Source organism: Actinomyces sp. HPA0247 (assembly GCA_000411415.1).
In the GTDB taxonomy this organism is placed as follows: Bacteria; Actinomycetota; Actinomycetes; order Actinomycetales; family Actinomycetaceae; genus Pauljensenia.
The window spans coordinates 1-57,671 of record KE150451.1; the positions used below are offsets into that span (position 1 = coordinate 1).

The window sequence follows — 57,671 nt, forward strand, 5'->3', positions numbered from 1 at the left end:
GTGTTGTGGCGGTGTCCTACTCTCCCACAACCTGGCGGTTGCAGTACCATTGGCGCTGCCGGGCTTAGCTTCCAGGTTCGGAATGGAGGCTGGGCGTTTCCCCGGTGCTATGACCACCACAAGAATTGGTGTTCAACACTCCCCTCACCGTGTTTGGTGGGGTGTGGGTTGATCGTGGTTTGTATAGTGGTTGCGGCTGTTTCGTTGCCTGGTTTTTGTTCACCCCAACGTTGTTTGTGTGTTGGGTGTTGTTTAGTGTTGGCCCATTAGTACCAGTCGGCTCACGAGCACCTCGCGGTGCTTCCACCTCTGGCCTATCAACCCGCTAGTCTGGCGGGGGCCTCTCACCCCACAGTGGGGGCGTGGAAACCTCATCTTGAAGCAGGCTTCCCGCTTAGATGCTTTCAGCGGTTATCCCTTCCGAACGTAGCCAACCAGCCATGCACCTGGCGGTACAACTGGCACACCAGAGGTTCGTCCATCCCGGTCCTCTCGTACTAGGGACGGCCCTTCTCAAGTTTCCTGCGCGCACAGAGGATAGGGACCGAACTGTCTCACGACGTTCTGAACCCAGCTCGCGTACCGCTTTAATGGGCGAACAGCCCAACCCTTGGGACCAACTCCAGCCCCAGGATGCGACGAGCCGACATCGAGGTGCCAAACCATGCCGTCGATATGGACTCTTGGGCAAGATCAGCCTGTTATCCCCGGGGTACCTTTTATCCGTTGAGCGACCACGCACCCACGTGCCATGGCCGGATCACTAGTTCCTGCTTTCGCACCTGCTCGACCCGTCGGTCTCACAGTCAAGCTCCCTTGTACACTTGCACTCGCCACCTGATTACCAACCAGGCTGAGGGAACCTTTGAGCGCCTCCGTTACATTTTAGGAGGCAACCGCCCCAGTTAAACTACCCACCAGGCACTGTCCCCAACCCGGATCACGGGTCTAGGTTGAGGTGACCGCTTGAACCAGAATGGTATTTCAACGACGACTCCACCACCGCTGGCGCGGCAGCTTCACAGTCTCCCACCTATCCTACACAAGTCCAAGCGAACACCAATACCAAGCTATAGTAAAGGTCCCGGGGTCTTTCCGTCCTTCTGCGCGAAACGAGCATCTTTACTCGTACTGCAATTTCACCGAGTTCGCGGTTGAGACAGCGGAGAAGTCGTTACGCCATTCGTGCAGGTCGGAACTTACCCGACAAGGAATTTCGCTACCTTAGGATGGTTATAGTTACCACCGCCGTTTACTGGGGCTTAAATTCACCGCTTCACACCCACAAGGAGTGTTGACGGTTCCTCTTAACCTTCCAGCACCGGGCAGGCGTCAGTGCGTATACATCGCCTTACGGCTTCGCACGCACCTGTGTTTTTGATAAACAGTCGCTTCTCCCTATTCTCTGCGACCCCACAACCCCACACCGCGCGCAAGGCACGGGGAAGTCACGGGGTCCTCCTTATCCCGAAGTTACGGAGGAATTTTGCCGAGTTCCTTAACCACGATTCACTCGAACGCCTCGGTATACTCTACCTGACCACCTGAGTCGGTTTAGGGTACGGGCGCGTTATGCCCTCACGTCGAGGCTTTTCTCGGCAGCATAGGATCACCACAAGTCCACACACGCGTGTGTCCCTCATCAGTTCTCACCCTCCATGCCCCCCGGATTTACCTGGGCGGCGGGCCACAACCTTAAATACGCACAACCATCGGCGCACTGCAGCTACCTGTCTGCGTCACCCCTGTTAACACGCTTGCCTACAATCACCGGGGCCCCAAGACCCACACACACCAACAAACCCGAAGGCTTAGTGGCGGCGTGAGCAAATTGGTTAGCACAATGACTTCAGCATGGGCGGTCATAACGCGGTACCAGAATATCAACTGGTTGTCCATCGACTACGCCTGTCGGCCTCGCCTTAGGACCCGACTAACCCAGGGCGGATAAACCTAGCCCTGGAACCCTTAGTCAATCGGCGCTGCGGATTCTCACCGCAGATTCGTTACTCATGCCTGCATTCTCACTCCCACACAATCCACCAGAAGTTCCCTCCAGGCTTCACCTCGTGCAGGACGCTCCCCTACCCAACAACACACCAGCACTCCAGTTCCTGGCGCCAGCATTGCGTGTTGTTGCCACAGCTTCGGCGGTACGCTTGAGCCCCGCTACATTGTCGGCGCAGAACCACTTGACCAGTGAGCTATTACGCACTCTTTCAAGGATGGCTGCTTCTAAGCCAACCTCCTGGTTGTCACCGCGACTCCACATCCTTTCCCACTTAGCGTACGCTTAGGGGCCTTAGCTGATGATCTGGGCTGTTTCCCTCTCGACTACGAAGCTTATCCCCCGCAGTCTCACTGCCGCGCTACACCTAATGGCATTCGGAGTTTGGCTGACGTCAGTAACCCATAGGGCCCATCGGCCATCCAGTAGCTCTACCTCCACCAGGGACCACGCGACGCTGCACCTAAATGCATTTCGGGGAGAACCAGCTATCACGGAGTTTGATTGGCCTTTCACCCCTACCCACAGTTCATCCCCCAGGTTTTCAACCCTGGTGGGTTCGGTCCTCCACACAGTCTTACCTCTGCTTCAACCTGACCATGGGTAGATCACCCCGCTTCGGGTCTAGAACACGCGACAAACGCCATCTTTCAGACTCGCTTTCGCTACGCATACCCCACACGGGTTAAGCACGCCACGTATCACTAACTCGCAGGCTCATTCTTCAAAAGGCACGCCATCACCCCACAAGGCTCTGACGGCTTACAGGCACACGGTTTCAGGTACTATTTCACTCCCCTCCCGGGGTACTTTTCACCATTCCCTCACGGTACTATGCACTATCGGTCATCAAGTAGTATTTAGGCTTACCAAGTGGTCTTGGCAGATTCACACGAGATTTCACGAGTCCCGCGCTACTCGGGTACCACACCCACACGCCCTGCCACCGGTCCGCTTACACGACTCTCACGCTCTACGGTCAGCCATCCCAGACTGTTCAACTCCCAGCAACAACACGCGCGACCCCCCGGCAGAAGGATCCGATGTGGCCCCACAACACCAAACACGCAACGGCCGCCGCCTCTCACACGCATCTGGTTTAGCCTCCTCCGCTTTCGCTCGCCACTACTCACGGAATATCTTTTCCTGCGGGTACTGAGATGTTTCACTTCCCCGCGTTCCCCCCACCACCCTATACACGTTCAGATGATGGTAACCCAGCACAACCCAGGTTAGGTTCCCCCATTCGGACACCCTCGGATAATAACGCTCGCTCGCCAGCTCCCCGAGGCATATCGCAGGCCGCAACGTCCTTCATCAGCTCTTGATGCCAAGGCATCCACCGAATGCCCAATAAAACTAAACAAAACACAAAAAACAGTACAGAACAAATATGCTCGCAACCACTATACAAATCACAAACAACCCACCACACACACCCAGACACCCAAACCACAAACGATCCAGGCCGGGCATGCAGGCAACCACCACAACAAGCGGCGGACGCTCACACGGTGTTGAACGTGAACCCGACAGTGTGCTCATCTGCTAAAAACTTTATATGCCCAACCCACGAAACGCACCCACACCCACCACCCACATCAGGTGGCGTACACATGCAGGCACAAGAAAACAACCACACACCCACAACAGGCGCAATGATCGTCCCCCACAAAACTGGGCTCCCTAGAAAGGAGGTGATCCAGCCGCACCTTCCGGTACGGCTACCTTGTTACGACTTCGTCCCAATCGCCAATCCCACCTTCGACCACTCCCCCCGCAAAAACGGTTAGGCCATGGGCTTCGGGTGTTACCAACTTTCGTGACGTGACGGGCGGTGTGTACAAGGCCCGAGAACGTATTCACCGCAGCGTTGCTGATCTGCGATTACTAGCGACTCCACCTTCATGGGGTCGAGTTGCAGACCCCAATCCGAACTGAGACTGGCTTTAAGGGATTCGCTCCACCTCACAGTATCGCAACCCTCTGTACCAACCATTGTAGCATGCGTGAAGCCCAAGACATAAGGGGCATGATGATTTGACGTCATCCCCACCTTCCTCCGAGTTAACCCCGGCAGTCCCCCACGAGTCCCCACCATCACGTGCTGGCAACATAGGGCAAGGGTTGCGCTCGTTGCGGGACTTAACCCAACATCTCACGACACGAGCTGACGACAACCATGCACCACCTGCACACGACCAACTAAATGCCACCACATCTCTGCAGTGTCGCCGTGCATGTCAAGCCTTGGTAAGGTTCTTCGCGTTGCATCGAATTAATCCGCATGCTCCGCCGCTTGTGCGGGCCCCCGTCAATTCCTTTGAGTTTTAGCCTTGCGGCCGTACTCCCCAGGCGGGGCACTTAAAGCGTTAGCTACGGCGCAGAAACCACGGGTGGCCCCCACACCTAGTGCCCAACGTTTACAGCGTGGACTACCAGGGTATCTAATCCTGTTCGCTCCCCACGCTTTCGCTCCTCAGCGTCAGTAACGGCCCAGAGACCCGCCTTCGCCACCGGTGTTCTTCCTGATATCTGCGCATTCCACCGCTACACCAGGAGTTCCAGTCTCCCCTACCGCACTCAAGTCAGCCCGTACCCACCGCACGCCCCCAGTTAAGCCAGAGGATTTCACGGCAGACGCGACCAACCGCCTACAAGCCCTTTACGCCCAATAATTCCGGACAACGCTCGCGCCCTACGTATTACCGCGGCTGCTGGCACGTAGTTAGCCGGCGCTTCTTTACCCACTACCCTCACCACAACCCAAAGCTGCGGCTTGACCATGAGCGAAAGAGGTTTACAACCCGAAGGCCGTCATCCCTCACGCGGCGTCGCTGCATCAGGCTTTCGCCCATTGTGCAATATTCCCCACTGCTGCCTCCCGTAGGAGTCTGGGCCGTATCTCAGTCCCAATGTGACCGGTCACCCTCTCAGGCCGGCTACCCGTCAAAGCCTTGGTAGGCCATCACCCCACCAACAAGCTGATAGGCCGCGAGCCCATCCCCCACCAGAAAAAACCTTTCCACCAACCCCCATGCGAAGATCAGTGAATATCCAGTATTAGCACCCGTTTCCGGGCGTTATCCCAAAGAAGGGGGCAGGTTACTCACGTGTTACTCACCCGTTCGCCACTCATCCACCCAGCAAGCTGGGCTTCAGCGTTCGACTTGCATGTGTTAAGCACGCCGCCAGCGTTCGTCCTGAGCCAGGATCAAACTCTCCGAACAAAAACAAAAACGTTAAAGCCCAGAAAAACCAACCAACCAAACAAGGCCAGCCAGCAATCCCAACCAAAAACACTCAAAAACAAAAAACAGGCATAAAAAACAAACAAACACACTATCGAGTTCACAAACAACACCCACACACCCCAACAACCAAGCCACAAAACCCAGCCACCAAAGCAGTGAACCACCACCACAAACCCACTCACAAGCTCGCGGCGACAGGTGAATAATCTACTCACCCCCACACCCAAAGTCAAACCAAAACACCGTGACCCCCAACACACACCCCACAAACCCAACAAACACAACGAAAAGAGGGCGCCCGATTCTCATCGGGCGCCCTCTTCTACGGAAGTGTTAGCTCAGTTCGAGCACGGCGAGATTCTTGCGGCCCTTGCGAATGAGAGCCAGTCCACCCGCGAGCACGTCCTCCTCACGCAGAACGGCCTCGGGATCCTCCACCTTCACATTGTTGATGGAGGCACCACCGGAGGAGATCGTGCGACGGGCAGCTGTCTTGCCCTTCTCGAAGCCGAGAGCAACGAGAGCATCGGCCACGGTGGATTCACCGATTGTCACCGACGCGCGCGGCAGGTCGGCAGTCGCAGCTGCCAGGGTAGCCTCGTCCAGATCCCGGATGTCACCGCCACCCCAGAGGGCATCGGTCGCCGCCAGAACGCGCTGAAGCTGCTCACTGCCGTGCACAAGCTCGGTGACGGACGCAGCTAGGGCCTTCTGGGCGGCACGCTGGTGGGGACGCTCAGCAACCTCAACGGCCAGCGCCTCGATCTCCTCACGCGACTTAAACGTGAAGATCTTCAGGAAGCGCACGACATCATCGTCCGCGACCTGGAGCCAGAACTGGTAGAAGGCGTACGGGGTCATCATCTCCGGGTCGAGCCAGATGGCGCCACCCTCGGACTTACCGAACTTCGTGCCGTCCGCCTTCGTGATGATCGGGGTCGTCATGACGTGGGTGTCAACGCCCTCAACCTTACGGATCAGGTCGACACCGCCGACCATGTTGCCCCACTGGTCGTTTCCGCCGGTCTCAAGCGTGCACCCGTGGCGACGGTAGAGCTCAAGGAAGTCGTTGGCCTGGAGTACCTGGTAGGAGAACTCCGTGTAGGAGATGCCCTCATCCGATGCGATGCGACGCGCGACGATGTCCTTGTTGAGCATCGTGCCCACACGGAAGTACTTACCAATGGTGCGCAGCAGATCGATGGCGCTCATCTCCTGGGTCCAGTCCAGGTTGTTCACCATCGTCGCAGCTGCAGGTCCCTCGAAATCAAGGAAGCGAGAGATCTGCGAACGCAGGCGGTCCGCCCATCCCTTGACGACCTCGGTCGACTGGAGCTGGCGTTCGCCGCTCTGGCGCGGGTCGCCGATCTGCCCAGTCGCACCGCCCACGAGTGCGAGCGGCCGATGGCCAGCGAGCTGCAGGTGGCGCATGACGATCAGCTGCACGAGGTGGCCGTGATGAAGGGAAGGGGCAGTCGGGTCATAGCCGCAATAGAAGGTGACAGGTCCGGCGGCCAGGTGCTCACGAAGCGCCTCGAGGTCGGTGTGCTGAGCGAGCAGCCCACGCCACTGCAGTTCGTCCAGGATATCTGTCACGAAAGTTGTCCTTCCTTGCGGATTCGACGGATGAATGATGAATACCGTCTTAGTGTATCGGCTTGCGAGTAGGGGTGTTAACGAAGCGCCGAGGCCGCCCACGTGCGCGCCCCAGCGAGGCCAGCCTCGGCCTCGGCGATCTGCTCGCGTACCCGCTCGGGGGCGGTACCACCGCGGCCCAGGCGCGCACCCACGGAACCTTCGACGGTGAGCACGGAGCGCACCTCGGGGGTCAGCGAGGACGAGGCCTGGGCGAGCTCCTCGTCGGTCAGGTCGGCAAGCTCCACTCCCCTGGCCTCGGCCAGCCGCACGCACGCACCGGAAATCTCGTGCGCATCGCGGAAGGGCACCCCCTGCTTGACGAGCCACTCTGCGATGTCGGTAGCAAGCGAGAAGCCCTGGGGAGCTAGCTCCTCGAGGCGCTCCAGATGAATGGTCATCGTATCGATCATGCCGGCGACGGCAGGACAGAGAACGTCGAGAGTGTCGATCTGATCGAACACCGGCTCCTTGTCCTCCTGGAGATCACGATCGTACGCGAGCGGAATACCCTTCAGGACCGCGAGCAAGCCAGTCAGATCACCGATGAGCCGACCAGCCTTACCGCGAGCAAGCTCCGCAACGTCGGGGTTCTTCTTCTGGGGCATGATCGACGAACCCGTGGAGTACGAGTCGTCCAGCGTCACGTAGCCGAACTCCTTCGTATTCCAGATGACGATCTCCTCGCACAGACGCGAAATGTCGATACCGATCTGTGCGCACACGAAGGAAAACTCGGCAACAACATCACGCGAGGCAGTACCGTCGATCGAGTTTTCAACGGAATCGGCAAAGCCCAGAGCGGCAGCAATCCGGCGGGGATCCATTCCGAGCGTGTTACCGGCCAGGGCACCGGATCCATACGGAGAGATCGCCGCACGCTTGTCCCAGTCACGCAGACGCGCAACGTCACGCAGGAGCGGCCACACGTGCGCCATCAGATGGTGCGCGACGAGAACCGGCTGCGCATGCTGCATGTGGGTGCGCCCCGGCATGACAGCGTCTCCGGCGCGCACCGCCTGGCTGAGCAGTGCCTGCGCGATGTCCAGGACGCGACCCGCCAGGTGACGGGCCTCCTCGCGCAGGTACACGCGAATCAGCGTTGCAATCTGGTCGTTACGGGAGCGGCCAGCTCGCAGCTTGCCTCCCAGCGTGGCCCCAGCGCGCTCCATCAAGCCACGCTCCAGCGCCGTATGCACATCCTCGTCGTCAACTGATGGCACGAAGGCACCCGAAGCGACATCGGCATCAAGGCGGGCGAGAGCGTCATGCATATCCGCGCATTCCTGGTCAGTCAGCAGCCCAACACGATGCAGCTCGTCAGCATGCGCATGCGAACCGGCGATATCGACGTGCGCCAGACGGAAGTCGAAATGCGTCGACACGCTCAACGCAGCAAGCGCCTGCGAAGGGCCTCCGGAAAAACGGCCACCCCACAGGGAGACGTGTGTTTCGGACTGCGACATGAGGTTCCTCCTGGGTCGGTAACGACGACGCTTTCTCTATCGTTTAAGAATATTCGAGATGCTGGCGAGCTGCCGAAGGCCACACGACAGGGACCTCACCACGCACCTTCACCCACGTCGCGATGATGACGAAAAGCATCCAATTGCCTTCGAAGAGCAGACGAGACTCCGTGAAAGACTGGATAAACATCGCGATCATAATGACAGCGGGAATGACGTCCCACAGGTTGTCGTCGATATGAGCAACCGCTACTTTCACGACGCGGTACAGCGTCCAGACAATCGCAACGGTGATCATGGTGGCGCCGACAAAACCCGTCGTCAGAGCAGCCTCAACATAGACGTTGTGCGCCTGATTAGTCGGAGTGCCATCAGGACGGATAACGAGGGAGGCAAACGGCTCCATCTGCGTGGGCCACCCAATGAACCAACCCCAGCCACCGATCGGACGCTGCGCAACCAGTGGAGCGACGGCATGCCAGATGACGGAGCGCCCACTCATGTCGGGACTACGACCGAAAGCATCGGCGATCATATGACGACAGAAGAATGCTGCGATCGCAGTGATAACACCACAGCCAGCGAAACCGCCGACGACTCGGAGACGAAGGTGCTCCGGAACGCGACGCTGGACAACAAGACCCGCGATCACAAGCAGGCATCCAACCGTGGAGAGAGCAACCGTCGCAGACTGCGTCAGCAACAGGACACCACCGCATGCGCCGAGCCACAGACATGTCGCAAGGCGTGATCGCTTCGTCTGCATATAGCGCAGAATCAGGCACACCGCCAGCAGCAACGCGACAAACGCGAGGGGATTCCTATTACCGGGAAAACCCTGGATCGGCCCTCCCTTGAGGAGCATGCCATCGATCCAGTAGTAAGAGGCAGGGAGGAGTCCTCTCCCCCACATGATAGGAGGAGCGAGCGGACCATTCCCGAAGAAAGCAACCAGCGCCTCGAGAATGAAAGAAGAGCCGATGATCCACTGGAATGCCAGAATCAACGCACCAACGAGCTCCGTGAGCGGCAACGCAACAGCCACAGCAATCGAGACGAGGGTCAGCGACACGGACAGGACGGCGTATTGGGCACTCTGAAACGGCGCCACCGACCATAAGCACGAGAGGGCACACCACGCAACGAACAGACATGTCGTCGTCGGGAAGCGACGGAGCAACAGTGAGCGGCCCGAGATACGGAAGAGCACAACGAAGGAAACAAGCAGAATCAGCATCGGCATGAGCGAACCAATATCGCCGAAGATGCCACGAATTCCCTTACCGGCAAAGCCGGCGAAAAACATTGCAGCAACCGTGTAGCGCATCATGCGCGTGCGCAGGGCATCATCTCCGTCGCTCCCCACGGCATCGCTCACAGTGCTCGCCTCATACGTCATACACGAAACACTAAGCGAGGCGGGAGCAGCCTTCTCGCCGCTCCCGCCTCTTGAAACCCAACTGAGACATTCTCTGTGAGAACGCCCTCAACCAAGTGCTCAGTAACCCATGTTCACGCCAAAGCGCACGTCGCGAGCCGCAGCGAGCTTAGACTGAAGGCCGTAGATATCAATGAAACCGCGCGAGGAGGACTGATCGAAGGTATCGCCGGTCTCGTAGGTCGCCAGGTTGAAATCGTAGAGAGAGGACTCGGAACGGCGTCCATTCACGGTCGCGCGACCACCGTGGAGCACCATGCGGATATCACCAGAGACGTACTGCTGCGTGTGCTCAATAAACGCGTCCATCGACTTCTTCAGCGGCGAGTACCACTGTGCCTCATACACGAGCTCACCCCAGGTCTGCTCCAGCTGACGCTTGTAGCGACGCTGCATCCGCTCCAGCGTGACCGCCTCCAGCGCCTGGTGCGCCTCGATGAGCGCGACGGCACCGGGAGCCTCGTAAATCTCACGGGACTTGATACCGACCAGACGATCCTCGACCATGTCGATACGGCCGATACCCTGAGCGCCAGCGCGGCGGTTCATCTCCTGGATGGCCTCGAGCGGCGTGACCGGTCGGCCGTCAATGGCGACAGGAATCCCCTTGTCGAACGTAATGACGACCTCGTCGGGCAGCGGCGGGTAGGTCGGATCATCAGTGTAGTTGTAGACGTCCTTCGTCGGCGCATTCCACAGGTCTTCCAGGAAGCCCGTTTCGATGGCACGACCCCACACGTTCTGATCGATAGAGAACGGGTTGTGCTTCGTCGTCTCAATCGGCAGATTGTGCTTCTCGGCGTACTCAATCGCGACGTCACGCGTGAGCGCGAGGTCACGCACCGGGGAAATGCAGTCCATGTCGGGCGCCATCGAGGTAATCGAGACCTCGAAGCGGACCTGGTCGTTGCCCTTACCCGTGCAGCCGTGAGCGACCGTCGTCGCGCCAAATTCGCGCGCGGCCTTCACCAAGTGCTTGGTGATAACGGGACGCGACAGCGCCGACACGAGGGGGTACTTGCCTTCGTAGAGCGCGTTTGCCTTCAAAGCGGGCATGCAGTATTCGGTAGCAAACTCATCGCGCGCATCCGCAACGTACGCTTCGACGGCTCCACAATCGAGTGCTCGCTGGCGAATGACCTCCAGGTCCTCACCGCCCTGGCCGACATCAACGGCAACAGCGACGACCTCTCGGCCTGTCTGTTCCCCGATCCATCCGATAGCGACAGAGGTGTCCAGGCCACCTGAATACGCCAGGACGACGCGATCATTGCTCGACATGTGGGTTCCTTCCAATTGGTGGATTCGTTGCGCCAAACCGCTCGACGGTACGAGGCAGGGGCTAATTTTCGGGGAGTGCGCCAGGTTCTGCGAGGGCCAGCAGTGAGCGTTCCACCTCAGCGGCTCCTTCTTCGCTGCGGCAGATGACGAGGATCGTATCGTCGCCGGCGATCGTTCCTGCGATCTCATCACGCCTGACAGCATCGATAGATGAGGCGAGCAGATTGGCCGCTCCGACCTGCGTCCGCAGGACCAGCTGGTTCCCCACCTTCACGGAGGTGACAAGGAGAAGCTGACACCAGCGCGCGAGGCGAACGTTGGCCGCTTCAGCGTCGTGCGTCAGACCACCATCGTGATCGGGCACCGTGTAGATGAGAGCGCCTGAAGCGTCACGAATCTTCGTCGCACGCAGGTCCATCAGGTCGCGGGACAGGGTCGTCTGGGTGACGTCAATCCCGCGCTCCGCCAAGCGGGCGCGCAGGCCCTCCTGGCTGCCGATGGACTCGGCGGCCAGAAGATCTCGGATCATCTCGTGCCGTGCACTCTTCGTGCTCGGAAACGCAGGTGTTGCACTCATATGCATGATTATACACCTTCATGCATATAAATAAGCAAGCGGGTGAGGGAAGTCCCTCACCCGCTTGCCGTCAAAACTCTCAGGCACGCAGCTGGGCGGCAATCTCATCGGCCCACGCTTCGATAGCGTCCCAATCGCGGAAATCACCCTCGACGACACCAGCCAGGCGCGCGATCGAACGTTCACGCAGCGACAGCAGCGCCGGCTTGTAGCGACCAGGGAACGTACGCAGCTCACGACAATTGACGTGAGTGAGCAGCGGCCCAACACGGTTAGCGTCCTGCTCAGAATGCTTGGGCACGCCGTTCATACCGACGGAGAAAGCCCAGACCTGCTTGTCACGCAGTTGATCCTGAAAGCGCTCCATAAATTCGTGTGCCTCGGGCATCCATTGAAGGATGTAGACGGCAGAGCCGACGACCACCGCATCGTAAGGATCGACCGTGGTCACATCAGCGGGTGCAAGACGATCAACGGTAAAATCCGCCGCCTCCAAACGCTTCGCAATGGCGTCGGCGACTTCGTCCGTCGCCCCGTGCTTTGATGCTGCAGTAACAAGGATGTGCATGTACCCATGGTAAAGCGAAGACCGGTCGAATCGGTGGGCACAACGCCCCAAATGAGTGGGGTGCCACACCACCGAATCGACCGGTCGAGCGCCAGAGTTGACTAGGCGCGCAGGGACGCGCCCAATACCTTGGCAGCCTTCGCGACGACCTGCTCACGAACCTTCGACGATTCCTTCGCGGTCAGCGTGTGATCGGCTGCGCGCAGACGCAGCGCAAACGCGAGCGAACGATAGCCCTCGGGGACCTGGTCGCCTTCGTAGATATCGAAGAGCGTCACGGACTCTGCAAGCTGACCGGCGCCCTGGCGCACGATCTGCTCGACGCGTGAGGCGGGGATATCCGACGGCACGACGAGAGCGATGTCTTCCTTGGCGAGCGGGAAGGTCGAGACGCCCTTGACCTGGATAGGCTGATCACTCATCTGGGAGATGAGAGAGTCCATATCGATCTCAAAGGCGCACGAACGCGCGGGAAGGCCGAACGCTCGGCACGCGGCAGGCGACAGTTCGCCCGCAAGAGCGACGTCTACGAGGTCGCGGCCCGCACGCACGAAGACGCGCGCAACACGTCCGGGGTGGAACGGGGCAACCGCGGCCGGATCCGTTGCCGGAGCGGGCATCGGAGCACCCTTGTGCGCGGGCACCCGGTCCATCCAGGCGCGGGTGACCTCGACGCGTACGCCGAGAGCGGAGGCCACACGACGCACGTACTCCAGGGCGTCCGCCCAATCAAAGGCACGGGCGTTCGCCAGGACGCCAGCCGGAACGGCCGAACCCGTCAAGACGCCACCGATGTGCCACGGCTGAGCCGGAATACCCGCCTCGAGCGCCGCGAGCACCTCGTCGGAGGGACGCTCATCGGCACTGGGTAGGTCAGCCGGAACGGTGCCGGCGGGACGAGCAACCTTGGCGACTTCGAAGATCGCGACGTCCGCATTGGAGCGCGATACGTTGCGACCGGCGACATCGAGGAGTGTGTCGAGGACCGTGGTACGCAGCCACGGCGAATCATCCGCCATGGGGTTACGCAGGCGCAGAGCCTCGCGGCGGGGATCATCCTCGGGAATGCCCTGACGATCCCACGTATCGGACACGAACGGGTAGGACTCAACCTCGACCAGTCCCCCATCGGCCAGCGTTGAAGCAGCCAGTCGACGCGCCTTCTGCGCGGTCGTCAGACCGTGGCCAGCGGGTGCCGTCGGCATGATCACGGGGATGTTGTCGTAGCCGTCAAGGCGTGCGACTTCCTCGACGAGGTCGGCCGACAGAGTCAGGTCGGGACGCCACGAAGGGGCGGTCACGGTGAACACGCCGCCTTCCGGTCCCTCAACGACGCAGCCCACCGTGCGCAGCAGCTCGGCGATACGCTCCGGGCTGTGCGCCACACCGGTCAGGCGCTCAACCTCACCGACGGGCAGCGCGATGACAACGGCCTCGCCGCGCTGATCGATATCCGTCACGCCCTCATCGACTGTGCCACCGCCGTACTGGACCAGCAGCTCAACGGCGCGCTGCGCAGCAACTGCGGGCAGCGCCGGATCGGTGCCGCGCTCGAACCGCTTTGCGGCCTCGGAGTGCAGCTTGTGACGACGGGAGCTACGCGCGACAGACACGGCGTCAAAGTGCGCGGCTTCGAACAGGATGTCTGTCGTGTTCTCGCTGACCTCGGAGTAGGCGCCACCCATGACACCTGCGATACCGATAATGCGCGAGCCCTCACCCTCCGGCGAGTCGGTGATCAGCAGATCCTGCGGGTCGAGCTCGCGCTTTTCCTCATCCAGGGTCACCAGCGTTTCACCTGCGCGAGCACGGCGCACGACGATCGGGGCAGCAAGGTCACCGAGGTCGTAGGCGTGCATCGGCTGGCCAAGGTCCAGCATGACGTAGTTCGTGATGTCGACAGCCAAGGACAGCGAGCGCATGCCCGCAGCTTCAAGGCGCTCGACCATCCATCGAGGCGTCGGAGCATTGGGGTTGGTGCCACGAACGATGCGCGCAACGAAGCGATCCACGCCGACGCGTCCACGGATCGGGGCATCATCGGAGAAGACAACCGGGAAGCCATCGGAGTTCGCAGCCGGCGGCTCGCTCGCAATCACGCCAGGCAGGCCGGGATCACGGAACGAGGCACCCGTCGAGTGCGAGTACTCGCGGGCAATGCCGCGCATCGAGAAGCAGTAACCACGGTCCGGAGTCACGTTAATCTCCAGGACCTCTTCACCCAGCCCCAGCCACGACACGATATCCGTGCCGACCTCGGGAATCTCACGGTCCGGGAAATACTTCGGCAGCACGATGATGCCAGAGTGGTCCTCGCCCAGGCCAAGCTCACGAGCGGAGCAAATCATGCCATCCGAGACGTGGCCGTAGGTCTTACGCGCTGCGATCTGGAAATCACCGGGCAGAATCGCGCCGGGAAGGGAGACGACGACGAGGTCGTCGACGTCGAAGTTATGGGCGCCGCAGATAATGCCGCGGCTGGGCAGCTCCGACGGCTCCTTGCCAGTACCGGGGGCGTCATTGTACTGACCGACATCCACGCGGCAGTAGTTGACGACCTTGCCGTTGGAGGCGGTCTCCTCCACGCGGGTCAGGACGCGACCGACGACGAGCGGTCCGGTCACGCGTGCGGGATGAATTTCTTCCTCTTCCAGGCCAACCTTCACAAGGGCGGCAGCGAGGGCGGCGGCGTCCGTCCCTTCGACAACGTCGACGTGATCGGCCAGCCAGCTCAGCGGGACCATAGGCATGTCAGTTACCCCTTCCATTCACTCCGAACTGCTGGGAGAAGCGAACGTCTCCCTCAACGATGTCATGCATGTCGGCAATACCGTGGCGCAGCATCAGCGTGCGCTCGATGCCCATGCCGAACGCGAAGCCCGAATAGACCTCGGGATCAATACCGTTCGCGCGCAGCACGTTCGGGTTGACCATGCCGCAACCACCCCACTCGATCCAACCGGGGCCCCCCTTCTTCTGGGGGAACCACAGGTCCATTTCCGCACTGGGTTCGGTGAACGGGAAGTACGAGGGACGCAGACGCGTCTTCGCCTCGGGACCAAACATCGCCTTCGCGAAGTGGTCGAGAACACCCTTCAGGTGAGCCATAGTCAACCCCTTGTCGACGGCGAGGCCCTCAACCTGGTGGAACACCGGAGTGTGGGTCGCATCGAGTGCATCGGAGCGGAACACCTTACCGGGGCACGCCACGTAGAGCGGAACACCTCGAGACAGCATTGCGTGGGACTGGACCGGGGAGGTGTGCGTGCGCATCACCAGGTGAGCGCCGTCCTCGGTCTCGGCGCCGACGCTACGGCCGTCGATGTAGAGCGTGTCCTGCATCTGGCGCGCGGGGTGATCGATGTCGAAGTTGAGCGAGTCAAAATTGAACCACTCGTGCTCAATCTCCGGGCCTTCGGCGATATCCCAGCCCATCGCCACGAAGAAGTCCGCAACCTCTTCCATGAGGGTCTCCAGGGGGTGACGCGCACCCGCCGTACGACGCGCGGTCGGCAGCGTCACGTCGACCGACTCCTCGACCAGCATGCGGGCCTCGTGCTCGGCAGCAAGGACAGCCTTGCGCTCCTCGAGGGCCTCGGTGAGGGCCTTGCGCGCCTGTCCGAGGTTCTTTCCGGCGAGTCCGCGCTGCGCGGGCTCCAGCTTACCGATCGTACGATTCGCGGTGACGAGCGGGGCCTGATCTCCGAGAATCGCGGCTCGAACAGCCTTCAGGGCGTCCAGCGAATCCGCAGCCGCGATATCAGCAAGGCCTGCCTCGCGAACGGCGTTGACGGCTGCCTCATCAAGAGGATCAAGGTCAGGGGCATTGCCAGCCATGTCCTGCTTCCTTCTTCTTTCCATCTGGGGTCATTACTGCGCGCATCACGCGCACCGCCCACCATCCTACCCGTTCGCCTATCCTCACAGCTCACCGGATCCACGGGCGCGCTACCCTGTAAGACGTGAATGCGCTCTCGCGCCATCTATGAGCTCACTAAAGGAATCCCGTGTCTCACATAACGCAACCGGAGGAAGGCGCCACGGCCTCGTCGCCCACGCCCGCCCTGTTTTCCGCCAAACGCGTGCGGATCCAGCACATCGCGCGCGCCAAAGCCGAGGGCATCCCGCTCACAATGCTCACCGCCTACGATGCGCTCACCGCCCCGATCCTCGAGGCAGCGGGTGTCGATATGCTCCTCGTCGGCGATTCGCTGGGCAACGTGATTCTCGGCCATCGTTCAACGCTACCCGTCACTCTGGAGGACATGGAGCGCGCCACCGCAGCCGTCGCACGTTCGACCTCGCGCGCCATGATTGTCGCAGACCTGCCCTTTGGTACCTATGAGGATTCTCCCGAGCATGCCTTCGCTTCCGCCACGCGCCTGATGAAGGCAGGGGCACATGCCGTCAAGCTCGAGGGCGGTGAAAGCCGCGCACACATCATCGAGGCCCTCGTCACGGCCGGCATCCCCGTCTGCGCACACCTCGGTTACACACCCCAGTCTGAAAACACGCTGGGCGGACCGCGCATGCAAGGGCGTGGAGCTGGCGCCGATGCGCTTCGCCGCGACGCCGAGGCCGTCGAAAAGGCAGGAGCCTTTGCGGTCGTCTTCGAAATGGTGCCGGCGCGAATCGCGACCGAGCTGACCGCCAGCCTCGCCATCCCGACGATCGGCATCGGCGCAGGCCCGAACACGGACGGACAAGTGCTCGTGTGGTCCGACATGGCCGGCTACTCCGACTGGACGCCCTCGTTTGTCCGTCAGTTCGGCCAGCTCGGAGCGGCCCTGCGCGAGGCCGCGTCCGACTACGTGGAAGCCGTGCGCGAGCGCTCTTTCCCCGGCCCCGACAACTACAAGAACGACTGACGCCACCCGTTCGTAGGAGGAACACCCCATGGAAGCATCTGCACTCGCTCGTCGTGCGCCCCTCGGCACGCTGAAGCCTGGCCACGTCTCGCCCATGCGAGCCGTGCCCGAGCACATCGAGCGGCCCGAGTACATGTTCCACGACGGACCCGAGCGGGTCACGGCCTCGGATATCAAGAGCCCCGAGACCATCGCGAAGATCCGCGAGGCCGGTCGCATCGCCGCGGGCGCGATCGAAGCCGTCGGCGCCGCCATCGCACCGGGCGTCACCACGGAGGAGCTCGACCGCATCGGCCACGAATTCTTGATCGCCCACGACGCCTACCCGTCGTGCCTGGGATACATGGGCTTCCCCAAGTCCATCTGCACCTCGATCAACGAGGTCATCTGCCACGGCATCCCCGACGACCGTCCACTCGAGGACGGCGACATCATCAACATCGACATCACCGCCTACAAAGACGGCGTCCACGGCGACACGTGCGCGATGTTCGAAGTCGGTACAGTCGACGAGGAGTCCCACCTGCTGATCGAACGCACGAAGAACGCCATGATGCGTGGCATCAAGGCCGTCGGCCCGGGCCGCGAAATCAACGTGATTGGCCGCGTCATCGAAGCCTACGCGAAGCGCTTCGACTACGGCGTGGTCCGTGACTACACGGGGCACGGCGTCGGCGAAGCCTTCCACTCTGGCCTCATCGTCCCCCACTACGATGCTGCGCCTTCATACAACACCGTCATGGAGCCGGGCATGGTCTTCACCATCGAACCGATGCTGACCCTCGGCACCGTCGAATGGGAGCAGTGGGATGACGACTGGACGATCGTCACCGCTGACCGCTCCCGCACGGCCCAGTTCGAGCACACGATTGTTGTCACCGAGGATGGAGCCGAAATCCTTACCCTTCCCTGACACACGTTGGCCGAGGCCCGCTTCTGACTCTCACAGTCTGAAGCGGGCTTCGCTATTACTCGTGGTATCCCTTACAATTCACGTACGACGGGCTTCAGGGGCCCGTTGACAACAGGATTTCATTACCCGAGGAGGGGTCATGGCTCAGGTCGCATGCGGCATCGATATCGGCGGATCGGGCGTCAAGGGTGCGCTCGTCGATCTGGAAACCGGTGAATACATCGGCGAGCAGATTCGTATTCCTACCCCAGATCCCGCAACACCCGACGCTGTTGCCGCAGTGTGCCGCGAGGTCATCAACCAGCTCGACGTGAAGGTCGGCGTGCCGATCGGCGTCACCTTCCCTGCCCCCGTTTTTAACGGCGTGATCCCCTACATGGCGAACCTCGACCAGTCCTGGGTGAACGTTGATGTCGACGAGCTCATGGAGCGCTATCTCGGCCGCGCGGTCGTCGCACTCAATGACGCGGATGCCGCCGGTATCGCCGAGGTCGCCTACGGAGCCGCTAAGGGCCGCGATGGAGTCATCGTCTTCACCACTCAGGGTACCGGCATCGGCTCCGCCATCATCGTCAACGGCACCCTCCTGACCAATACCGAGCTCGGGCACTTGGAGATCGATGGTCACGACGCTGAAAAGATGGCTTCCTCCGGTCAAAAGACCCTCCAGGGCCTCAATTGGGAGCAGTGGGCACAGCGTCTCCAGCGCTACTACGGCCACGTTGAGTTCCTGCTCAACCCCGACCTGTTCGTGGTCGGCGGCGGCGTGTCTGAAAACCACGAGAAGTTCATGCCTCTCCTGGATCTGAAGACCCCGATGATTCCCGCGAAGCTCCTGAACACCGCTGGCATCGTCGGCGCCGCTTACTACGCGGCGAAGCACGGCGCCTGAGCATATAGCGCGTACACGCAGAAGGACCCCGACGCGAGTCGGGGTCCTTCTGGCATCTGTCGGCCTATACGCCGGGTTCTGTCACGCACGCCGTTGCCGAACGCGCGGTGGCGACCATCTATCTAGGACCGTCGTTACCGACGGCCTCCAGCAACCTACCCGCAGGCATCGGACGGGCCGCCCTGCCTGCTGCTCGGTCTTGCTCCGGGTGGGGTTTACCTAGCCGACGCGGTCGCCCGCGCCGCTGGTGAGCTCTTACCTCACCTTTTCACCCTTACCGACGCGTGTGCGCCGGTGGTTTGTTTTCTGTGGCACTGTCCCGCGGGTTACCCCGGGTGGCTGTTAGCCATCACCCTGCCCTGTGGAGCCCGGACGTTCCTCGAGCGTTTCCGCGCGCGGCCGCCCAGCCGACAGATCCGCATCGATCATAGCGCGCATGGCCGTGCCCCCGCGATAGGGTGGTCACCATGCTGATCTGGTTACCCCCGTCGGAGGGAAAGAACGCGCCCGCGCAAGGCCCGTCTCTCGATGTCAACGCGCTGTCCCGCCCCAGCCTTGCAACAAGCCGCCGCACCGTGTGCGAGACTCTCACTGCTCTCGGGGACGGTCCCGAAGCGGCTGCCGTCCTCAAGGTCGGCGCCAGGATCGATCTGTCCGTTAACACCGCGCTCACGTCCGCTCCCTGTGCCCCGGCCTCATCACTCTTTACCGGCGTGCTCTACGAGGCGATCGAGCAGTGCACGCCGGGCGCGTGGGCAAGCGCCGACGCGTCCCACATCTCGATTTTCTCGGGTCTCTTCGGGGTCCTCTCCCCCACTGATGTCATTCCCGACCACCGCCTCGCGATGGGCGTGTCGCTGCCCGAGCTGGGAGTTCTCTCGACCTGGTGGGCGCCGCGTCTTGACGAGGCTCTGGCCCCCGAGGCCGCCCAGCGCATCATTATCGACGGACGAAGTGGCCCCTATCGCGCAGCATGTAAGGCCCCGTGGGCACGTGTCTGGGAACTGCGCGTTGAGCGCGAAGCAAACGGCAAGCGCTCGGTGATCTCGCACGACGCGAAGCGGTGGCGCGGCGCGGTCACGGGCCTTCTCCTTGGGATGGGTGGCTACGGCGCCGAGGAAACGAAGGAGGCCGAGAAGGCCCTTGAAGAGGCCGCATACTCCCTGTCACTGAGTGATGCGAAGGGGAACGAACACCGCGTGACGGACGTTGAGTACGGCCCCGAAAAGTCGACCAAGAAGGGCGGATCGACACGCACAGTAACGTTGGTCACGCACTGAGCGGTAGGCTATTCTTTTTCCGGAACCTGCAGGGTGCAGGACCGGCCGATAAGTCGGCCATCAAGCGGAAACCATAGGCATGATCAACGAGGACTACCTGGCCAATATTCGGCCCACCCACCGTCAGCTCCAGTGGCAGAAGATGGAGATGTACGCCTTCATCCACTTCGGCATGAACACGATGACGGACCGCGAATGGGGCGAGGGCCATGAGGATCCAGCCCTGTTCAACCCGGAAAACGTCGACGTCGATCAGTGGATGCGCGCCCTCGTGAGCGCCGGGATGACCGGCGTGATTCTGACGTGCAAGCACCATGACGGCTTCTGCCTGTGGCCCTCGGCCTACACGAAGCACTCGGTCGCATCCTCGCCGTGGAAGGGCGGGCGCGGGGACCTCGTGCGCGAGGTGTCGGACGCGGCTGCGCGCCACGGCCTCAAGTTCGGCATCTACCTCTCCCCCTGGGACATGACCGAGCCGACGTACGGCCAGGGCGAGGCGTACAACGACTTCTACATCAACCAGCTCATCGAGCTGCTCACCCACTACGGCCCGGTATTTTCCGTTTGGCTGGACGGCGCGTGCGGCGAAGGTCCCAACGGCAAGGTCCAGGTCTACGACTGGCAACGCATCTACGATACGGTCCGCGCCCTGGCGCCCGAGGCCGTGATCTCCGTGTGCGGCCCGGACGTGCGCTGGTGCGGCAACGAGGCAGGATCGGTACGAGCCAACGAATGGTCGGTGGTCCCCGCTTCACTGCGCGAGGCAGAACGCACCGCAGAGAAATCACAGAAGGCCGACGACGGCGAGTTCTCCCGTCAGGTGGCCTCCGGCGATGAGGACCTCGGCTCGCGCGAGGCCTTGGCTGACTACTGCGGCCCCCTCGCCTGGTACCCCGCCGAGGTCAACACCTCGACGCGCAAGGGATGGTTCCACCACGACGCCGAAGACTCCCAGGTGCGCAGCGTCGACGAACTGTTCTCGATCTGGAAGGGCTCGGTCGGCGGCAACGCAACATTCTTGTTGAATGTTCCCCCGAACCGCCACGGCCTCCTCGCCGATGCCGACGTCGAGGTTCTCGCGCGCCTCGGTGACAAGATCGCCGACTTCCGCTCGCGCCGCATCGACGCCTCCCGCGAGGACGACAACAACGACGTCACGCTGCGCTTCGACGCACCGCGTAGCGTTGGCGCCATCGTCCTTGAGGAGGACATCGCCCAGGGGCAGCGCATCGACGAGGCCGTGGTGACCTCGTCAATGAATGGCGAGGAAAACCGAGAGATCGCTCGCGTGCACTGCGTGGGCTACCGACGCATCATCACCCTGGAGACGCCCGTGACCGCCACCCAGGTCCGGGTGACGGTCACGAAGAGCAGGCAGGGCTTTTATCTGGCGGACGCCTACGCGGTTCGCGCCTAGGCATCAGCGCGGCGTGTTCGCAGCGGTCCGTACGACGATCTGAGAGGTGTCTTCGGTCAGGTAGAGCTCGTCAGCGGGCGTCAGGCGGATACGCTCGAGTTCCATCGGGCTCAGGTCAGCGGCGACGCCAATGCCGTAGCCGTCTCGTACCTCGATAACCGCGAGAGCACCGTTACGTCGGCGCGCATCCTCGTACTCCTCGACGAGGTCCGCGGGCAGGCGGTCGGCAAGCTCGCGTCGGGCGGCGATGACGCGGCGCAGTTCGTCGTCTGCATCGGCGACATCAGCCTCGAACTGAGCCTTCAGCGCCTCGATGTCGGCGGCAATGGCCTGAGCCTCGGCCTTCATCTTGTCCTGTACGGCCCGAGCAGCCTCGACACGTTCCTCGGCCTCCACCTGATCATCCTCGAGTTTGGCGAGGCGACGATCCATTTGAGCGATCTCATGCTCCATCAGCGAGATATCGCGCAGGGGCACCTGGTTGTTGTCGATACGTGCCTGCTGGCGCTTGCGGCGCTCAGAGACTTTCGCGATCTCCTCTTCGATGCGCGTCACCTCGCGGGTGGTGTCCGCGATGACCGCGTTCTGGCTGATGGCGGCCCGCTGCAGGTCGGCGACGCGACCGGCGAACTCGCGAACCGTCGCGTGCGCGGGGTGAGAATCGCGCTTGTGGCGCAGCGCCGACTCCTTCTGGTCGAGCTTCTGGAGCTCGAGGAGCTCGAGCTGGTCGGTGTGCGATGCTTTCACGCTAGTTCTCCCTGGGTGACTCGGTGACTGGTCCATGGCTCGGTGACAATCGTAGAGACTTCCACGCGAAGTTCCACATCGGCGGCGCTGGCGGCCTCGCGAAGCTTGCGTGCGAGGACGGGCAGCCACGGTGACTCCGTCGCCCAGTGCGATCCGCACAGCAACGCGGGGGCACCGCCCTCCAAGTGCTCTGATGCCGGGTGGTGACGAAGATCCGCCGTGAGGTAGACGTCTACTCCAGCAGCCCGGGCGCTCTCAAGCGCGCTATCGCCTGCACCGCCCAGCACGGCCACGCGACGCACCGGAGCCGCCTCGTCTCCACCGACGAACAGGCCGGAGGGACCTGCGGGCAGCACGGATGCGACATGGTCGGCGAAGGCGCCAAGCGTCATCTCCGCAACGCTGCCGACGCGTCCCAGGCCGATCTCGCGTCCCTCGGCGTCAGTGCCACGTGGCTCCAACGGGACGGTATCGCGCAGACCGATGAGATCGGCGAGCGCCGTCGCGACACCGTCACAGGCCACGTCAGCGTTGGTATGCGCATTGAACAGGGCGATACCAGAGCGAATGAGAGCCGTGACGACAGCGCCCTTCGGGTCGGTCACAGGCAGGAAGGAGGCGCCGCGCAGGAGCAACGGGTGGTGGGTGATCACCATGTCGTAGGAGTTCCCATCGCCGCTTGGACCAGCCACGGCCTGGTCGGCGATGGCAGCGGTGGGATCGAGGGCCAGGAGGATCGAACGCACGGGCGCGTCCGGGTCTCCGACGATGAGCCCGACGCTATCCCACGACTGGGCCGTCGCCGCCGGATACCAGGATTCCATGAGGGCCATGACGTCGCGGACGGTCCAGGTGGTGGCGGGTGCACCGACCGGGATATAGGGGGTGCTGAAATGAGACGAAGACTGCATGCGCCAAGCATACCGGACCCCCATCTAGCAAGGGACCCTGCCCGCGACTATGATCACAACGTGCAGATTTTGAATCTCCTCGACCAGGGGCTGGTCGATTACACGCAGGTTGATGCGCTTCAGCGCTCCCTGCACGAGGAAGTCCTCGCCGGCGGCGAGGACACGCTCATCGTTTCTCAATTCACCCCGACGTGGACGGCCGGTCGTCACACGAAGCCGCAGGATATTCCCTCGACGACGATCCCCATCATCCGCACGGACCGCGCGGGATCGGCCACATGGCACGGCCCCGGACAGGTCGTCGTCTACCCCGTTGTTCGGCTGCGCGAGCCCGTCGATCTCGTCCAGTGGATCCGCGCCGTCGAGGCCTCGGTCATCGACACCGTGCGCGAGGTCTGGGACCTACCGGTGCACCGCGTCGAGGGACGCGCGGGCGTGTGGCTCACCGAAGAGGGACGCCGCGACCGCAAGATCTGCGCGATTGGTTTGAAGGTCGCGCGTGGAGCGACGCTGCACGGCATCGCCCTCAACGTCGACATCGACCCTGCACATGCTTTCGAAGGCATCATCCCGTGCGGCCTCACCGACGCTGACGTGACCTCCCTGTCGTGGGAGGGCGTCCACACGACGGTGGCCGACGCCGCCGCCGAACTTCTCCCGCGCATGGTGGAGCACATCTCCCCGTGCCTGGCGACCACTCCCACTTCCGTTTCCTATACGACGAGGTCAACGCTATGAGTACCCTGCCCGATCCCGAAGGACGCAAGCTCCTGCGCATCGAGGTGCGTAACTCGCAAACTCCGATCGAAAAGAAGCCCGAGTGGATTCGCACGACCGCCAAGGCCGGCGAGAACTACCAGGACATGCGTTCGCTGTCACACGCCAAGGGGCTGCACACGGTGTGCGCAGAGGCCGGCTGCCCCAACATCTACGAATGCTGGCAGGACCGCGAGGCGACGTTCCTCCTCGGCGGTGCCCTGTGCACGCGTCGCTGCGACTTTTGCGACATCGCGACGGGTCGCCCCACCGAGTACGACAAGGATGAGCCGCGCCGTATTGCTGAGTCCGTGCGCGACCTCGACCTGCGCTACGTGACGATCACGGGCGTCACCCGCGACGATCTGCCCGACGGCGCTGCATGGCTCTACGCCGAAACGTGCCGTCTCATCCACGAGCTCAACCCGGGGACGGGCGTGGAACTCCTCGTCGATGACTTCCGCGGACAGGCCGAGTCGATTGACATGGTGATCGAGGCCGGCCCGCAGGTCTTCGCGCACAACCTGGAAACGGTGCCGCGCATCTTCAAGAAGATCCGCCCCGCCTTCAACTACGATCGCTCCCTCGCGATGATCAAGCGCGCCCACGACGGCGGCATGGTCACCAAGTCGAACCTGATTCTGGGCATGGGCGAGACACGCGAGGAGATCAGCGCGGCTATGCGCGACCTGCACGAGTCGGGCTGCGACCTGCTGACCCTCACGCAGTACCTGCGTCCCTCTCCCCTGCACCACCCGATCGACCGCTGGGTCCACCCCGAGGAGTTCGTCGAGCTGGCAGCGGAAGCCGAGGAGCTGGGCTTCGCGGGCGTCATGGCCGGCCCCCTCGTGCGCTCCTCCTACCGTGCGGGCCTGCTGTGGGCCAAGGGCATGCGCGCCCGCGGCTTCGAGATCCCCGAGCAGCTGCGCCACATCGCCAACTCCGGGTCGACGCTGCAGGAGGCCGGTTCGGTCCTGGCGCGCCTCAAGGAGCGCTCGGAGCGTCACGCGGCGATGGCCGCCGCGAAGGCCGCCTCGGCCTCGTGACCCCGGATTATTCTCCCGCGCGGGCGCTCCTGGCCTCCGCGCGTCGGCACCCCGACCGCCGCTCCTTGGTCGACGCCGTGACGGGCGAGGAGTGGAGCGTGGGCGAGGCAGCAGCAACAGTTGCTCGCCTCGCCGCCGCTTTCGACTCGGCTGGTATCGGCGAGGGGACACGCATCGCGGTCATCGGCGCGAACTCGCCGTGGCACTACATTGTCCATGTGGCGGCCTCGTGGCTGGGTGCGGTGACGGTTCCGCTGTCGCCACGCATGCCCTCCTCGGCGCTCGCTTCGATGTGCGCGCAGGTGGGCGTCTCGTGGGTGTTCCTTGACGAGGCCTCCCGCACTCACGCTCGCGCGCTGTCCGACGCGGGCGCGCAGGTCGCGTCGTTTGCGGATCTGTCGGCGTGGGCGGATCGCGCTACCCCCATCGGGCACGCTCCCGCACGCTGCGGGACCGAGCTCGCCGCCATCTTGTTTACCTCGGGGTCCACGGGCACTCCACGCCCTGTCGAGCTCACCCACGAGGTCATGTGGTGGGGATCGACGAACTTCCGGGAGGGTTTCGACTATGCGCCGACGTCATCGGTGGTTGGCGTGTGCGCGCCTGCCAGCCACATCGGCGGATTTAACGGAACCTCGATGGACGTGTGGACGCACGGCGGCACGCTGGTCACGCTCGGCTTCCCAGGTTCTTTCGATGCTCGCGGCGTCATTGACGCGATCGAGCGCTACGGGATCACCATGATGTTTGCCGTGCCCGCGATTGTCCGCGCTATCCTCGACGAGCACGAGCGCGGCGGCGGTGACCTGTCGCCGTGGGTGCGTCCCCTCATCGGCGGCGACGCGATGACGGCGGACCTCGCGGACGCGATGCGTACAGCCGGCCTGTCCCCCATCCACGTGTGGGGCATGACCGAGACCTCCGGCGCGGGAACTGTCGCCACCCCAGATTCTGGCGCGCCCGCCGGATCGCTCGGGGTTCCCTTCCCCTACGTAGACCTGCGCGTCATGACCAGCGACGAGCGCGAAGCCGGGGTCGGCGAGCTGGGTGAAATCTGGGTGCGAGGCCCCGGCGTCGTGAGCGGCGAGGAGTGGCTGCATACGGGCGATCTTGCAACGAAAGACGAGGACGGCTGGCTGCACATGGTGGGACGCGCCCACCGCATGATCAACACGGCTGGAGAGCTCGTCGCTCCCCCGACGGTCGAGCGGGCTCTACGCTCGCTGGACGTGGTCTCGGATGCGCTTGTCGTGGGGCTGCCGGATGAGCGCTGGGGGCAGATCGTCGCGGCGCTTGTCGTCGCCTCTCCCGAGGGCCGCGCCCAGGCCTCGTCGATGAGCATCGAAGCACTCTCCGAGGCCCTCACCGATGCCCTCGCACCCTGGGAGAAGGTTCGTCGCGTGCTGGTCGTGGACTCGCTGCCGACGACGACCACGGGCAAGCCGGATCCGGTCGCGGCGGCCCGCCTATTCGACTCGTAAGAACGGCGGCTTAGGTGCGCCTGACCTCACAATGCACGCGCACCATAATTATGTAAGATTAGCCTTGCTTAATTGAAGGAGAGTCTTATGTCCCGCCACCGCATTGTCATCATCGGTTCCGGTTTCGCAGGCCTGAGCGCCGCTCGTCGACTCAAGAACGCCGACGCCGACATCACCATCTTGGCCCGCACCTCGCACCACCTCTTCCAGCCGCTGCTGTACCAGGTGGCCACGGGCATCCTCTCCGAGGGCGACATCGCCCCCACCACGCGCGAAATTCTGCGCGGCCAGAAGAACGTCACCGTCCTGCAGGCCCTCGTCGAGGAAATCGACGTCGAGGCGCGCGTCGTCAAGTGGCGCAACCACAACAAGTACGAGCAGACCGAATACGACACGCTGATCGTGGCGGCGGGCGCGGGCCAGTCCTACTTCGGCAACGATCACTTCGCGGTCTTCGCCCCCGGCATGAAGACCATCGACGACGCCCTCGAGCTGCGCGCGCGCATTTTCGGCGCGTTTGAGCTGGCCGAGATTGAGACCGACCCGACTGCGGTCGACAAGCTCCTGGCCTTCGTCGTCGTGGGCGCGGGCCCAACCGGCGTCGAGATGGCTGGACAGATCCGCGAGCTCGCCTCTCACACACTCAAGGGCGAGTTCCGCAACATCGACCCGACCAAGGCGCGCGTCATCCTGGTGGACGGCGCGGAGCATCCTCTCCCCCCGTTCGGCGAGGAACTCGGCCTCAAGACCGAAGAGGCCCTCGCCAAGCTTGGCGTCGAGATGAAGATGAACGCCTTCGTCACCGGCGTGGACTCCGAGGGCGTCACCCTCAAGTACAAGTCCGGGGAAGAGGAGCGGATCGAATCCGTGTGCAAGGTGTGGGCTGCGGGCGTGTCCGCTAGCCCGCTGGGCCGCGCGCTGGGCGAGGCCACGGGCGCCGAGGTGGACCGGGCGGGGCGCGTCACCGTCAACAAGGACCTGACCTTGCCCGGGCACCCCGAGATCTTCGTACTCGGCGACATGATGGCCTTCCCGGGCGTCCCCGGCGTCGCACAGGGCGCGATCCAGTCCGCCCGCTTCGCGGCCGACATGATCGCCGCGCGCCTGGCTGGCCGCACGCCGAAGGCGACGGAATTCTCCTACCACGACAAGGGGTCGATGGCGACGATTGCGCGCTTCCAGGCGGTCGTGAAGATGGGGAACACGAAGCTCACGGGTTTCGTCGCGTGGGTTGCCTGGTGTTTCCTGCACCTGCTCTACATCGTCGGCTTCAAGTCGCAGGTGGGCACCCTGGTGAACTGGTTCTTCAGCTTCCTGTCCGGCGCCCGTTCGCAGCGCACGACGACGAATCAGCAGATGGTGGCCCGCCTCGCTATGGAGCAGCTGGGGGCTGGCGCGTCCGGCAAGCTCGTCGCGGGCGAGGACGTCGTCGAGGAGCGCGCGCAGGAAGACTGACGCGCGTCGCGCGTACTGCTCCAAGCAAACGCTGAGGGGCCGGAAGCTGTCGCTTCCGGCCCCTGCCTTTTGTGGGCCCTACCGGGCTCGAACCGATGACCTTCTGGGTGTAAACCAGATGCTCTAGCCAACTGAGCTAAAGGCCCCACGCACGCGCCAATCTACCAGAAGAGGCACGCACGGTCACATCCGAAGCCGAGCGACACAGCACAGAAGAGCGGTGCCCCGCCCCGGCCTCGTCGATGAAACTAGCGGCGCGACCGGGGACGCGCGGTCAGGCGCACACCCGCCCAGTTCTGCCCCAGCGCCGTCGACGTCGTCGCATGTAGGCCCGCGATCTCCGCGGCCTCCTCCACGTCACCAACCCGCACAGAATTCGGCCGACCCGGCTTAGGAATCAGCACCCAAATCAGCCCACCATCGTCCAGGTTCGACATCGCATCCACGAGCACATCCGCGAGGTCCTCTTCCTCGGCGTCGTCCGCGCGCCACCAAACGATCGCGCCATCCACGACGTCTGCGTAATCGACGTCCACGAGCGGATGCCCCGTCTCCCCTTCAACAGCATCGCGCACCGCCTGATCAACGTCGTCATCGACGTAGAACTCCTGCACGATCGCATCGGACGAAAAACCCAGGCTCACTGCCATCACGCAGCACCGCCCATCAACGAGCTGGCGCTCAGTGTCATATCAACGTTCACGCCTTCATCCTAGGGCATTGGAGCTACTGGAATGCAAGGGATAGACAACCATAAAACACGGTAACAACGTCTCCCCCGCCTGAGCTGGGAATTTATGCGGCACAGACGATCGATACCCCCGGTGATACGCACCTCATAGTCGATACGCGAGGCAAACACTCGCAAAGGATCCCCAATAGTGGGACAATAGTCCCGATATGCGCGATGTCGCCCGAGGACATCGCCCACGCACGCTGCGCGAGCAGCACCGAGTCAAGCGAGAAGGTACACCGTGAGCCAACTCCACGAGTCCCACCCCGTCGTCAACGGCCTGATCCCTCAGGTTCCCGACAACGACCCCCAGGAGACCGCCGAATGGGTTGAGTCCCTGTCCGGGCTCATCAACGAAAAGGGCGGCCCCCGTGCACGCTACATCCTGCTGCACATGCTGGACGAGGCGCGCCGCAACGGCGTTCAACTCCCCCAGGAGTACACGACCCCCTACGTCAACACCATTCCCGTTGACCAGGAGCCTTACTTCCCCGGCGACGAAGCCATGGAGCGCGAATACCGCCGTTGGATCCGCTGGAACGCCGCCGTCCAGGTGACGCGCGCTCAGCGCCCCGGCGTCAAGGTCGGCGGACACATCTCGTCCTACGCATCGGTTGCCACCCTCTACGAGGTCGGCCTCAACCACTTCTTCCGCGGCAAGGACCACCCCGGCGGCGGCGACCACGTGTTCTTCCAGGGACACGCCTCCCCCGGCCCCTACGCTCGCGCATTCCTCGAAGGTCGCCTCTCCGAAGAGGAGATGGACGGCTTCCGTCAGCAGGTCTCGACCAAGCACGGCCTGCCCTCGTACCCGCACCCGCGCCAGCTCGAGCGCTTCTGGGAGTTTCCCACGGTCTCGCTCGGCCTGGGTCCCGCCGAGGCCATCTACCAGGCCTGGTTCGACCGCTACCTCTTCATGAACGGCATCAAGGACACCTCGCAGCAGCACACGTGGGCCTTCATCGGCGACGGTGAGATGGACGAACCCGAATCCCGCGGCATGCTCCAGCTCGCCGCCCAGCAGCGCCTGGACAACCTGACCTTCGTCATCAACTGCAACCTGCAGCGTCTCGACGGCCCGGTGCGTGGTAACGGCAAGATTATCCAGGAGCTTGAGGCCTTCTTCAAGGGCGCGGGCTGGAACGTCATCAAGGTGATCTGGGGCCGCGGCTGGGACCAGCTGCTCGCCGCCGACAAGGACGACGCCCTCGTCCACGTCATGAACGAGACCCTGGACGGCGACTACCAGACCTTCCGCGCGAACGACGGGGCCTACGTGCGTGAACACTTCTTTGGCCGCGACCCGCGCACCAAGGAAATGGTCAAGAACTGGACGGACGAGCAGCTCTGGGAGCTCAAGCGCGGTGGCCACGACTACCGCAAGGTCTACGCAGCCTACAAGGCAGCCATGGACCACACCGGCCAGCCGACCGTCGTCCTCGCGCACACGATTAAGGGCTACGCCCTCGGCTCGCACTTCGCCGGCCGTAACTCGACGCACCAGATGAAGAAGCTGACCCTCGAGGACGCCAAGCAGCTGCGCGATCGCCTCCAGATCCCGATCACGGACGAGGAACTCGAGCGCGATCCCTACATGCCGCCGTACTACATGCCGCCGGCCGATCACCCGGCCCTGCAGTACATGAAGGAGCGCCGCGAGATCCTCGGCGGTTGGGTGCCCGAGCGCCGCGCCGACCGCCAGCCCAAGCTCCCCGAGCTGCCCACCCGCCCCTTCGAGGCGCTCTCGAAGGGCTCCGGCAAGCTTGAGGTCGCCACGACCATGGCCCTCGTGCGCCTGTTCAAGGACCTCATCAAGGACAAGCAGGTCGGCAAGTACTTCGTGCCGATCATCCCCGACGAGGCTCGCACCTTCGGTCTGGACGCGATCTTCCCGTCGGCGAAGATCTTCAACACGACCGGCCAGTCGTACACGCCCGTGGATGCGGACATGATGCTGTCCTACCGCGAGTCCGAGCGCGGCCAGATCATGCACACGGGCATCACCGAGGCCGGCTCGGCCGCCGCCTTCCAGGTCGTCGGCACGGCATACGCTACGCACGACCTGCCGATGGTGCCGATCTACATCTTCTACTCGATGTTCGGCTTCCAGCGTACGGGCGACCAGTTCTGGGCGGCGGGTGACCAGATGACGAAGGGCTTTGTTATCGGCGCCACCGCGGGCCGTACGACGCTTGCGGGCGAGGGTCTGCAGCACATGGACGGCCACTCGCAGGTCCTGGCGGCGACGAACCACGCGTTCGTGTCTTACGACCCGGCGTACGCGTACGAAATCCGCTACATCATGGCGGATGGCCTGCAGCGCATGTACGGCGACGCGGATGGCCGCGATCCGAACGTCATGTACTACATCACCGTGTACAACGAGCCGATCCGTCAGCCCGCCGAGCCGGAGAACGTGGACGTCGAGGGCATCATCAAGGGCATCTACAACGTCGATGAGCACCAGAACTTCGGTGGCCCCAAGGCTCAGCTGCTCGCCTCTGGTGTCGGCGTGCCATGGGCGCGCGAGGCTCGCGAGCTGCTGGCTCGCGACTGGGGCGTGGACGCCGCCGTGTGGTCCGTGACCTCGTGGAACGAGCTGCGCCGCGACGGGCTGGATGCCGAGGAGCACAACTTCTTGCACCCGTCCGCACCGCGCCGCACCCCCTACGTGTCGACAAAGCTCGCGGGTCGCGAGGGTCCGTTCGTGGCCTCCTCCGACTTTGACCGCATGCTGCCTGACCAGATCCGTCAGTGGGTCCCGGGCGACTACCACGTGCTCGGTGCGGATGGCTTCGGCTTCTCCGACACCCGCCGCGCTGCTCGCCGCTGGTTCCACATCGACGCGGAGTCGATGGTCGTGCGCACGCTGGCCGCCCTCGCCGAGAAGGGCCAGGTCGACCCGTCGATCGTCCAGCAGGCGATCGACAAGTACGAGCTCTTCAACTACGCGATCCAGGGCAATGATCACGCTGGCGAGGAGTGATCGTCGCTAGGCCCGCGCTCCTCCATCGCGGCGCCCAGCGGTCATGAAGACGAGGCCGGGGATCCCCACGCGGGGTTCCCGGCCTCCTCTCATTCCCCGACAGGTGGGATACCTCCTGCCCTCCTGAAGCCCGCGGCGCACAATGGATGCATGCACGTTCCTTACGAGACCGAAAAGTTCTACTACGGCTTTCCCGTCTACATCCTGGCCTACCCCGACGACGCTGTCGGCGTCGGAATCACGACGGGGTCTTCCTCGTACTCACTGGGACAGATGGTCATGATCGGCTGCGATTCGACGACACACGCGGCACGCTCGATCAAGCGCTCAGGCGTGTGCTCACTGAACCTCTTCGGGCCCGAGGCCATGGGCCTCTTCGAGTATGCGGGTACCGTCTCTGGTGGGAATAAGCTTGGCGATGCCCACGTCGCATCGAGCGACTATGACGGCGTCCCCGTCCTCGACGACTCCCAGATGAGCCTCGTTTGCCGCGTCCTTGAGGCCACGGAGGACGGGACCTACACGCACTTCCGCTGCGAGATTACCCAGCGCCTGGTGGCCCCCTCACTCATCGACGAGCAGGGTCGTTTCCGCTACGAGGATCTGCAGACCGTCGAATACGTCGGAGACGCGCGCAGGCGCATCTACCGCTACTTCTCGGACCGTGTGGAGCGTTTCGGTACCTTCGTGCGTTCGTTTAAGGAATCACTCCTCCCCTAGCGCCGTCACGTACCAACAACAAAGGCCGGGGACCCACGCAGGATCCCCGGCCTCGTCTGTACGTAGAGGCTACTCAGCTCTCGTCAGTACCCGCGTACTTCGGGTGCGCGAGGTTTTCGGGCGAGAGAATGCGCTCGACCTCTTCCTCCGAGAGGAGCTCCATCTCGTGGATGACCTCGCGGACGGTCTTACCCTCGGCAGCGGCACGCTTACCGACGACGTCGCCCAGGTGGTGACCGATCACGTCATTGAAGTAGGTGACGATACCGATGGAGTTCTCGACGTAGTGGCGGCACACGTCGGGGTTCGCCGTGATGCCGGTGACGCAGCGCTCACGCAGCGTGTCGCACGCATTCACGAGCAGGTTGATCGACTCGATGAGCGCCTGGGCGATGACGGGCTCCATGACGTTGAGCTGGAGCTGGCCAGCCTCGGCCGCCATGGTCACGGTCTGATCGTTGCCGATCACCTTGAAGCAGACCTGGTTGACGACCTCGGGGATAACCGGGTTGACCTTGGCGGGCATGATCGACGAGCCCGCGGCCATCTTCGGAAGGTTGATCTCGTTGAGGCCAGCGCGAGGGCCGGAAGCCAGCAGACGCAGATCGTTGCAGACCTTCGACAGCTTGACGGCGCTGCGCTTGATGGTCGCGTGCATGGAGACATAGGCGCCGGTATCAGAGGTGGCTTCGAGGAGATCGGGAGAGCCGACAACGCGCGCACCCGTGATGCGACGCAGGTGGCGCACGACGACCTGCTGGTAGCCATCGGGCGTGTTCAGACCGGTACCGATAGCGGTCGCGCCCAGGTTCGTCTCGAGGAGCAGCTCGGCGTTGTTCACGAGGCGCTCATCCTCCTCGCGGAGCGTGTGCGCGAAGGCCGAGAACTCGCTGCCCAGCGACATCGGGACAGCGTCCTGCAGCTGCGTGCGCCCCATCGTCAGGATGTGGCGGAACTCGGCGCCCTTCTCATCGAAAGCATCGGCCAGCTCATCGATGGCCTTGCGCAGGCGATTCACCTTACGCCACAGCGCAATACGGAAAGCCGTCGGGTAAGCATCGTTCGTCGACTGCGAGCGGTTGACGTGGTCATTGGGGTTGATGATGTCGTAGCGGCCCTTGTCCTCACCGAGGATCTCCAGGGCCAGGTTCGCGATGACCTCATTCGCGTTCATGTTGACGGAGGTGCCAGCACCGCCCTGGAACTGGTCGACGGGGAACTGGTCCATGCAGCGGCCGTTTTCGATGATCTCGTCGCACGCGGCGATGATCGCCTCGGCCTTTGACGGCTTCATCGCCTTGAGCTGCATGTTCGCCATCGCGCACGCCTTCTTCACCTGGGCGAAAGCGCGGATCAGCTCGGGCGCCTCATTGATCGTGCGACCCGAGATCTGATAGTTCTCGATGGCGCGCAACGTATGAATGCCCCAGTACGCGTCGTCGGGTACTTCGCGGGTGCCAAGCAGATCTTCTTCGGTGCGGGTCAACGTTGTTCCTTCCGTCTGTTCTCCGGCCGGTTCTTTCCAACCGATGCGCCTCCATGGTAGGCCCTGCAGGCCCGAAATTCCGGCACTTTACAAACGTTGGAGAAGTCGTTGAGACTCCCGTAATACGCTCTTTCGCTAGTGATTGGACACGGCGTCAGTAACCGCGTCAAGCAGGTCGGCCAGCGTCACCCATTCCTCGACCGCAGCGTCCGTGAGCGTCACCTTGGCCTCGCGCTCGACGCGCGCGACGACGGCGTAGAGGGAGACGTCGTCCATGTCGAGGTCGCCACGCAACGTGAGCTCCCCGCGAGCGTCGGCGGGGTCAAGCTCCACCTCGTCGAGCACCGCCTCCATCGCAGCCTCGCGGGCGCGGTCCTGCGCGGTGTCAACCCTGCTCTCGGACAAGGCCGGGGCCGCGCCGGGCGCGTCGTCAGACGCATCGGGATCGACCAGCTGCGCTAAGCCTGCGCGCAGCTGGTCACCGAGCAGATCGGCGATTGAACCCATCAGCCGACCCGGTTGTTCAGCCAGCGCACAGGGGCGCCGGCACCCGCATGGCGGAAGGACTCAAGCTCGTCATCCCACGCCTGGCCGAGGGCTAGATCGAGGCCCTCGCGGAGCTCCTCGTACGTGGTCGCAGACTCCAGGGCCGAGCGAATACGATCCTCGGGCACGACGACGTTGCCGACCGTGTCCATCTGCGAGTGGAAAATACCCAGGGAAGGCGTGTGACACCAGCGTCCGCCGTCGCTCGAGGCGGTAGCCTCCTCCGTCACCTCGTAGCGCAGGTGCTCCCAACCGCGCAGAGCGGACGCCAAGCGGGCGCCCGAGCCAACCGGTCCGACCCACGAGAACTCGCAGCGAACCATGCCCGGCGCCGCCTCTTGATCCGACCACTGGAGGTGGACCTCCTGGCCGAGCGCGGTGCCCAGTGCCCACTCGATGTGCGGGCACAGAGCGGGCGGTGTTGAGTGCACGAAAAGTACACCGCGGGTGTATGACCCTCTCATTGTTCCTCCTGTTGGCTTTGTCAGGATCGTCTTCCCCTACGCCCTAAACTGCCGAGAGTCGCAATGATCTGCGCCTTAACGACGCACACGATGTAGTTACAGGATAGTCGAACGCGCCGGGGAATGCACTCCATTCCCCGGCGCGTCCACGCCACAACAACGCTCGATGCTTAGAAACCGGCGTTGCGAATGTCTCGCAGCGCCTTCTTGCGGGTCGCGCGATCCAGGCGATCAATGTAAATGTGGCCGTCGAGGTGGTCACACTCGTGCTGAATGCAGCGAGCCATCAGCTCCTCACCCTCGACGACAACCTTCTTGCCGTCCAGGTCAGTGCCCTCGCAGCGCGCGTACCAGGCGCGCTCGGTCGGGTACCAGAGCTCGGGAACCGACAGGCAGCCCTCATCGCCGTCCTGGTACTCGTCCTCGCTCAACGCCACGATACGAGGATTGAGCACGTAGCCGATCTCGCCGTCGATATTCCAGGAGAACGCACGCAGGCTGACGCCAATCTGGTTGGCGGCCAGACCGGCGCGACCGTCCATGTCGACGCCCTCGAGAAGATCCTCAACGAGGGCCTTCACATTCGGGGTGATTTCCGTGATCGGGTCACACACGGTACGCAGGACCGGGTCGCCGATAATGCGGATGGGACGAATAGCCATGTCACTCCCCCTTCAGGGCAGCGGCGTGGAGCTCGCGCAGGCGAGTGACGGCTTCGTCGACGGGGACGACGATGGTCTCGCCGGTGGCGCGCACGCGGATCTCCACCTCGCCGTCGGCCAGCGAGCGGCCAACGACCAGGCCGAAGGGCACGCCCACGAGCTCGTAGTCCTTGAACTTCACGCCAGCGCTCACCTTACGGCGATCGTCGACGAGGACGTCCAGACCGGCAGCGTCGAGCTGCTCGCCGAGAGACTGCGCGGTGTCGAAGACCTCGTCACCCTTGCCGGTCGCCAGGACGTGCACGTCGAAGGGCGCGATCTGAGCAGGCCAGCTCAGGCCCTTCTCGTCGCAGTTGGCCTCGGCCAGAGCGGCCATCACGCGAGTGACGCCAATGCCGTACGAACCCATCGTGACGACCTGAGTCTTGCCGTTCTCGTCGAGCACGGTCAGGCCCAAGGCCTTGGCGTACTTGCGTCCCAGCTGGAAGATATGGCCGATCTCGATACCACGCTCGAGGTGGAGGGGACCCGAACCATCGGGAGCCAGGTCGCCCTCGCGCACCTCAGCGGCCTCGATCGTGCCGTCAGCCGTGAAGTCTCGGCCCATGACCAGGTTCAGGATGTGACGCTGCTCGGCGTTCGCGCCGGTCACCCAGGCGGTCCCTTCGACGACGCGCGGGTCGACCAGGTAGCGCACGGAACCGGAGACGTTGCCCTCCTCGTCCACGACGCGCTTGGGCGAGTTGGGGCCAAGCACCGTGGGGCCGATGTAGCCGCGCACCAGCTCAGGGTGCGGCTCAAAGTCGGAGTCAGAGGCCATCTCAACCTCGGCGGGAGCAACGGAAGCCTCGAGACGCTTCATATCAACGTCGCGGTCACCGGGCACGCCCACGACGAGGAGCTCGCGCTCGCCATCCGGGTGCGTCAGCGTCACGACGACGTTCTTCAGCGTGTCTGCCGCAGTCCAGGGACGGTCCTCGCGCGGGTAGCGCTCGTTGAGCAGGTCCACGAGCGCCTCGATCGTCGGCGCGTCGGGAGTCGGCACCTCAACCGGAGCGGGAACGCCGGAGGCGTCCTGAACGTCAGGAACGGGGGTCGTCACGGCCTCCGCGTTTGCGGCGTAGCCGCCCGGGGAAGCCACAAAGGTGTCCTCGCCGATCGGTGAGGGGTGCAGGAACTCTTCGGAGCGCGAGCCGCCCATCGCACCACTCATTGCAGAAACGATGACGTACGGCAGGCCCAGGCGCTGGAAGATGCGCTCGTAGGTGTCACGCTCGGCCTGGTAGGAAGCGTTCAGCCCCTCGTCGTCAATGTCGAACGAGTAGGCGTCCTTCATCACGAACTCACGCCCACGAATCAGACCCGCACGCGGACGAGCCTCGTCGCGATACTTCGTCTGAATCTGGTACAGCGTGGCGGGCAGATCCTTGTACGAGGAGTACATGTCCTTCACGAGAAGAGTGAACATTTCCTCGTGCGTGGGGGCCAGCAGGTAGTCGCCACCCTTGCGGTCGTTGAGCTTGAACAACGTCGGACCGTACTCTTCCCAGCGGTTCGTTGCCTTGTAAGGGTCTGCAGGGATCAGGCCCGGGAAATGGACCTCCTGCGCTCCCATCGCATCCATCTCTTCGCGGACAATGTCCTCAATCTTGCGCAGGGTGCGCAGGCCGAGGGGCAGCCACGTGTAAATGCCGGGGGCACAGCGGCGGATATAGCCCGCACGCACCAGAAGCTTATGCGAATTGACCTCGGCGTCAGCCGGGTCTTCACGCAGGGTTCGCAGGAAGAAAGTCGAGAGATTTCGAAGCATGCTCCAAGAGTACGGCACGCAAAGCCTCGAAGGCCACCGGCACAGCCATGTAGCCGCTCATCGAGGCATGGAGCGGCTCAGATCGCGGCGCACGCACCAAGTTCACGCTCACGGGCGGCCGGGTGAGCCGCGTAGTAACGGCGGGCCATCCACCCCGGGTATGCCCACTCGGGCAGGCCACCAAAGTAGAGAGCCTGAACAGCGACCGCCGCCATCAGGGCAAGAACACCAATCACGAGGCCGAGGGAACCAAGAGTGTCGAGTCCGCGAGCCTCGCGAGCCATCAGATCGGCAGTGAGGAACCACAGGACGGACAGCATCGGCATCAGCGGCCACACGACCCGCCCCATTTCGCCAGCCGCATTGCCACCGCCAAGCTCCAGACGCACGGAGACACGGCGCGCGCTCGCGCCGAGTCCGAACCAAGCCCACGCCCAGACAAGAGCGATAGCGAGGCCCACGAGTGCGATCAGAGCAGTGGAGTTGGCGACCATTGCGTCCCCCTTCGGACAAAAGCAACATCCCCGTTGGCGTTGCGTACCTAGCGATACTACAACATCAACGGGGATATCTGTCCAACTGAAAGAGTCGAAACGAGACTAATCAGGCATCAACAAGCCCACCAACGCACGCATCGCGCAAATCACGCAGCATGGACAGCGACGACAGGGACTCTGCGGTGACTCCCGCCCACGCGAGCGCGCGCTCACGTCCCTGCGCCACATGACGCTCACGAATGTGCAGCAGCGTACGCGACGGAGACAAGGGCAGCAGAGCGATCACACACGTGCCCGAGGCCTCGGTTCCCTCCGGGGCTCCGGGCGGCGCAACGCGCATCAGGATATGATCCTCGTCCTCGATATCGATGATCGTGGACTCGTCCTCAGGCTCGAAAACATGACCGAGCACATCCCAGACAGTGGACGCCGGCGCGTCGATCGCGATGCCGCGATCAACGATCACGTTCGCGCCGGGAAGAACCAGGTCACCGGGCAGCGACACGTCCGCCTGAGACGCTGTCAGGCCGATGCGCCGCGGAAAGCCCGTAGCCGCCACAGCGCAAGCACCCGCAACGAGTGACAGGCACGCGAGAGTACGAAAACGCATGTGATACTCCTTGTGAACGCTCAGAAGTCAATGCCCGGCAGCTTAACCTCCGGGGCAGTGATGGGGGCAACCTCGACGCTACCGGAACCCGGTTCGAGCCCGAGCTCCTCGGCAAGGGCATTCGCACGTCGGATCAGCGTCTCGACGATCTGATCCTCCGGCACGGTCTCAACAACCTCGCCTCGAATGAAAATCTGTCCCTTACCGTTGCCGGAAGCAACACCGAGGTCTGCCTCTCGGGCCTCGCCCGGCCCGTTGACAACGCAGCCCATGACGGCCACACGCAACGGAACAGTCAGGTCCTTCAGGCCCTCGGTCACGTTCTCAGCGAGCGTCCACACGTCGACCTGGGCGCGACCGCACGACGGACACGAGACGATCTCCAGAGTCTTGTCTCGCAGGCCCATGAACTCCAGCATCTTCGTGCCGACCTTGACTTCCTCAACCGGAGGAGCGGACAGGGAGACGCGGATCGTGTCGCCAATACCCTCAGCGAGCAGGATCGAGAACGCAGAGACAGACTTGATAGTGCCCTGGAAGGCCGGGCCAGCCTCGGTGACGCCCAGATGCAGCGGCCAATCCCCCGCCTCCGACAGCATGCGATAGGCCTCGATCATCGTGAGCACGTCATGGTGCTTCACCGAGATCTTGAAGTCGTGGAAGTCATTCTCCTCAAAGAGGGACGCCTCCCAGATCGCGGACTCAACCAGAGCCTCGGGCGTCGCGCGGCCGTACTTCTTGAGCAGGCGCGGATCCAGAGAACCGGCGTTGACGCCGATGCGCAGCGACACACCGTGATCGGAGGCAGCCTTGCAAATATCCTTGACCTGATCGTCGAACTTCCGGATGTTGCCAGGGTTGACGCGCACCGCACCGCAGCCCGCCTCGATCGCCTGAAAAACGTACTTCGGCTTGAAGTGGATGTCGGCGATCACCGGGATACGCGACTGCTTGGCAATAATCGGAAGCGCATCCGCGTCCTTATCCGTCGGGCACGCAACGCGCACGATGTCGCAACCGGCCGCGGTCAGCTCAGCGATCTGCTGGAGCGTCGCCCCGATGTCGTGTGTCTTCGTCGTCGTCATGGACTGAACGGAGATGGGAGCACCCCCGCCCACGGGCACGTCGCCCACCATGATCCGACGCGTCTGCTTGCGCGGGAACGGCGACGCCGCAATGCCGGGCATTCCAAGATTGATTTCACTCACCGATTCATTATCGCGCACTGTGCGCATCCTTCCCACACGGACCACGCACGCGTGGTCAGACTCGCTTTCATCGGCGGGGCGCTCGCCCGCCTTTGTCAAGGCTTATCAGCCGAGGGACACCGGCTTGACGATATCCGCCACAATCAAGATGACACTCATGACGACCAGTACGCCTCCCACGGCCCACGTCAGCGGAACCAGACGGGCAGTGTCAGCTGGCCCTGGATCCTGCGCGCCACGCACACGGGCGAACGTACGGCGAGCCCCCTCGTACAGGGCGCCGAGAATATGCCCACCATCCAGGGGCGGCAACGGAATCAAGTTGAAGACGAAAAGCGCCATGTTCAACGAAGCCAGCAGGCTCAGCAGCACCGCCACAACCTGGCGAGTATCCTGCAGGCCCAGCGCCTGCGAGTCGCCGGTCACCTCGCCGGCCATACGACCGACGCCAACGACGGACACCACACCGGACGCATCGCGCTTCTCGTCCGTGACGATCGAGCGCCCCACCTGCCACACAGCCTGCGGAAGGCGCACGACGACCGACGCCGTGCCCGTGAACATCTGCCAGTTAGCGGCGGCAACGTCGGACAGCGACGCGGACACGTACTCATACCCGGCGGTCACGCCAACAATGTGGACCCCCTGCGCCCCCGTGACGGGAGTGACCGTCAGGTCGACGGTCCCACCGTCGCGCTCGACAGTCAGGACAGCAGACTCGCCGTCAGGAGTCGCACCAACAGCGCGCTGCAGGTCCGCGAAAGTCGATACGGGCGCCCCATTCCACGCGACGACAGTATCCCCGGGACGAGCCCCGGCCTCGTACGCGGGAGAAGCCACTTCGCCAGACGCACTCGTGATCGTCGCCGGCACCTCGGCAATCGTGCGCGACGCCATCGGGGCACCAATCCCCATCATCGCGATCGCGGAGAGCACGAAGCAAATGAGCAGGTTCATGATCGGGCCACCGAGCATGACGGTGACCTTCTTGGGCGCACTCAGATGATAGAACGCGCGGTGTTCCTGCCCTTCAGGGATCTCCTCAGCCGAGGCCTCGCGGGCCTCCTGAGCAAGCGTCAGCTTCCCGCCGCGTCCGACGAGCCGCGTGCCGGGACGTGCAGGGGCGTACATGCCAACGATCTTCACGTAACCACCGAGCAGAATGGCGCGCAGCGCGTAGGTCGTCTCCCCTACCTTCTTCTTCCACAGGGCCGGACCAAAGCCCACCGCATAGTCCGGAACCAACACGCCGAACTTCTTTGCCGGGAGCATGTGCCCCACCTCGTGGAGGGCAACCGACGCCAAAATTCCGATAACGACAACAACGATACCGACGAGAGAGCCCACGCTCACATATCCTTCCACTGGCCCGCGCGAACAAGTTCGCGTGCGCGCTGATCAGCCCAGCGCTGCGCGGCTACAATGTCATCCAACGAGGGATCAACGACGCCCGTGTGCTCATGCACGACCGCCGACACGGTGTCAACAATCGCAAGCCACGGGACCTCCCCCGCAATAAAAGCATCAACCAGCACTTCGTTGGCAGCGTTCAACACCGCGGGATGCGTCGCCGACTCGCCGACGGCAAAGCGCGCCAGGTCCACCGCCGGGAACGTCTCATTGTCCACCGGCTCAAACGTCCACTGCGAGGCCGCCGTCCACGTCAAGGGCTTCTCCACGCCCTCCAGACGCTCAGGCCAGGTCAGGCCCAGGGCAATCGGCAGACGCATATCCGGGGGCGAGGCCTGCAACGTCGTCGCACCGTCGCACCACGTCACCATCGAATGCACAATGGACTGCGGATGAACGGTCGCGATGATGTGCTCAGGCGCCACGTCGAAGAGCAGGTGCGCCTCGATCAGTTCCAGGCCCTTATTGATCAGGGTCGAGGAGTTGATCGTCACGACGGGACCCATCTGCCACGTCGGGTGCGCGAGAGCCTGCTGCGCCCTCACACCACGCAACTGCTCGCGCGTGCGCCCACGGAACGGACCACCGGAGGCGGTGAGAACCAGGTCAGCGACCTCGGAACGACCCGACACAACCGGAGACGTCAGGCCGCGCTCATGCACACCCGACGCAAGTGCCTGCGCAATCGCAGAATGCTCGGAATCCACCGGGACAATCTGCCCCGGAAAACGCATCGCGTTCTTCACGAGGGCGCCACCAACAACCAGCGACTCCTTATTCGCCAGCGCCAGGCGTGCCCCGCTTTCCAACGCCGCAAGGGTCGACGACAGGCCCACGCCGCCGGTGATTCCGTTGAGCACGACGGGCACGAGACCAGGAAGTTCCTCCCCCGCCCGCTCGACGGACGCACGAACGACATCGACGGACGCCTGCTCACCGACAAAGATCTGTGGGCACTGGCCACCCAGGGCGCGCACAGCGGCATCGAGCTCCTCGCGCACGTCGCGTGCAACGCCCACAAAGGCGGGGGCAAGTGCAACGATCTGTTCCGCGAGGACATCAATCGACGAACCGCCGGCGCTCACACCGACGACGCGAAAACGCCCCGGATGCGCGTCAATAACCTCTCGAGCCTGGGTGCCGATCGACCCCGTCGATCCCAACAGGATGACGGGAACAACGCTGCCGCTTTGCTCCGCGCTCGCCAGCATCAGTCGACCGCGAGCAGGATCTCGACAGCACGCCCGAGGTAGGCATCCACCGGTCCCTCCGCGTACGCTTTCTTGCCGCGCTTCGGTCGGAAAGTCGCAGTACGAATCTCATCAGCGGTCAGCTCACCGGCCTCGTCAAAGTAGGCGGCAAGACGATCGAGCAGGTCATCCACCTCGTCGCAGGCGTAGCCACGGCCCGAGCTCGGATGCGAGAAACGCTCACCGCGCGGACGCTGCAAACGCGGATACAGAGTCGTCGCACGATCCGCCACGCGGTCGTACCACGCTGCCTCGCCTTCGGCGGCCACGGAATCCGCACGGTCGCGATTCACGAACGCTGCCTCCAAACGATTCATCGCCCCATCGACGGCCTCGATGTTGTAGCCGCGGCTCTTGAGTTCAAACGTCGCGAGACGAACCTGCTCCGCGCTGAACTGCTCCGGGGGGACAGCGCCCTCGTATGCACGTCGGGCATCCTCGAAGAAAGCATCGACCTGCTCGCAGTCGTAGCCCTTCGAGAAGAGACCAACCCTAGGGAACTCAGTCATCATTGCTCCTTAAATTCTGAGTCATGGAACGAAGAATCTCATCGACGGCCTCCTGGGTGCCAAACTCGGGGGCCACCTGGTCCACGACCGTCTGGATGGGCGGATCGGCTGCGAGGTGATCGACTATGCGGTCAACGCCGAAGCTATCGGTGGCCGCCTGTGTCGCGTCAACGTCCCACACGTGGGCGACCTGTGCTTCGGGCGGCTGTGGGGACACCGCCACGTCGCCAGAATCTGCTCGGGGCGTCTCTGGGGTGATCGGCCGGATATCGGAGGTGGGCACCTGTGAAGCTGCAGGAGGAACCACGGGCGCTTCGGGGGCACTGCGCGCTTCGGGGGCACTGCGCGCTTCGGTCGACGAGGCCGGGGCGGGCTCGTCGGCGCGAACGTCCGCCGCTCCCTCGCCGACCTCATCCTCATGCTGTGCCGCCCACTCGCGTTCGCGATCAAGCCCCCTCAACACGCCGATTAAGCGATCTATCTCGGCGTCCACCTGGTCCATGTTGAAACCGCGGAACTTAACGGAAAACTCGATCTCCTCAGCCTTTTGGGCGGTCACGATCTGATCCGCCTCGCTCACCTGCCCCTTGATCGTGCGCTCCACATCGGCGAGGAACGCTCGCACCTCACTCATGTCGTAGCCCTCGCGCAAAAACGTACGCGAAAAATCGGTCGTGATCATGCTCGCTCCTCACCGCCGGGCCTCCGCCCCTCGGCAACCGCCGTGGCCAACTGGCCGCACGCACCATCAATGTCCGAACCGCGCGTGTCTCGGATCGACGTCGCGATGCCGTTGTCGCGCAGGCGCTCGACGAACGCATCCTGGGCGTGCTTCGTGGACGCAGTCCAAATCGATCCCGGTGTCGGGTTAAGGGGGATCGGGTTAACGTGAACCCAGCCATGGCCTCGTTTATTGAGCTCATCGGCGAGGAGCTGTGCACGCCATTCCTGATCGTTCATATCTTTAATCAGCGCGTACTCGATCGACACGCGTCGCCCCGAGGCCAGGAAGTAGGCGCGCGCAGCATCCAGAAGCTCACCGACCTTCCAACGCGAGTTAATCGGGATCAACTCATCGCGCAGGTCATCATCGGGAGCGTGAAGGGACACCGCGAGGGTAACGGGCATCCCCTCCCCCGCGAGCTTCTTAATCGCGGGCACGAGGCCAACCGTCGACACGGTGATGTTACGGGCACTCATACCGAAACCCTCGGGGGCCGGGTCAATGAGGCGATGCAGGGCGCCGATCACCGTCTTGTAGTTCGCCAGAGGCTCACCCATGCCCATAAAAACCACGTTCGACAGGTGAGTCGGCCCACCCGCCAGCTTGCCATCACGGCACGAGGCCTGGGCCTCGCGTACCTGATCGACGATCTCGGCCGTCGAGAGATTACGAGTGAGGCCCATCTGCCCCGTCGCGCAGAACGGGCACGCCATACCGCAGCCCGCCTGCGACGAGACACACAGCGTCGTACGCTGCGGGTAACGCATGAGCACGGACTCTACCTGCGCACCGTCATAGAGACGCCACAGGTCCTTGATCGTGCGGCCACCGTCAGCCTCCAGCGACACGACCTTCGTCACGAGGTTCGGCAACAGCGCCTGTGACACAGCGTCGCGCATACCGGCCGGAATATCGCTCATCTTCGCGGGGTCAGCCTCAAAATGCGTGAAGTAGTGCCGCGAGAGCTGATCGGCACGAAAAGCGGGAAGCCCAAGGTCCTTCAAGACCTGCTTACGGCCAGCAGCATCCAGGTCAGCGAGGTGTGAGGGAGCCTTTCCACGGCGCTTCGCCGTGAACGACAGGACGGGCTTGGCGTCCTTGTGCGTTGCACCCTCCGGCGGCTGATCTGTCGGCCGAACCTCACGTCGCGAGCTGCGACGAGTTGGATCCGGCAACGCCTGGGCATTCGGCGTACGTTCATGTGCCCCGCGGGGCTTCTTCGTTGCTTGGCTCAATGGGTAGACTCCCAAGAAATACCCGGCAGCGCCCACGCGAAAATAAAGTAGGCAACCGGCGCGCTCATGAGCAGCGCGTCCACTCGGTCGAGAACACCTCCGTGCCCAGGCAGGATCTGCGACATGTCTTTCAGGCCGGACTCGCGCTTGATCAGAGACTCCGTGAGATCACCCATCGTCCCCACGAAGGCGATAGCGATACCTGCGATCAGGCCCCACCACCACGAGGCACCGAGCAGCCACAAGCCGACCGATCCGACCGCCATAGCCGTCACGGCAGAGCCCGCGAAGCCCTCCCACGACTTCTTCGGCGAGAGGGCAGGTGCCATCGGGTGTTTGCCGAACATGACGCCAGCGGCCCAGCCTCCCGTGTCGTTGGCGATGACCATGAGCTCGAAGACAACGAACACCCATGGGCTGTGCCACGCGGCGAGCATGAGCACGACAAAGGATGCCAGGAAGGGAACGTACACGGCCGCAAACGTCGACGACACGACGTCGCTCATCCGCGATTCCTGCCGGTGATCGAGCAGACGCCACGCGGCGCACACGAACACCGTGATGTACAGAGCGAAGAGCATCCCCTCGCTACCCAGCCACCATGCGCACGTGACCATGCCGATCGCACCGACGTACAGCGGCGTGACGGTCAACGTAATCCCCATGCGGGCAAACGCACCAGCAAGTTCCCAGATGCCGACAAGGCACACGAACGCAATAACACCCACGAATGCGGGAAGCGACGTGAAGAGTGGGACTGCAACAGCGGCAATCAATACAACCGCAGTCGTGATGGCCTGCGGAAGGTTGCGCCCAGCCTTCCCCGTCGGCCCACTCGCGGGATGATTCTCACGAGCGGGCCCCGGGGAAAAGATGCGGGCGAGGAACGAACGATCAGTTGACGCCATCAGATCGTCAGCAGTTCGCTTTCCTTCGCGGCAAGCATCTTATCGATCTGCTCGGTGTGCGCCTTCGTCGCGCCATCCAGAGACTTTTCCGCGCGCTCAACGTCGTCCTCGGACGCCTCTCCGTCCTTCTTCAGGCGGTCGAGCTGATCCTTAGCCTTACGACGCACACCGCGGACAGACACGCGGCCGTCCTCGGCCTTGCTCTTAGCCTGCTTGACGTACTCCTTACGGCGTTCCTCCGTCAGGGCGGGCAGGACCACGCGCACGACATTGCCATCGTCCGTCGGGTTGACGCCGAGGTCGGACTCGCGCAGCGTACGGATGATTTCCTGGGTCGCGGTGCGGTCGAAGGGAGAAATCAGGACCGTACGAGCCTCGGGGATCTGGAAGCTGGCAAGCTGCTGCATCGGCGTGGGGGCGCCGTAGTAGTCAACCAGGAGCTGTTCGAACATCGAGGACGTCGCACGTCCGGTGCGAATGTTCGCAAACTCGTGGCTAGCCGCATCCACGGCCTTGTCCATCTTTTCCTCGGCTTCGAGGAGAATATCGTCGATCACTATGTGCTCCATTCAGTCAGTGGTCTGTGAAGGTTATATCACGCCGTCACTAGCGTACCGATTTCATCGCCCATCAGCGCGCGGGTCACGGCACCATCCTCACCCATGCCGAAGATGCGCGTCGTCAGCCCATTCTCGCGGCACAGAGCCAACGCCGAACCGTCGATCACCTTCAGATCACGACGCAGAGCCTCGGAATACGTCAGCGTGTCGAAGCGGTGGGCATCGGGGTTCTTGTTCGGATCGTCGTCGTAAACCCCGTCCACACCGTTCTTGGCAACGAGGAGTTCGTCGCAGTGAATCTCCAGGGCGCGCTGCGCGGAAACGGTATCCGTCGAGAAGTACGGCAGGCCCGCACCAGCTCCGAAGACAACCACACGCCCCTTTTCCAGGTGACGAATCGCTCGCAGCGGAAGGTACGGCTCAGCCACCTGAGCCATCGTGATCGCCGTCTGCACGCGAGCCGGAATACCCGACTGGTCAATGAAGTCCTGAAGGGCCAGGGCGTTCATCACCGTGCCGAGCATGCCCATGTAGTCAGCGCGCGAACGCTCAAGACCCTCGCGCGCCAGCTGCGCGCCGCGGAAGAAGTTACCGCCGCCGACGACGATCGCAACCTGCACGCCCTCGCGCACGGCCGTCGCGACCTGCTCAGCGATGTTACGAACGACCTTCGGATCCAAGCCGATCGATCCACCTCCGAACGCCTCTCCAGACAGCTTGAGCAAAACGCGGCGGTTCGTCGACATGACGCTTCTCCTTTATGACGGCCCTGAGAGGGCGGAACGCTTAGGAACAATACTACCTGGTAAAAGGAAAGCGGCCCCGCCGTTGGGCGGGACCGCTCCCTTTTGTCAGCAAGCTGACGACGTCACCAGATCAGGCACCCACGTGCACGCGCACGAAGTTGGTGACCTTGGCGCCGGCCTCCTTGAGGACCTGACCGACGGACTTCGAGGGGTCACGCGCGAAGGCCTGGTCAACGAGGCAGTTGTCCTTGAAGAACGCGTTCAGGCGGCCCTCAACGATCTTGGGAACGATGTTGGCGGGCTTGCCTTCCTCGAGCGTGATCTTCTCGAGGGTGGCGCGCTCCTTGTCGAGCACGTCGGCCGGAACCGAATCGCGATCGAGGTAGGCGGGCATGTAAGCGGCGACGTGCATCGCGATGTCGTGGGCAACGGACTTGCCAGCGGCATCGGTGACGACGAAGACGCCAACCTGCGGGGGCAGGTCGGGGTTGGTCTGGTGCAGGTAGAGGTCGACATTCTCGCCCTCAACGCGTACGATGCGGCCAACCTGAAGCTTCTCGCCGATGATGGCGGCGAAAGCGTCCAGACGATCCTTGACAGTGCCCTCACCCATGGGGGCGGCGAGCAGCGCGTCGAGGTCGGCGGCGCCGGAAGCAACGGCGGCAGCCAGGACCTCGTTGGAGAAGTCGATGAACTTCTGGTTCTTGGCGACGAAGTCGGTCTCGGAGTTAACCTCGACCAGCACGCCGACGGTGCCGTCGGTCTGTGCGGCCAGCAGGCCAGCGGAGGCCTGGCGGCCCTCGCGCTTGGACAGGGACTTCAGGCCCTTCAGGCGGATGATCTCGAGAGCCTTCTCGGCGTCGCCGTCAGCCTCGGTCAGAGCCTTCTTGACATCCATCATGCCGGCGCCGGTCTGCTCACGCAGCGCCTTCACATCTGCAGCGGTGAAATTCGCCATCGGATGATTCCTCTCAGTAAAAAGTTCAGTCCTGCTTGGTGGTCGACTCTTCGGCGACCTCAGCGGCGGCAGCTTCGTCAGCCTTAACCTCGCCCTCGAGGAGCTCGCGCTCCCACTCGGCCAGCGGCTCGGCGGTGGTCTCGTCGCCCTTGCCCTTGCGGACGTCGGAGCGGGCGATGAGGCCCTCGGCGACAGCGTCGGCGATCACGCGGGTCAGCAGGGACACGGCGCGAATGGCGTCGTCGTTGCCGGGGATGCGGTAGTCGACCTCGTCCGGATCAGCGTTGGTGTCGAGGATGGCGACGATCGGGATGTGCAGCTTGCGAGCCTCGGAGACCGCGAGGTGCTCCTTCTTGGGGTCGACGATCCACACGGCCGAGGGAACCTTGGTCATGTCGCGGATACCGCCGAGCGTGCGCGAGAGCTTGTCCTTCTCGCGACGCATCATGAGCAGTTCCTTCTTGGTGTGACCGGAAGCGGCCACGTCGTCGAAGTCGATCTGCTCGAGTTCCTTCAGGCGCTGCAGACGGGTGGCAACGGTCGAGAAGTTGGTGAGCATGCCGCCGAGCCAACGGTGGTTCACGTAGGGCATGCCGACGCGCTGGGCCTGCTCGGCCACGGCTTCCTGGGCCTGCTTCTTGGTGCCGACGAAGAGCAGGGTGCCGCCGTGGGCGACGGTCTGCTTCACGAAGTCGAAGGCGATGTCGATGTCAGCGATGGTCTGCTGCAGGTCGATGATGTAGATGCCGTTGCGCTCGGTGAGGATGAAGCGCTTCATCTTCGGGTTCCAACGGCGAGTCTGGTGACCGAAGTGGACACCGGACTCGAGGAGCTGACGCATGGTAACGATTGCCATGGTTCGTCCTTTCCCCGCAAGTCGCGAGTGATCAGTGGGGTTTCCCCCGGGTTATCGGTTTGCTGTGCGCGTTGCGCACCCTGGTGCCATGACCGGCGACCATCCCCGAAGGGACCGAAGCCGCCACGCCTCGCTCCCCTGGCGGTTTCCCGTGGGTCGCGATAATGGCACGCGAAGTCACCTGCACATGGCAAGTGCCCGGCTATCTTACCTCACAACTGCGTCAATGTCCGACGCCAAGCGGATGAGACGTTGCCTACTGGTTTCCCCCCGACGAGGCCGGGGCTCCCACCCGGGGACACGTGTCGACCGCTCGTTATCCACAGGCGCATGTCCGTGGCCTTTTTTATCCACAGGGGTCTCGAAACAGCTAGACGGGAAGGCCTGTATCTCCGACGCTGTTGTCATGGATTTACAGAGGTCGTCGCGCGTCCGTGTCGCCGCAGCATCGCTCATCTTCACTGTCGTTGTCGCCCTGTTTGCCGCAGATGCGCTGCCCGCAAGCGCAACGCCACACGACGAGCGGTGGCAGTGGCCCACGGGCGAGCCGGTGCCCATCGTCGAAGGATTCGCACCGCCTGCCCATGATTGGCTGTCTGGGCGTCGAGGCGTGACGTTAGAGTATCCGGTCGGCTTGCCGGTCTATGCCTGCGCACCGGGGACAGTGACCGTGGCAGGTCCCGTTGCAGGGCGTGGAGTCATTTCGATTCGCCACAGCGTGCGCGGCCGCGATATCTGGTCGACCTACCTCCCCGTCACTCCCGCGGTCGCTGTCGGCGACCACGTTGAGAAAGGTGAGGTCATCGGCACCGTCGAGGCAGACTCGCACACATTGCACTGGGGTGCGAAAACCGGGCGGCGCACGTACATCGACCCAATCCGCCTGACAATCGGGCGCCCGCGTCTGCTCCCGTGGGACGAGGCATCGGCGCAGTAAGCACCATGGGCGCTCCATCTGTGCGTTGGATCCGCACGTTGGGGGTGAGCTCCGATCCTTACGCTCGCGGGTGCGCGCGCTGGTAGATCGCGCTGAGACGAGCGGTATCCACGTGGGTATAGCGCTGGGTCGTCGACAGTGACGAATGCCCGAGCATCTCCTGGACGGCGCGCAGATCAGCCCCGCCCTGCAGGAGGTGAGTCGCCGTCGAGTGCCTCAGCCCGTGGGGCGCGATGTCGTGGACGCCGGCGCCTGCAGCCATCTTGTGCACCATTGAACGCACGACACGCGGATCGATGCGACCACCCTTGTCTCCCAGGAATAGGGCGTGGCCACTCCCCTCCCTCGCCAGCTGCGGGCGGCCTCGGACGAGCCAGTGATCGAGGGCTTGCGCCGCCGGCGGCCCATACGGAACGACGCGCTCCTTATTTCCTTTACCGACGACGCGTACTGTGAGTGCCTCACGGTTCAGCGAAGACACGTCGAGGGCGCAGACCTCGGAGACTCGCAGGCCGCATGCATACGTCAGTTCGAGGATTGCCCAGTTGCGTAACTGCGACGCCCCACCCCTCATGGCTTCGTCGCGAGCGGTATTGAGGAGCACCCGCGCGTCCGATTCGTCGAGCGGGGAAGGCAGGCGCTGATCGGCACGCGGTGACGACAGCAGGGCAGCCGGATCACTGGGCAGAATCCCTTCCCGCAACGCCCACGCAGTAAAGTTGCGGACCGCTGCGGTGTGGCGCGCAATCGTCGATCGCGCACCCCCCGCCGCAAGCGTCTGAGCGAGCCAGGAGCGAATAGCGCGCGCAGTCAGTGTCTCGCGCAGACTCTCAGGCGAGGCATCCTCCTCGAGAGCCAGAAATTCCATCAGCGAGCGCAGGTCAGCACGGTAAGCGGCAATCGTGTGGGGACTCATCCGTCGTCCGAGGCGTAGATACTCTTCCCAGCGCTCCCCCACCGTGCGTGTCATGGAGCTATCCTACGATGCGCCTGCACTGACTCGCGCCCAGCCACGCGTCGACCCCGACACGAGGCCCGCAACAGACAGATCCATGAGGGCACGATTAACCTCCGCTCGTGACAGGCCAGCCGCAACGCAGATTGCCTCCACCGACGACGGTGCGCGTCTGGGCAGCGCTTCCCACACTCGGCGCTGAATCGGTTCCAGGGCAGCGATGCCCCGGTCTTCTTCGATCGGCATTCCGAAAAGAGGTTCCGTCCCCTGCGCACTGACGGGACGCACAAGCTCAAGGGCATCACGACCATCGCGAATAATCGTGGCACCGTTACGTGCCAGTTCCAGACAGCCAACGGACATCGGGGCATCCACCGCTCCGGGTACCGCGCCGAGTTCCCGGCCGTATTCCATCGCACGCCGCGCCGTCGCGAGAGCACCCGAACGCGCTCCGGCCTCGACGACGACGGTCGCCGCGCTCCACGCCGCGATCAGCCTGTTGCGTGTCAGGAAACGCCACTTCGCGGGCCTCGCGGTCGGAGGGACCTCGGAGATAAGGGCGCCGCCGCCCTCAATGACGGCGCGAAAGTCACTCCCGTGAGCGGCCGGGTACGGGTTGGACACTCCCCCTGCAAGCACGCAGATCGTGCCACCATGCGCGGACAGAGCTCCACGGTGGGCCTCGATATCGATCCCAATCGCGCCGCCGGAGACAACGGTTACTCCAGCAGAGGCCACGTATGCCGCCATGTTGCGGGCGCATCGGTTACCTGCACCCGTGGAGGCACGTGCGCCCACGATGGACAGGTAGTCTCCCATACGAGGGGCCGCGGGCAGGCTCCCCAGGTACCACAAGCCCATCGGTTCCTCCTCACCCAGACAGACGAGTTGCTCCGGCCAGCGCGGATCGGTGGGGATGAGGAATCCACCGCCTCCTCGAGCCACGCGTGCAAGCTCGACATCGATATCGACGGACAGAGCGCGCTCGCGCCACCTACTCCACTGCGTCAACCAGTCAATGTTCGGGTACCCACGCAGAGCTTCCGGCACGCCAACCCACTGTTTCTGAAGCCACTCACGGGCTGCACCGTCACCCAACGCTCGGCGGACCGTGCGGGCAGCGGGGTCGGCCGGCTCGGCAACAGCCGACCACCAGGCGGCCTCCCATCGTTTAGTCTCATTCATAGTGATCTGCTCCATTTCGCAGCTGCTGCGCTGCAACGATGTGGTCAAAAGTGGGGCGCGGAGCCCCCTCGAGATCGGCGAGCGTCCACGCCAGACGCAACATCCGGTCCACCCCACGCATCGAGGAGTGCCCCGATTCAACGAGCCGATCAAGTTCATTGATGAGCGATGTCTCGATGCCTGAGTGGTGGCGCAGCCACGACCCGGGAAGCTGCACATTGAGCGTCCACGGCGTGCCCGCAAGCCTCCGTCGTGTCCTCGCGCGCGCCTCGATGACACGCTGGCGAATCGTGTCGGAAGTCTGGACTATCGTTGCCGACATGTCCGCGCGGCTCGGTGTGTGCACGTCGATGCGTATGTCCATCCGATCGAGCAGCGGGCCGGATAAACGCGCCAGATACCGCCTCCTGTTGATGGATGAGCACGTGCAGCGCCGTCCGCCGCTTCCCCCGCCGCACGGGCACGGATTCGATGCCATCACCAGCTGGAACGAGGCGGGATAACGGGCTTGCACCCCCGATCGATGCAGGTGCACCGCACCGGATTCCAGCGGCTCACGGAGCGAGTCGAGCACGGAGGGGGCAAACTCAGCAGCCTCGTCGAGAAAGAGAATCCCACCGTGGGCGAGGGACGCGGCCCCAGGAACAAGCATGCGGGTGCCGCCGCCAATGAGCGCGGGCATCGTCACGGAGTGGTGCGGCGCCTGGAATGGTGGGCGCTTCATGAGAGACATGCCAAAGGGCAGTAAACCCGCGACGGAATGCAACGAGGTCGTGACAAGCGCGGTGTCGGCATCCAGGTCCGGCAGAATAGTCGGCAGGCGCGAGGCGAGCATCGTCTTACCCGCTCCAGGCTCACCCAGAAGAAACACGTGATGCCCACCGGCGGCCGCAACCTCCATCGCCGCGATTGCCTCCGGCTGCCCGCGAACGTCCGCCATGTCGAGCGCCAACGGATCGACGACATCCGCAGCCTCACGGCATATCCCCAGCCTCCCGTGGAATGGCGCCTTGACGGCATCGCCCCCGGCCCACGCGATGAGGTCGGCGAAGTGCCCAAAATCAAGCACCTCGATGCCGCTGACTAAACGGGCCTCCTGGGCACACGCTGTCGGCACGATCACCCGCCGCACTCCCAAAGACCGGGCGGCCAGCACAGCCGGCAAGACGCCTCGTACCGGCTGGATACTGCCGTCGAGGGCAAGTTCGCCCACGATGACCGCATCCTCAAACGCGGCGGGTGACACGAGACCAGTGGCCAAGGCCACTGATGCGGCAATCGACAGGTCGAAGGCGGATCCGGACTTCGGGATACCAGCCGGAGAGAGGTTGACGGTAATTCTCTGATCCAGCACGTCCAATCCGCACGACTCGAAAGCAGCGCGCACGCGGTCACGCGCCTCACGCACCGAGGTATCGAGCAACCCCACGAGCGTAAACGCCACAAGCCCTGCTCCCGCATAGGTCTCCACGTCGACGAGGTGCCCGTCGATGCCGACGACACTCATCGAATAGGTGCGAGCAAGCCCCGGCCCCTTCATTGCACACCCCTCAACCACGTCACCTGCGCGCCCAGTGCACGAAGGTCCACGGCCTCGTCCATGGCAGCGGGCCAGGAGCGCAGCGCCCGTGCATCCACCGTGATCGCAACGACGTCGATGCGCACGCGAGAGGACAAAGGACCATGAGCGCGACACCACGCCCCCGTCAGCGCGCGGAGCCTGGCTACCTTGCGATGATCGACCGACGCGAGCGCGCTTCCCCGCCTGCGCCCAACCCTCGTACGCACCTCCACCACCACGGTCCACGAACACGACGAATCAGTATCATCGCGCGCAATGATGTCGAGCTCTCCCCGGCGACCGTCCCGCCAGTTTGATTCGAGAATCCGCAGTCCTTTCTCTTGCAGCAGGAGACGGGCGGTATATTCACCCGCTGCACCCAGCACCCGACGATCGGGCCGAACGTTGCATCCCATCACGGATCACCTCCACGCCCACAGTGCGCCCAACTGCACGGATCCAACAACGCGAAAACCGCCCCCTGTGGATAGGGGGCGGCTCGCAAGAAGGCCTGTGGATAACCGCGCGCTTCGCGTCAGGCAGCGTTTAGGGGATGTCGAGCTCCGGCTTCGAGAGTTCCTCGACGTTCACGTCCTTGTAGGTGATGACGCGCACCGAGCGCACGAAACGAGACGAACGGTAGATGTCCCACACCCACGCATCGCTCAGCGTCAGTTCGAAGAAGACGTCACCGCCGACCGGGCGGGCCTGCACATCAACGTGATTGCACAGGTAGAAACGCCTCTCAGTCTCCACAACGTACTTGAACAACCCAATGACGTCGCGGTACTCCTTAAAGAGTTCCAGCTCCAGATTGTTTTCGTAACCTTCGATCTCTTCGCTCACGACCCCATCATGCCGGGCCAGGCCCCAAGCACCGCGGTGCCACCCCGGCGCGCCCTACTTTGTGGCCTGCGTCGGCATCTTCCATGAGCGGCGGTGATGATCCGAGACACCGAGGCGCGCAATAGCGCGTGCATGCGCTGCAGATCCGTAGCCCTTGTTCGAGGCCCACCCGTATCCCGGGTCATCGAGCCCCTGCATCAGATGATCACGTGCAACTTTCGCAAGAACGGACGCGGCGGCCACAACCGCGCAGGAAGCGTCGGCCTTCACCTGCATGTGCACAGGAAGTTCACGCCCGAAAGGATCCTCGGGGCCATCGACTGCTCCGAAGAGGTCATCCGGCGCGGAGAGCCAATTGTGGGAACCGTCCAAGAGAACACCGCCGGGGACGAGGCCCCCCTCGGCTACTTCCGCAAGCGCACGGCGTCCGGCGAGGCGCAGAGCCGCGATGATGCCCCACTGATCGATCTCCTGCGCGGACGCATAGCCGACGGATGACGCGAGCACCCACGAGCGCACGGGATCGACGAGGGCCTCGCGCCTACGCGGCGTGAGTGCCTTGGAATCCGTGAGTCCCTCGGGAACGGGTGGCGCATCGACGCCGACCAGCGCAACACCAACGGCAACGGGACCAGCGAGAGCTCCGCGCCCCACCTCGTCCATGCCAGCGACGACACCCCACCGCCTGGCCAGGGAGACCTCCAGCTCACGCGACGCTGTGGTCATGATGCGGAGGGGACGGAGGCAAAGACCTCGTGATGCGCGATGTCAGTCGTCCATCGCGACGTCGGCCAGATAACGGCCTGGACGGTGCCCACGACCGAGGACACGGGCACGTAGGGTGACTGCCCCGTCCCCATGTGATAACGAGAATCTGCAGAGTTAGAACGATTGTCGCCCATCACCCACAGGTGCCCTTCGGGAACGACGACGTCGAAGGTGCGTTCACCACAGGGCACCTGGCCCTCTGGAACATAGGTTTCATCCAGTTCAACCCCGTTGACGCTGACCTTGCCGGTCGCGCTCGTGCAGGTCACGTGGTCTCCCCCGACGCCGATGACACGCTTCACGAGAGTCTGTTCACCGCCACCGGGGACAAACCCGGTGAACTCGCCAAGCCGACGCAGAACAGAAGGCGCCGTCGTCTCCGACGTGCCGAGCCAACCAAGAGTGTCATCAAAAACGACGACGTCGCCACGGCGAACGTTCGACGTCAACGCGTCGATACGCGAGACAGCGATCCGATCATCCTCAACGAGCGTGTTATGCATCGACGGTGACGGAATCCAGAAGACCTGCACGATGAAGGCGCGCAGGAGCGACGAAATCACAAGCGCAACGACGATGATCACGAGAATCTCGCGCAGCCACACGAGCGGGTTACGCCGCGCGCGGGCTTCCGCACGGTCACGATCTCGGAGCGAAGGCGCATGCAACGGTCCGAGAGTCGGGCCTGCAGTCGGGGTCATGCAATCTCCTTGTCGTTACGTCAACCATCCCAGGATACGGCGAGGCCCGACACCGGCGCGCGGTGTCGGGCCTTTCCGTGAAAAATGCCAAGGCTTGAGCCCGGCCGACCTCACTCGGCCTTGCCGGAACGGTGTTCCTTGATCTTCGCGGCCTTGCCGTGACGCTCACGCAGGTAGTAGAGCTTAGCGCGACGCACGTCGCCCTTGGTGACGACCTCGATGTGGTCGATCGTGGGGGCGTGAACCGGGAAGGTACGCTCGACGCCCACACCGAAGGAAACCTTACGGATGGTGAACGTGGAGGACACACCGTGACCGCGACGAGCGATCACGACGCCCTGGAAGACCTGGATACGAGAGCGGTTGCCTTCGATAACCTTGACGTGCACCTTGAGGGTGTCGCCAGCTCGGAACGAGGGGATGTCATCGCGCAGCGATGCCGCATCAACGGCGTCCAGCTTCTGCATTTCTTCTCCTTGACGCATCTGCCGCAGGTCGGAAGCGCCTGGTTGGGCGGGTCTTGCCCGCTCATCTGACGTGTGATCGTGCGCCTCGGTGTCCCCCTGCGGCAGGATGAACCGCGCACAATCCCGGCTATTATCCCACAACCCCGAGCACATCTGCCAGTGCGCCGCCGCATCAAGCGGTGAGATCACGCACCATGACGACGTCGTAGTTGCGCACGCCTCCCACATCAAACGTACGGCTCGAGCGTTTGCGGAAGCCGTGGCGCTTGTAGAAGTTCTGCGCTTTCTTATTGCTGCGATTGGTACCCAGGACGATAGACGTGTGCCCTGCCTCGCCTGCGTCGGCGACGGCTCGTTCGATCAGCGCATCGGCGATACCGCTCCCCCGCCACTCCTCGTCCACGTAGCACTTGGACAGGTAGGCACTGCCTTCCTCGACGCGCCCGGGGCGCACAAGATCACCGGGCAGCGCGTGGGTGCCAACGTGGGTCAGCACATAACCGACGAGCGTGCCCTCGACCTCGGCAACAAAAAGCCGATGCTCCTCAGGAGAGGAGATGACAGCCTCAAAGACGGTCGGCGACAGCTGCGTCGCGATGTGTTCCTCGATCGCCTCAGCCGGGAGGGAGGAAGGGCACGCATCCGGGAAGGTACGCGCAGCAAGCTCGCTGACAGCGGCGGCATCGTCGGGCTTTGCGAGCCGCACCTGAACGCGATACGCCATTCCGTCGCGGGTGTAGGCGACGCCGCAAGAAGCGAGTGCCGCACGATCCTCGGCCGTCAGCGACGAGGCATCCAACGACAGCGCAAGATCGGGACGAACCCGCGTCGTCTTCTCAATCGCGCGGTCGCGCCGCCAGCGCTCAATGGCCGCATGGTTGCCACCGAGAAGGACATCGGGAATCTCAAGGGAGCGAAACTCCCGCGGCTTCGTATACACGGGATACTCGAGCAACCCAGCACCCGAGTGTGACTCTTCCACCAGAGAATCCGGGTTCCCCATGAAGCCATCGAGCAGACGAGCAACCGCCTCCGTCAACACCATCGCCGCAACCTCACCGCCGTTGAGGACGTAGTCGCCAATGGAAAACTCGACGACCTCAACCCCCGCGCCTCGGTAATGCTCGGCGACGCGTGCGTCGATCCCCTCATAGCGTCCGCAGGCGACGATGATCTGGTCGGCATGCGCAAGGTCCTCCACGCGGGCCTGCGTCAACGGCGTTCCTGAAGGCGTCGGGATCGCGAGGACACGCCGGAACGAGGCCGGGGCACCTTCCCCGCAACGCTCCGGAAGCGGGACGGAGAGCACCTCGTCCAAGGCGCGGGCCCACACGTCCGCGCGCATCACCATGCCGGCGCCACCACCGTACGGCGTATCGT

General features: G+C 63.4%; 50 protein-coding genes, 1 tRNA gene, 3 rRNA genes and 1 other RNA gene (1 of these 55 running past the window's edge). 12 read left to right on the top strand and 43 right to left on the bottom strand.

What is annotated here, in order from left to right; all coding sequences use genetic code 11:
* Positions 1–3 precede the first annotated feature (3 nt).
* The 11 genes from rrf to pheS all read right to left on the bottom strand — a co-directional run bounded on the left by rrf (position 4) and on the right by pheS (position 16,064).
* Positions 4–121, bottom strand: a 5S ribosomal RNA gene (rrf, locus tag HMPREF1478_RS05145).
* 126 nt (positions 122–247) lie between these two features.
* Positions 248–3,374 (bottom strand): 23S ribosomal RNA (locus tag HMPREF1478_RS05150).
* 324 nt (positions 3,375–3,698) lie between these two features.
* Positions 3,699–5,238: ribosomal RNA gene (locus HMPREF1478_RS05155) — 16S ribosomal RNA — on the bottom strand.
* Together the 16S, 23S and 5S rRNA genes form the textbook arrangement of a ribosomal RNA operon.
* A 357-nt stretch (positions 5,239–5,595) precedes the next feature.
* Positions 5,596–6,858 carry a tyrosine--tRNA ligase gene (tyrS, locus tag HMPREF1478_RS05160; RefSeq protein WP_016461026.1) on the bottom strand — a complete coding sequence of 421 codons (1,263 nt, stop codon included), beginning with the start codon at positions 6,856–6,858 and terminating at the stop codon, positions 5,596–5,598.
* Between the two features lie 77 nt (positions 6,859–6,935).
* Positions 6,936–8,363, bottom strand: a complete 1,428-nt coding sequence (gene argH / locus HMPREF1478_RS05165) for an argininosuccinate lyase (protein ID WP_016461027.1) — start codon at positions 8,361–8,363, stop codon at positions 6,936–6,938.
* A 43-nt stretch (positions 8,364–8,406) separates the two neighbouring features.
* Entirely contained in the window at positions 8,407–9,762 is a 1,356-nt protein-coding gene (locus HMPREF1478_RS05170) for an O-antigen ligase family protein (RefSeq protein ID WP_034475225.1), read from the bottom strand.
* 99 nt (positions 9,763–9,861) lie between these two features.
* A complete protein-coding gene (locus HMPREF1478_RS05175; protein ID WP_016461029.1) occupies positions 9,862–11,082 on the bottom strand; it encodes an argininosuccinate synthase in 1,221 nt (406 codons plus the stop codon).
* Between the two features lie 61 nt (positions 11,083–11,143).
* A complete protein-coding gene (argR, locus tag HMPREF1478_RS05180; RefSeq protein WP_016461030.1) occupies positions 11,144–11,665 on the bottom strand; it encodes an arginine repressor in 522 nt (173 codons plus the stop codon).
* A 73-nt stretch (positions 11,666–11,738) separates the two neighbouring features.
* Complete coding sequence (locus HMPREF1478_RS05185) at positions 11,739–12,227, bottom strand: flavodoxin domain-containing protein (protein ID WP_016461031.1); 489 nt, start codon at positions 12,225–12,227, stop codon at positions 11,739–11,741.
* 101 nt (positions 12,228–12,328) lie between these two features.
* On the bottom strand, positions 12,329–14,977 hold the full coding sequence (pheT, locus tag HMPREF1478_RS05190) for a phenylalanine--tRNA ligase subunit beta (RefSeq protein ID WP_016461032.1): 2,649 nt from the start codon (positions 14,975–14,977) through the stop codon (positions 12,329–12,331).
* A gap of 1 nt (position 14,978) precedes the next feature.
* Positions 14,979–16,064, bottom strand: coding sequence for a phenylalanine--tRNA ligase subunit alpha (gene pheS, locus HMPREF1478_RS05195; protein ID WP_016461033.1), 1,086 nt, complete (start codon positions 16,062–16,064; stop codon positions 14,979–14,981).
* A gap of 170 nt (positions 16,065–16,234) precedes the next feature.
* Here pheS and panB point away from each other — a divergent pair, with 170 nt between their 5' ends.
* The 3 genes from panB (at position 16,235) to ppgK (ending at position 18,900) form a co-directional block, all read left to right on the top strand.
* Positions 16,235–17,095 carry a 3-methyl-2-oxobutanoate hydroxymethyltransferase gene (gene panB, locus HMPREF1478_RS05200; RefSeq protein WP_016461034.1) on the top strand — a complete coding sequence of 287 codons (861 nt, stop codon included), beginning with the start codon at positions 16,235–16,237 and terminating at the stop codon, positions 17,093–17,095.
* A gap of 28 nt (positions 17,096–17,123) precedes the next feature.
* Entirely contained in the window at positions 17,124–18,008 is an 885-nt protein-coding gene (map, locus tag HMPREF1478_RS05205; RefSeq protein WP_016461035.1) for a type I methionyl aminopeptidase, read from the top strand.
* Between the two features lie 139 nt (positions 18,009–18,147).
* Positions 18,148–18,900, top strand: a complete 753-nt coding sequence (gene ppgK, locus HMPREF1478_RS05210) for a polyphosphate--glucose phosphotransferase (RefSeq protein ID WP_016461036.1) — start codon at positions 18,148–18,150, stop codon at positions 18,898–18,900.
* A gap of 51 nt (positions 18,901–18,951) precedes the next feature.
* Here ppgK and rnpB read toward each other — a convergent pair.
* Positions 18,952–19,315, bottom strand: an RNA gene (rnpB, locus tag HMPREF1478_RS10120) — RNase P RNA component class A.
* A 52-nt stretch (positions 19,316–19,367) separates the two neighbouring features.
* On the opposite strand from rnpB, the gene HMPREF1478_RS05215 reads away from it, so the two are divergent.
* Both HMPREF1478_RS05215 and HMPREF1478_RS05220 read left to right on the top strand, forming a co-directional pair.
* On the top strand, positions 19,368–20,180 hold the full coding sequence (locus tag HMPREF1478_RS05215; RefSeq protein WP_016461037.1) for a YaaA family protein: 813 nt from the start codon (positions 19,368–19,370) through the stop codon (positions 20,178–20,180).
* A gap of 79 nt (positions 20,181–20,259) precedes the next feature.
* Positions 20,260–21,597 carry an alpha-L-fucosidase gene (locus HMPREF1478_RS05220; protein WP_016461038.1) on the top strand — a complete coding sequence of 446 codons (1,338 nt, stop codon included), beginning with the start codon at positions 20,260–20,262 and terminating at the stop codon, positions 21,595–21,597.
* A 3-nt stretch (positions 21,598–21,600) separates the two neighbouring features.
* Here the strand turns inward: HMPREF1478_RS05220 and HMPREF1478_RS05225 are convergent, their stop codons facing one another.
* Together HMPREF1478_RS05225 and HMPREF1478_RS05230 are read right to left on the bottom strand one after the other, a co-directional pair.
* Positions 21,601–22,344: a zinc ribbon domain-containing protein gene (locus HMPREF1478_RS05225; RefSeq protein WP_016461039.1), complete on the bottom strand. Its 744-nt coding sequence runs from the start codon at positions 22,342–22,344 to the stop codon at positions 21,601–21,603.
* Positions 22,341–23,255, bottom strand: a complete 915-nt coding sequence (locus tag HMPREF1478_RS05230) for a Nif3-like dinuclear metal center hexameric protein (protein WP_016461040.1) — start codon at positions 23,253–23,255, stop codon at positions 22,341–22,343. The genes HMPREF1478_RS05225 and HMPREF1478_RS05230 overlap by 4 nt, the downstream gene beginning before the upstream one ends.
* Before the next feature lie 60 nt (positions 23,256–23,315).
* Between HMPREF1478_RS05230 and lipB the strand changes: the two genes are divergently transcribed.
* The 4 genes from lipB to HMPREF1478_RS05250 all read left to right on the top strand — a co-directional run bounded on the left by lipB (position 23,316) and on the right by HMPREF1478_RS05250 (position 27,993).
* Positions 23,316–23,993 (top strand): lipoyl(octanoyl) transferase LipB, encoded by a 678-nt coding sequence (lipB, locus tag HMPREF1478_RS05235; protein ID WP_016461041.1) that lies wholly within the window; start codon positions 23,316–23,318, stop codon positions 23,991–23,993.
* Positions 23,990–25,057, top strand: coding sequence for a lipoyl synthase (gene lipA, locus HMPREF1478_RS05240; RefSeq protein ID WP_051113419.1), 1,068 nt, complete (start codon positions 23,990–23,992; stop codon positions 25,055–25,057). The genes lipB and lipA overlap by 4 nt, the downstream gene beginning before the upstream one ends.
* The gene (locus HMPREF1478_RS05245) at positions 25,054–26,538 is read left to right on the top strand and encodes a class I adenylate-forming enzyme family protein (RefSeq protein WP_016461043.1); all 1,485 of its coding nucleotides are present in this window, start codon (positions 25,054–25,056) and stop codon (positions 26,536–26,538) included. Before lipA ends, HMPREF1478_RS05245 begins: the two co-directional genes overlap by 4 nt.
* Before the next feature lie 87 nt (positions 26,539–26,625).
* Positions 26,626–27,993 carry an NAD(P)/FAD-dependent oxidoreductase gene (locus tag HMPREF1478_RS05250; protein ID WP_016461044.1) on the top strand — a complete coding sequence of 456 codons (1,368 nt, stop codon included), beginning with the start codon at positions 26,626–26,628 and terminating at the stop codon, positions 27,991–27,993.
* Between the two features lie 72 nt (positions 27,994–28,065).
* Here the strand turns inward: HMPREF1478_RS05250 and HMPREF1478_RS05255 are convergent.
* Positions 28,066–28,139, bottom strand: a tRNA-Val gene (locus HMPREF1478_RS05255).
* Positions 28,140–28,241: 102 nt separating this feature from the next.
* Positions 28,242–28,643 (bottom strand): DUF3052 domain-containing protein, encoded by a 402-nt coding sequence (locus HMPREF1478_RS05260; RefSeq protein WP_016461045.1) that lies wholly within the window; start codon positions 28,641–28,643, stop codon positions 28,242–28,244.
* Positions 28,644–28,967: 324 nt separating this feature from the next.
* On the opposite strand from HMPREF1478_RS05260, the gene aceE reads away from it, so the two are divergent.
* Together aceE and HMPREF1478_RS05270 are read left to right on the top strand one after the other, a co-directional pair.
* Positions 28,968–31,712, top strand: coding sequence for a pyruvate dehydrogenase (acetyl-transferring), homodimeric type (gene aceE, locus HMPREF1478_RS05265; RefSeq protein ID WP_016461046.1), 2,745 nt, complete (start codon positions 28,968–28,970; stop codon positions 31,710–31,712).
* Between the two features lie 150 nt (positions 31,713–31,862).
* Positions 31,863–32,432: a flavin reductase gene (locus tag HMPREF1478_RS05270; RefSeq protein WP_016461047.1), complete on the top strand. Its 570-nt coding sequence runs from the start codon at positions 31,863–31,865 to the stop codon at positions 32,430–32,432.
* Positions 32,433–32,505: 73 nt separating this feature from the next.
* Here the strand turns inward: HMPREF1478_RS05270 and aspA are convergent, their stop codons facing one another.
* The 18 genes from aspA to rpsB all read right to left on the bottom strand — a co-directional run bounded on the left by aspA (position 32,506) and on the right by rpsB (position 48,871).
* The gene (gene aspA, locus HMPREF1478_RS05275; protein WP_016461048.1) at positions 32,506–33,918 is read right to left on the bottom strand and encodes an aspartate ammonia-lyase; all 1,413 of its coding nucleotides are present in this window, start codon (positions 33,916–33,918) and stop codon (positions 32,506–32,508) included.
* 135 nt (positions 33,919–34,053) lie between these two features.
* On the bottom strand, positions 34,054–34,425 hold the full coding sequence (locus tag HMPREF1478_RS05280) for a phosphopantetheine-binding protein (protein WP_016461049.1): 372 nt from the start codon (positions 34,423–34,425) through the stop codon (positions 34,054–34,056).
* On the bottom strand, positions 34,425–34,928 hold the full coding sequence (locus HMPREF1478_RS05285; RefSeq protein ID WP_016461050.1) for a DUF3145 domain-containing protein: 504 nt from the start codon (positions 34,926–34,928) through the stop codon (positions 34,425–34,427). Before HMPREF1478_RS05285 ends, HMPREF1478_RS05280 begins: the two co-directional genes overlap by 1 nt.
* A 170-nt stretch (positions 34,929–35,098) precedes the next feature.
* Positions 35,099–35,590: a peptide deformylase gene (gene def, locus HMPREF1478_RS05290; protein ID WP_016461051.1), complete on the bottom strand. Its 492-nt coding sequence runs from the start codon at positions 35,588–35,590 to the stop codon at positions 35,099–35,101.
* A 1-nt stretch (position 35,591) separates the two neighbouring features.
* Positions 35,592–37,400, bottom strand: coding sequence for a proline--tRNA ligase (locus tag HMPREF1478_RS05295; protein WP_034475232.1), 1,809 nt, complete (start codon positions 37,398–37,400; stop codon positions 35,592–35,594).
* A 77-nt stretch (positions 37,401–37,477) separates the two neighbouring features.
* The gene (locus HMPREF1478_RS05300) at positions 37,478–37,894 is read right to left on the bottom strand and encodes a hypothetical protein (RefSeq protein WP_016461053.1); all 417 of its coding nucleotides are present in this window, start codon (positions 37,892–37,894) and stop codon (positions 37,478–37,480) included.
* Between the two features lie 109 nt (positions 37,895–38,003).
* Positions 38,004–38,507 (bottom strand): hypothetical protein, encoded by a 504-nt coding sequence (locus HMPREF1478_RS05305; RefSeq protein WP_016461054.1) that lies wholly within the window; start codon positions 38,505–38,507, stop codon positions 38,004–38,006.
* A 20-nt stretch (positions 38,508–38,527) separates the two neighbouring features.
* Entirely contained in the window at positions 38,528–39,694 is a 1,167-nt protein-coding gene (ispG, locus tag HMPREF1478_RS05310; RefSeq protein WP_034475418.1) for a flavodoxin-dependent (E)-4-hydroxy-3-methylbut-2-enyl-diphosphate synthase, read from the bottom strand.
* A gap of 126 nt (positions 39,695–39,820) precedes the next feature.
* Positions 39,821–41,062, bottom strand: coding sequence for a M50 family metallopeptidase (locus tag HMPREF1478_RS05315; protein ID WP_016461056.1), 1,242 nt, complete (start codon positions 41,060–41,062; stop codon positions 39,821–39,823).
* A gap of 2 nt (positions 41,063–41,064) precedes the next feature.
* Positions 41,065–42,336 (bottom strand): 1-deoxy-D-xylulose-5-phosphate reductoisomerase, encoded by a 1,272-nt coding sequence (gene dxr, locus HMPREF1478_RS05320; RefSeq protein ID WP_016461057.1) that lies wholly within the window; start codon positions 42,334–42,336, stop codon positions 41,065–41,067.
* Positions 42,336–42,884, bottom strand: coding sequence for a DivIVA domain-containing protein (locus HMPREF1478_RS05325; protein WP_016461058.1), 549 nt, complete (start codon positions 42,882–42,884; stop codon positions 42,336–42,338). Before HMPREF1478_RS05325 ends, dxr begins: the two co-directional genes overlap by 1 nt.
* A complete protein-coding gene (locus HMPREF1478_RS10100) occupies positions 42,877–43,566 on the bottom strand; it encodes a DivIVA domain-containing protein (protein WP_016461059.1) in 690 nt (229 codons plus the stop codon). The genes HMPREF1478_RS05325 and HMPREF1478_RS10100 overlap by 8 nt, the downstream gene beginning before the upstream one ends.
* Positions 43,563–44,783, bottom strand: coding sequence for a dual-specificity RNA methyltransferase RlmN (rlmN, locus tag HMPREF1478_RS05335; protein WP_034475234.1), 1,221 nt, complete (start codon positions 44,781–44,783; stop codon positions 43,563–43,565). The genes HMPREF1478_RS10100 and rlmN overlap by 4 nt, the downstream gene beginning before the upstream one ends.
* 56 nt (positions 44,784–44,839) lie before the next feature.
* Positions 44,840–45,751, bottom strand: a complete 912-nt coding sequence (locus tag HMPREF1478_RS05340; RefSeq protein ID WP_016461061.1) for a phosphatidate cytidylyltransferase — start codon at positions 45,749–45,751, stop codon at positions 44,840–44,842.
* Positions 45,751–46,308 (bottom strand): ribosome recycling factor, encoded by a 558-nt coding sequence (gene frr / locus HMPREF1478_RS05345; RefSeq protein WP_016461062.1) that lies wholly within the window; start codon positions 46,306–46,308, stop codon positions 45,751–45,753. The genes HMPREF1478_RS05340 and frr overlap by 1 nt, the downstream gene beginning before the upstream one ends.
* A gap of 38 nt (positions 46,309–46,346) precedes the next feature.
* A complete protein-coding gene (gene pyrH, locus HMPREF1478_RS05350) occupies positions 46,347–47,057 on the bottom strand; it encodes a UMP kinase (RefSeq protein ID WP_016461063.1) in 711 nt (236 codons plus the stop codon).
* 130 nt (positions 47,058–47,187) lie between these two features.
* Complete coding sequence (tsf, locus tag HMPREF1478_RS05355) at positions 47,188–48,015, bottom strand: translation elongation factor Ts (RefSeq protein ID WP_016461064.1); 828 nt, start codon at positions 48,013–48,015, stop codon at positions 47,188–47,190.
* 25 nt (positions 48,016–48,040) lie between these two features.
* A complete protein-coding gene (gene rpsB, locus HMPREF1478_RS05360) occupies positions 48,041–48,871 on the bottom strand; it encodes a 30S ribosomal protein S2 (RefSeq protein ID WP_016461065.1) in 831 nt (276 codons plus the stop codon).
* Positions 48,872–49,277: 406 nt separating this feature from the next.
* Between rpsB and HMPREF1478_RS05365 the strand changes: the two genes are divergently transcribed.
* Positions 49,278–49,808: a M23 family metallopeptidase gene (locus HMPREF1478_RS05365; RefSeq protein WP_016461066.1), complete on the top strand. Its 531-nt coding sequence runs from the start codon at positions 49,278–49,280 to the stop codon at positions 49,806–49,808.
* Positions 49,809–49,866: 58 nt separating this feature from the next.
* On the opposite strand, the gene HMPREF1478_RS05370 is transcribed toward HMPREF1478_RS05365, so the two are convergent.
* The 9 genes from HMPREF1478_RS05370 to trmD all read right to left on the bottom strand — a co-directional run.
* The gene (locus HMPREF1478_RS05370) at positions 49,867–50,778 is read right to left on the bottom strand and encodes a tyrosine recombinase XerC (RefSeq protein WP_016461067.1); all 912 of its coding nucleotides are present in this window, start codon (positions 50,776–50,778) and stop codon (positions 49,867–49,869) included.
* Between the two features lie 9 nt (positions 50,779–50,787).
* The gene (gene dprA, locus HMPREF1478_RS05375; RefSeq protein ID WP_016461068.1) at positions 50,788–51,948 is read right to left on the bottom strand and encodes a DNA-processing protein DprA; all 1,161 of its coding nucleotides are present in this window, start codon (positions 51,946–51,948) and stop codon (positions 50,788–50,790) included.
* Positions 51,941–53,488, bottom strand: a complete 1,548-nt coding sequence (locus HMPREF1478_RS05380; RefSeq protein ID WP_016461069.1) for a YifB family Mg chelatase-like AAA ATPase — start codon at positions 53,486–53,488, stop codon at positions 51,941–51,943. The genes dprA and HMPREF1478_RS05380 overlap by 8 nt, the downstream gene beginning before the upstream one ends.
* Positions 53,485–53,925 (bottom strand): YraN family protein, encoded by a 441-nt coding sequence (locus tag HMPREF1478_RS10935; RefSeq protein WP_016461070.1) that lies wholly within the window; start codon positions 53,923–53,925, stop codon positions 53,485–53,487. Before HMPREF1478_RS10935 ends, HMPREF1478_RS05380 begins: the two co-directional genes overlap by 4 nt.
* Before the next feature lie 130 nt (positions 53,926–54,055).
* Positions 54,056–54,355, bottom strand: a complete 300-nt coding sequence (locus HMPREF1478_RS05390; protein ID WP_003795316.1) for a DUF2469 domain-containing protein — start codon at positions 54,353–54,355, stop codon at positions 54,056–54,058.
* A 54-nt stretch (positions 54,356–54,409) separates the two neighbouring features.
* Positions 54,410–55,081 (bottom strand): ribonuclease HII, encoded by a 672-nt coding sequence (gene rnhB / locus HMPREF1478_RS05395; RefSeq protein WP_016461071.1) that lies wholly within the window; start codon positions 55,079–55,081, stop codon positions 54,410–54,412.
* Complete coding sequence (lepB, locus tag HMPREF1478_RS05400; protein ID WP_016461072.1) at positions 55,078–55,824, bottom strand: signal peptidase I; 747 nt, start codon at positions 55,822–55,824, stop codon at positions 55,078–55,080. The genes rnhB and lepB overlap by 4 nt, the downstream gene beginning before the upstream one ends.
* A gap of 110 nt (positions 55,825–55,934) precedes the next feature.
* Positions 55,935–56,291, bottom strand: coding sequence for a 50S ribosomal protein L19 (gene rplS / locus HMPREF1478_RS05405; protein WP_007588732.1), 357 nt, complete (start codon positions 56,289–56,291; stop codon positions 55,935–55,937).
* Positions 56,292–56,463: 172 nt separating this feature from the next.
* Positions 56,464–57,671, bottom strand: the 3' portion of a protein-coding gene (trmD, locus tag HMPREF1478_RS05410) for a tRNA (guanosine(37)-N1)-methyltransferase TrmD (RefSeq protein ID WP_016461073.1). It continues 145 nt past the right edge of the window; 1,208 of the gene's 1,353 nt are visible here — the last part of the coding sequence; its start codon lies off the right edge, out of view; it ends in the stop codon at positions 56,464–56,466.

Excerpts from the sequence above, each read along its gene's own strand:
- argH (WP_016461027.1), bottom strand. The coding sequence starts at position 8,363 with ATGTCGCAGTCCGAAACACACGTCTCCCTGTGGGGTGGCCGTTTTTCC.
- HMPREF1478_RS05170 (WP_034475225.1), bottom strand. The coding sequence starts at position 9,762 with ATGACGTATGAGGCGAGCACTGTGAGCGATGCCGTGGGGAGCGACGGA.
- HMPREF1478_RS05175 (WP_016461029.1), bottom strand. The coding sequence starts at position 11,082 with ATGTCGAGCAATGATCGCGTCGTCCTGGCGTATTCAGGTGGCCTGGAC.
- argR (WP_016461030.1), bottom strand. The coding sequence starts at position 11,665 with ATGCATATGAGTGCAACACCTGCGTTTCCGAGCACGAAGAGTGCACGG.
- HMPREF1478_RS05185 (WP_016461031.1), bottom strand. The coding sequence starts at position 12,227 with ATGCACATCCTTGTTACTGCAGCATCAAAGCACGGGGCGACGGACGAA.
- pheT (WP_016461032.1), bottom strand. The coding sequence starts at position 14,977 with ATGCCTATGGTCCCGCTGAGCTGGCTGGCCGATCACGTCGACGTTGTC.
- pheS (WP_016461033.1), bottom strand. The coding sequence starts at position 16,064 with ATGGCTGGCAATGCCCCTGACCTTGATCCTCTTGATGAGGCAGCCGTC.
- map (WP_016461035.1), top strand. The coding sequence starts at position 17,124 with ATGGAAGCATCTGCACTCGCTCGTCGTGCGCCCCTCGGCACGCTGAAG.
- ppgK (WP_016461036.1), top strand. The coding sequence starts at position 18,148 with ATGGCTCAGGTCGCATGCGGCATCGATATCGGCGGATCGGGCGTCAAG.
- HMPREF1478_RS05215 (WP_016461037.1), top strand. The coding sequence starts at position 19,368 with ATGCTGATCTGGTTACCCCCGTCGGAGGGAAAGAACGCGCCCGCGCAA.
- HMPREF1478_RS05220 (WP_016461038.1), top strand. The coding sequence starts at position 20,260 with ATGATCAACGAGGACTACCTGGCCAATATTCGGCCCACCCACCGTCAG.
- HMPREF1478_RS05230 (WP_016461040.1), bottom strand. The coding sequence starts at position 23,255 with ATGCAGTCTTCGTCTCATTTCAGCACCCCCTATATCCCGGTCGGTGCA.
- lipA (WP_051113419.1), top strand. The coding sequence starts at position 23,990 with ATGAGTACCCTGCCCGATCCCGAAGGACGCAAGCTCCTGCGCATCGAG.
- HMPREF1478_RS05250 (WP_016461044.1), top strand. The coding sequence starts at position 26,626 with ATGTCCCGCCACCGCATTGTCATCATCGGTTCCGGTTTCGCAGGCCTG.
- HMPREF1478_RS05260 (WP_016461045.1), bottom strand. The coding sequence starts at position 28,643 with ATGGCAGTGAGCCTGGGTTTTTCGTCCGATGCGATCGTGCAGGAGTTC.
- HMPREF1478_RS05270 (WP_016461047.1), top strand. The coding sequence starts at position 31,863 with ATGCACGTTCCTTACGAGACCGAAAAGTTCTACTACGGCTTTCCCGTC.
- HMPREF1478_RS05280 (WP_016461049.1), bottom strand. The coding sequence starts at position 34,425 with ATGGGTTCAATCGCCGATCTGCTCGGTGACCAGCTGCGCGCAGGCTTA.
- HMPREF1478_RS05285 (WP_016461050.1), bottom strand. The coding sequence starts at position 34,928 with ATGAGAGGGTCATACACCCGCGGTGTACTTTTCGTGCACTCAACACCG.
- def (WP_016461051.1), bottom strand. The coding sequence starts at position 35,590 with ATGGCTATTCGTCCCATCCGCATTATCGGCGACCCGGTCCTGCGTACC.
- HMPREF1478_RS05295 (WP_034475232.1), bottom strand. The coding sequence starts at position 37,400 with ATGCTTCGAAATCTCTCGACTTTCTTCCTGCGAACCCTGCGTGAAGAC.
- HMPREF1478_RS05300 (WP_016461053.1), bottom strand. The coding sequence starts at position 37,894 with ATGGTCGCCAACTCCACTGCTCTGATCGCACTCGTGGGCCTCGCTATC.
- HMPREF1478_RS05305 (WP_016461054.1), bottom strand. The coding sequence starts at position 38,507 with ATGCGTTTTCGTACTCTCGCGTGCCTGTCACTCGTTGCGGGTGCTTGC.
- ispG (WP_034475418.1), bottom strand. The coding sequence starts at position 39,694 with ATGCCCGGCATTGCGGCGTCGCCGTTCCCGCGCAAGCAGACGCGTCGG.
- dxr (WP_016461057.1), bottom strand. The coding sequence starts at position 42,336 with ATGCTGGCGAGCGCGGAGCAAAGCGGCAGCGTTGTTCCCGTCATCCTG.
- HMPREF1478_RS05325 (WP_016461058.1), bottom strand. The coding sequence starts at position 42,884 with ATGACTGAGTTCCCTAGGGTTGGTCTCTTCTCGAAGGGCTACGACTGC.
- HMPREF1478_RS10100 (WP_016461059.1), bottom strand. The coding sequence starts at position 43,566 with ATGATCACGACCGATTTTTCGCGTACGTTTTTGCGCGAGGGCTACGAC.
- HMPREF1478_RS05340 (WP_016461061.1), bottom strand. The coding sequence starts at position 45,751 with ATGGCGTCAACTGATCGTTCGTTCCTCGCCCGCATCTTTTCCCCGGGG.
- pyrH (WP_016461063.1), bottom strand. The coding sequence starts at position 47,057 with ATGTCGACGAACCGCCGCGTTTTGCTCAAGCTGTCTGGAGAGGCGTTC.
- tsf (WP_016461064.1), bottom strand. The coding sequence starts at position 48,015 with ATGGCGAATTTCACCGCTGCAGATGTGAAGGCGCTGCGTGAGCAGACC.
- rpsB (WP_016461065.1), bottom strand. The coding sequence starts at position 48,871 with ATGGCAATCGTTACCATGCGTCAGCTCCTCGAGTCCGGTGTCCACTTC.
- HMPREF1478_RS05365 (WP_016461066.1), top strand. The coding sequence starts at position 49,278 with ATGGATTTACAGAGGTCGTCGCGCGTCCGTGTCGCCGCAGCATCGCTC.
- HMPREF1478_RS05370 (WP_016461067.1), bottom strand. The coding sequence starts at position 50,778 with ATGACACGCACGGTGGGGGAGCGCTGGGAAGAGTATCTACGCCTCGGA.
- dprA (WP_016461068.1), bottom strand. The coding sequence starts at position 51,948 with ATGAATGAGACTAAACGATGGGAGGCCGCCTGGTGGTCGGCTGTTGCC.
- HMPREF1478_RS05380 (WP_016461069.1), bottom strand. The coding sequence starts at position 53,488 with ATGAAGGGGCCGGGGCTTGCTCGCACCTATTCGATGAGTGTCGTCGGC.
- HMPREF1478_RS10935 (WP_016461070.1), bottom strand. The coding sequence starts at position 53,925 with ATGGGATGCAACGTTCGGCCCGATCGTCGGGTGCTGGGTGCAGCGGGT.
- rnhB (WP_016461071.1), bottom strand. The coding sequence starts at position 55,081 with ATGACCACAGCGTCGCGTGAGCTGGAGGTCTCCCTGGCCAGGCGGTGG.
- lepB (WP_016461072.1), bottom strand. The coding sequence starts at position 55,824 with ATGACCCCGACTGCAGGCCCGACTCTCGGACCGTTGCATGCGCCTTCG.
- rplS (WP_007588732.1), bottom strand. The coding sequence starts at position 56,291 with ATGCAGAAGCTGGACGCCGTTGATGCGGCATCGCTGCGCGATGACATC.